This window comes from Lysinibacillus sp. EB271-A1-10B (genome assembly GCF_058791335.1).
This window is the reverse complement of the sequence record NZ_JBYTDL010000009.1, coordinates 57,672-113,603: the sequence shown is the minus strand read 5'-3', so window position 1 is coordinate 113,603 and position 55,932 is coordinate 57,672. Positions and strand designations below refer to the sequence as shown.

The 55,932-nt window shown below is 35.0% G+C and carries 69 protein-coding genes and 1 pseudogene (2 of these 70 running past the window's edge); 24 read left to right on the top strand and 46 right to left on the bottom strand.

The window, feature by feature from the left end:
• Window positions 1-436, top strand: the 3' portion of a protein-coding gene (locus tag AC3WSK_RS13860; protein ID WP_492413857.1) for a tyrosine-type recombinase/integrase. Its footprint begins 713 nt before the window's first position; only the last 436 of its 1,149 coding nucleotides appear in the window; the start codon falls outside the window, past its left edge; it ends in the stop codon at window positions 434-436.
• A 100-nt stretch (window positions 437-536) separates the two neighbouring features.
• Here AC3WSK_RS13860 and AC3WSK_RS13855 read toward each other — a convergent pair whose 3' ends face one another.
• A complete protein-coding gene (locus tag AC3WSK_RS13855) occupies window positions 537-935 on the bottom strand; it encodes a hypothetical protein (RefSeq protein WP_492413859.1) in 399 nt (132 codons plus the stop codon).
• 144 nt (window positions 936-1,079) lie between these two features.
• Window positions 1,080-2,036, bottom strand: a complete 957-nt coding sequence (locus AC3WSK_RS13850; protein WP_492413861.1) for a hypothetical protein — start codon at window positions 2,034-2,036, stop codon at window positions 1,080-1,082.
• Window positions 2,037-2,738: 702 nt separating this feature from the next.
• Between AC3WSK_RS13850 and AC3WSK_RS13845 the strand changes: the two genes are divergently transcribed.
• A complete protein-coding gene (locus tag AC3WSK_RS13845; protein WP_492413863.1) occupies window positions 2,739-3,389 on the top strand; it encodes a cell envelope integrity TolA family protein in 651 nt (216 codons plus the stop codon).
• 232 nt (window positions 3,390-3,621) lie between these two features.
• On the opposite strand, the gene AC3WSK_RS13840 is transcribed toward AC3WSK_RS13845, so the two are convergent.
• Window positions 3,622-4,044: an ester cyclase gene (locus tag AC3WSK_RS13840; RefSeq protein WP_492413865.1), complete on the bottom strand. Its 423-nt coding sequence runs from the start codon at window positions 4,042-4,044 to the stop codon at window positions 3,622-3,624.
• Window positions 4,045-4,566: 522 nt separating this feature from the next.
• Here AC3WSK_RS13840 and AC3WSK_RS13835 point away from each other — a divergent pair.
• A complete protein-coding gene (locus AC3WSK_RS13835) occupies window positions 4,567-5,154 on the top strand; it encodes a YiiX/YebB-like N1pC/P60 family cysteine hydrolase (protein WP_079560987.1) in 588 nt (195 codons plus the stop codon).
• A 178-nt stretch (window positions 5,155-5,332) separates the two neighbouring features.
• Here the strand turns inward: AC3WSK_RS13835 and AC3WSK_RS13830 are convergent, their stop codons facing one another.
• Together AC3WSK_RS13830 and AC3WSK_RS13825 are read right to left on the bottom strand one after the other, a co-directional pair.
• The gene (locus AC3WSK_RS13830; protein ID WP_492535055.1) at window positions 5,333-5,713 is read right to left on the bottom strand and encodes a YosH family protein; all 381 of its coding nucleotides are present in this window, start codon (window positions 5,711-5,713) and stop codon (window positions 5,333-5,335) included.
• 358 nt (window positions 5,714-6,071) lie between these two features.
• Complete coding sequence (locus AC3WSK_RS13825) at window positions 6,072-6,275, bottom strand: hypothetical protein (protein WP_492413868.1); 204 nt, start codon at window positions 6,273-6,275, stop codon at window positions 6,072-6,074.
• A gap of 71 nt (window positions 6,276-6,346) precedes the next feature.
• On the opposite strand from AC3WSK_RS13825, the gene AC3WSK_RS13820 reads away from it, so the two are divergent.
• Window positions 6,347-7,357, top strand: a complete 1,011-nt coding sequence (locus AC3WSK_RS13820) for an LptM family lipoprotein (RefSeq protein WP_492413870.1) — start codon at window positions 6,347-6,349, stop codon at window positions 7,355-7,357.
• Window positions 7,358-7,679: 322 nt separating this feature from the next.
• Complete coding sequence (locus AC3WSK_RS13815; RefSeq protein ID WP_492413872.1) at window positions 7,680-8,669, top strand: C45 family autoproteolytic acyltransferase/hydrolase; 990 nt, start codon at window positions 7,680-7,682, stop codon at window positions 8,667-8,669.
• Between the two features lie 175 nt (window positions 8,670-8,844).
• Here the strand turns inward: AC3WSK_RS13815 and AC3WSK_RS13810 are convergent, their stop codons facing one another.
• Complete coding sequence (locus AC3WSK_RS13810) at window positions 8,845-8,997, bottom strand: hypothetical protein (RefSeq protein WP_492535050.1); 153 nt, start codon at window positions 8,995-8,997, stop codon at window positions 8,845-8,847.
• Between the two features lie 44 nt (window positions 8,998-9,041).
• Window positions 9,042-9,167 (bottom strand): hypothetical protein, encoded by a 126-nt coding sequence (locus tag AC3WSK_RS13805; RefSeq protein ID WP_492535048.1) that lies wholly within the window; start codon window positions 9,165-9,167, stop codon window positions 9,042-9,044.
• Between the two features lie 366 nt (window positions 9,168-9,533).
• Here AC3WSK_RS13805 and AC3WSK_RS13800 point away from each other — a divergent pair, with 366 nt between their 5' ends.
• Window positions 9,534-9,791 carry a hypothetical protein gene (locus tag AC3WSK_RS13800; protein WP_427485171.1) on the top strand — a complete coding sequence of 86 codons (258 nt, stop codon included), beginning with the start codon at window positions 9,534-9,536 and terminating at the stop codon, window positions 9,789-9,791.
• Window positions 9,792-9,832: 41 nt separating this feature from the next.
• Here AC3WSK_RS13800 and AC3WSK_RS13795 read toward each other — a convergent pair whose 3' ends face one another.
• Entirely contained in the window at window positions 9,833-10,552 is a 720-nt protein-coding gene (locus AC3WSK_RS13795) for a peptidoglycan recognition protein family protein (protein ID WP_079560981.1), read from the bottom strand.
• Window positions 10,553-11,149: 597 nt separating this feature from the next.
• The gene (locus AC3WSK_RS13790) at window positions 11,150-11,863 is read right to left on the bottom strand and encodes a YukJ family protein (protein WP_079560980.1); all 714 of its coding nucleotides are present in this window, start codon (window positions 11,861-11,863) and stop codon (window positions 11,150-11,152) included.
• Window positions 11,864-12,731: 868 nt separating this feature from the next.
• On the opposite strand from AC3WSK_RS13790, the gene AC3WSK_RS13785 reads away from it, so the two are divergent.
• Complete coding sequence (locus AC3WSK_RS13785; protein WP_492413877.1) at window positions 12,732-13,349, top strand: hypothetical protein; 618 nt, start codon at window positions 12,732-12,734, stop codon at window positions 13,347-13,349.
• A gap of 583 nt (window positions 13,350-13,932) precedes the next feature.
• Here the strand turns inward: AC3WSK_RS13785 and AC3WSK_RS13780 are convergent.
• Window positions 13,933-14,175 (bottom strand): hypothetical protein, encoded by a 243-nt coding sequence (locus AC3WSK_RS13780; RefSeq protein WP_079560977.1) that lies wholly within the window; start codon window positions 14,173-14,175, stop codon window positions 13,933-13,935.
• A gap of 186 nt (window positions 14,176-14,361) precedes the next feature.
• On the opposite strand from AC3WSK_RS13780, the gene AC3WSK_RS13775 reads away from it, so the two are divergent.
• The gene (locus AC3WSK_RS13775) at window positions 14,362-14,562 is read left to right on the top strand and encodes a hypothetical protein (protein WP_079560976.1); all 201 of its coding nucleotides are present in this window, start codon (window positions 14,362-14,364) and stop codon (window positions 14,560-14,562) included.
• A 316-nt stretch (window positions 14,563-14,878) separates the two neighbouring features.
• On the opposite strand, the gene AC3WSK_RS13770 is transcribed toward AC3WSK_RS13775, so the two are convergent.
• Window positions 14,879-15,526 carry a pentapeptide repeat-containing protein gene (locus AC3WSK_RS13770; protein ID WP_492413880.1) on the bottom strand — a complete coding sequence of 216 codons (648 nt, stop codon included), beginning with the start codon at window positions 15,524-15,526 and terminating at the stop codon, window positions 14,879-14,881.
• A gap of 125 nt (window positions 15,527-15,651) precedes the next feature.
• Window positions 15,652-15,834, bottom strand: coding sequence for a hypothetical protein (locus tag AC3WSK_RS13765; RefSeq protein ID WP_079560974.1), 183 nt, complete (start codon window positions 15,832-15,834; stop codon window positions 15,652-15,654).
• A gap of 66 nt (window positions 15,835-15,900) precedes the next feature.
• Between AC3WSK_RS13765 and AC3WSK_RS13760 the strand changes: the two genes are divergently transcribed.
• Entirely contained in the window at window positions 15,901-16,305 is a 405-nt protein-coding gene (locus AC3WSK_RS13760; RefSeq protein ID WP_427484263.1) for a VOC family protein, read from the top strand.
• Between the two features lie 221 nt (window positions 16,306-16,526).
• A complete protein-coding gene (locus AC3WSK_RS13755; protein WP_492413882.1) occupies window positions 16,527-17,684 on the top strand; it encodes a Ger(x)C family spore germination protein in 1,158 nt (385 codons plus the stop codon).
• 252 nt (window positions 17,685-17,936) lie between these two features.
• Here AC3WSK_RS13755 and AC3WSK_RS13750 read toward each other — a convergent pair whose 3' ends face one another.
• The 6 genes from AC3WSK_RS13750 to AC3WSK_RS13725 form a co-directional block, all read right to left on the bottom strand.
• Window positions 17,937-19,145, bottom strand: a complete 1,209-nt coding sequence (locus AC3WSK_RS13750) for a GNAT family N-acetyltransferase (protein WP_492413884.1) — start codon at window positions 19,143-19,145, stop codon at window positions 17,937-17,939.
• A gap of 108 nt (window positions 19,146-19,253) precedes the next feature.
• A complete protein-coding gene (locus AC3WSK_RS13745) occupies window positions 19,254-19,814 on the bottom strand; it encodes a GNAT family N-acetyltransferase (protein ID WP_427484266.1) in 561 nt (186 codons plus the stop codon).
• 153 nt (window positions 19,815-19,967) lie between these two features.
• Entirely contained in the window at window positions 19,968-20,300 is a 333-nt protein-coding gene (locus AC3WSK_RS13740; RefSeq protein WP_079560968.1) for a YxeA family protein, read from the bottom strand.
• A gap of 139 nt (window positions 20,301-20,439) precedes the next feature.
• A complete protein-coding gene (locus AC3WSK_RS13735) occupies window positions 20,440-21,330 on the bottom strand; it encodes a DnaD domain protein (RefSeq protein WP_427484268.1) in 891 nt (296 codons plus the stop codon).
• A gap of 177 nt (window positions 21,331-21,507) precedes the next feature.
• Window positions 21,508-21,927, bottom strand: a complete 420-nt coding sequence (locus AC3WSK_RS13730) for a hypothetical protein (protein ID WP_079560966.1) — start codon at window positions 21,925-21,927, stop codon at window positions 21,508-21,510.
• A gap of 193 nt (window positions 21,928-22,120) precedes the next feature.
• The gene (locus AC3WSK_RS13725; RefSeq protein WP_492535046.1) at window positions 22,121-22,465 is read right to left on the bottom strand and encodes a hypothetical protein; all 345 of its coding nucleotides are present in this window, start codon (window positions 22,463-22,465) and stop codon (window positions 22,121-22,123) included.
• Window positions 22,466-22,747: 282 nt separating this feature from the next.
• On the opposite strand from AC3WSK_RS13725, the gene AC3WSK_RS13720 reads away from it, so the two are divergent.
• The 3 genes from AC3WSK_RS13720 (at window position 22,748) to AC3WSK_RS13710 (ending at window position 24,253) form a co-directional block, all read left to right on the top strand.
• Window positions 22,748-23,245 carry an NUDIX hydrolase gene (locus tag AC3WSK_RS13720; RefSeq protein WP_492413888.1) on the top strand — a complete coding sequence of 166 codons (498 nt, stop codon included), beginning with the start codon at window positions 22,748-22,750 and terminating at the stop codon, window positions 23,243-23,245.
• Between the two features lie 422 nt (window positions 23,246-23,667).
• Complete coding sequence (locus AC3WSK_RS13715; protein ID WP_492413890.1) at window positions 23,668-23,973, top strand: DUF3784 domain-containing protein; 306 nt, start codon at window positions 23,668-23,670, stop codon at window positions 23,971-23,973.
• A gap of 73 nt (window positions 23,974-24,046) precedes the next feature.
• A complete protein-coding gene (locus AC3WSK_RS13710; protein ID WP_079560962.1) occupies window positions 24,047-24,253 on the top strand; it encodes a hypothetical protein in 207 nt (68 codons plus the stop codon).
• A gap of 104 nt (window positions 24,254-24,357) precedes the next feature.
• Here AC3WSK_RS13710 and AC3WSK_RS13705 read toward each other — a convergent pair whose 3' ends face one another.
• Window positions 24,358-24,639 carry a hypothetical protein gene (locus AC3WSK_RS13705; RefSeq protein ID WP_492413892.1) on the bottom strand — a complete coding sequence of 94 codons (282 nt, stop codon included), beginning with the start codon at window positions 24,637-24,639 and terminating at the stop codon, window positions 24,358-24,360.
• Between the two features lie 284 nt (window positions 24,640-24,923).
• Here AC3WSK_RS13705 and AC3WSK_RS13700 point away from each other — a divergent pair, with 284 nt between their 5' ends.
• Window positions 24,924-25,103: a YjcZ family sporulation protein gene (locus AC3WSK_RS13700; RefSeq protein ID WP_079560960.1), complete on the top strand. Its 180-nt coding sequence runs from the start codon at window positions 24,924-24,926 to the stop codon at window positions 25,101-25,103.
• 247 nt (window positions 25,104-25,350) lie between these two features.
• Here the strand turns inward: AC3WSK_RS13700 and AC3WSK_RS13695 are convergent, their stop codons facing one another.
• On the bottom strand, window positions 25,351-25,569 hold the full coding sequence (locus tag AC3WSK_RS13695; protein WP_492413894.1) for a DUF5316 domain-containing protein: 219 nt from the start codon (window positions 25,567-25,569) through the stop codon (window positions 25,351-25,353).
• A 204-nt stretch (window positions 25,570-25,773) separates the two neighbouring features.
• Window positions 25,774-26,478 (bottom strand): Type 1 glutamine amidotransferase-like domain-containing protein, encoded by a 705-nt coding sequence (locus AC3WSK_RS13690; RefSeq protein WP_427484272.1) that lies wholly within the window; start codon window positions 26,476-26,478, stop codon window positions 25,774-25,776.
• A 222-nt stretch (window positions 26,479-26,700) separates the two neighbouring features.
• Between AC3WSK_RS13690 and AC3WSK_RS13685 the strand changes: the two genes are divergently transcribed.
• The 4 genes from AC3WSK_RS13685 (at window position 26,701) to AC3WSK_RS13670 (ending at window position 28,946) form a co-directional block, all read left to right on the top strand.
• Window positions 26,701-27,231, top strand: coding sequence for a hypothetical protein (locus AC3WSK_RS13685; protein WP_492413896.1), 531 nt, complete (start codon window positions 26,701-26,703; stop codon window positions 27,229-27,231).
• Window positions 27,232-27,248: 17 nt separating this feature from the next.
• The gene (gene csaA / locus AC3WSK_RS13680; RefSeq protein ID WP_427484274.1) at window positions 27,249-27,581 is read left to right on the top strand and encodes a chaperone CsaA; all 333 of its coding nucleotides are present in this window, start codon (window positions 27,249-27,251) and stop codon (window positions 27,579-27,581) included.
• Window positions 27,582-28,070: 489 nt separating this feature from the next.
• Window positions 28,071-28,499 carry a GNAT family N-acetyltransferase gene (locus AC3WSK_RS13675; RefSeq protein ID WP_427484275.1) on the top strand — a complete coding sequence of 143 codons (429 nt, stop codon included), beginning with the start codon at window positions 28,071-28,073 and terminating at the stop codon, window positions 28,497-28,499.
• A 225-nt stretch (window positions 28,500-28,724) separates the two neighbouring features.
• On the top strand, window positions 28,725-28,946 hold the full coding sequence (locus tag AC3WSK_RS13670) for a hypothetical protein (RefSeq protein WP_079560955.1): 222 nt from the start codon (window positions 28,725-28,727) through the stop codon (window positions 28,944-28,946).
• A 70-nt stretch (window positions 28,947-29,016) separates the two neighbouring features.
• Here the strand turns inward: AC3WSK_RS13670 and AC3WSK_RS13665 are convergent, their stop codons facing one another.
• The gene (locus AC3WSK_RS13665; RefSeq protein WP_492413899.1) at window positions 29,017-29,655 is read right to left on the bottom strand and encodes an O-methyltransferase; all 639 of its coding nucleotides are present in this window, start codon (window positions 29,653-29,655) and stop codon (window positions 29,017-29,019) included.
• Window positions 29,642-29,989, bottom strand: a complete 348-nt coding sequence (locus tag AC3WSK_RS13660) for a hypothetical protein (RefSeq protein WP_492414006.1) — start codon at window positions 29,987-29,989, stop codon at window positions 29,642-29,644. Before AC3WSK_RS13660 ends, AC3WSK_RS13665 begins: the two co-directional genes overlap by 14 nt.
• Before the next feature lie 322 nt (window positions 29,990-30,311).
• Between AC3WSK_RS13660 and AC3WSK_RS13655 the strand changes: the two genes are divergently transcribed.
• Together AC3WSK_RS13655 and AC3WSK_RS13650 are read left to right on the top strand one after the other, a co-directional pair.
• A complete protein-coding gene (locus tag AC3WSK_RS13655) occupies window positions 30,312-30,503 on the top strand; it encodes a hypothetical protein (protein WP_079560952.1) in 192 nt (63 codons plus the stop codon).
• A 66-nt stretch (window positions 30,504-30,569) separates the two neighbouring features.
• The gene (locus AC3WSK_RS13650) at window positions 30,570-30,893 is read left to right on the top strand and encodes a hypothetical protein (protein WP_492413901.1); all 324 of its coding nucleotides are present in this window, start codon (window positions 30,570-30,572) and stop codon (window positions 30,891-30,893) included.
• 328 nt (window positions 30,894-31,221) lie between these two features.
• On the opposite strand, the gene AC3WSK_RS13645 is transcribed toward AC3WSK_RS13650, so the two are convergent.
• The 13 genes and pseudogenes from AC3WSK_RS13645 to AC3WSK_RS13585 form a co-directional block, all read right to left on the bottom strand.
• Window positions 31,222-32,121 (bottom strand): S16 family serine protease, encoded by a 900-nt coding sequence (locus AC3WSK_RS13645; protein ID WP_492413903.1) that lies wholly within the window; start codon window positions 32,119-32,121, stop codon window positions 31,222-31,224.
• Between the two features lie 216 nt (window positions 32,122-32,337).
• Complete coding sequence (locus AC3WSK_RS13640) at window positions 32,338-32,958, bottom strand: NAD(P)-dependent oxidoreductase (protein ID WP_492414008.1); 621 nt, start codon at window positions 32,956-32,958, stop codon at window positions 32,338-32,340.
• Window positions 32,959-33,017: 59 nt separating this feature from the next.
• Window positions 33,018-33,428, bottom strand: a complete 411-nt coding sequence (locus tag AC3WSK_RS13635) for a hypothetical protein (protein ID WP_492413905.1) — start codon at window positions 33,426-33,428, stop codon at window positions 33,018-33,020.
• 173 nt (window positions 33,429-33,601) lie between these two features.
• Window positions 33,602-33,904 (bottom strand): hypothetical protein, encoded by a 303-nt coding sequence (locus AC3WSK_RS13630; protein WP_492413907.1) that lies wholly within the window; start codon window positions 33,902-33,904, stop codon window positions 33,602-33,604.
• Between the two features lie 212 nt (window positions 33,905-34,116).
• Window positions 34,117-34,317 carry a hypothetical protein gene (locus tag AC3WSK_RS13625; RefSeq protein ID WP_079560948.1) on the bottom strand — a complete coding sequence of 67 codons (201 nt, stop codon included), beginning with the start codon at window positions 34,315-34,317 and terminating at the stop codon, window positions 34,117-34,119.
• 65 nt (window positions 34,318-34,382) lie between these two features.
• The gene (locus AC3WSK_RS13620) at window positions 34,383-35,066 is read right to left on the bottom strand and encodes a DUF1963 domain-containing protein (protein WP_079560947.1); all 684 of its coding nucleotides are present in this window, start codon (window positions 35,064-35,066) and stop codon (window positions 34,383-34,385) included.
• Window positions 35,066-35,632 carry a DNA-3-methyladenine glycosylase I gene (locus tag AC3WSK_RS13615; protein ID WP_079560946.1) on the bottom strand — a complete coding sequence of 189 codons (567 nt, stop codon included), beginning with the start codon at window positions 35,630-35,632 and terminating at the stop codon, window positions 35,066-35,068. The genes AC3WSK_RS13620 and AC3WSK_RS13615 overlap by 1 nt, the downstream gene beginning before the upstream one ends.
• Window positions 35,633-35,657: 25 nt before the next feature.
• On the bottom strand, window positions 35,658-36,254 hold the full coding sequence (locus AC3WSK_RS13610; protein ID WP_079560945.1) for a class I SAM-dependent methyltransferase: 597 nt from the start codon (window positions 36,252-36,254) through the stop codon (window positions 35,658-35,660).
• Between the two features lie 17 nt (window positions 36,255-36,271).
• A pseudogene (locus tag AC3WSK_RS13605) lies at window positions 36,272-36,931 on the bottom strand (cysteine hydrolase family protein).
• 277 nt (window positions 36,932-37,208) lie between these two features.
• Entirely contained in the window at window positions 37,209-37,400 is a 192-nt protein-coding gene (locus tag AC3WSK_RS13600) for a hypothetical protein (protein WP_079560942.1), read from the bottom strand.
• A 471-nt stretch (window positions 37,401-37,871) separates the two neighbouring features.
• Entirely contained in the window at window positions 37,872-39,512 is a 1,641-nt protein-coding gene (locus AC3WSK_RS13595) for a right-handed parallel beta-helix repeat-containing protein (RefSeq protein WP_492413910.1), read from the bottom strand.
• 290 nt (window positions 39,513-39,802) lie between these two features.
• Entirely contained in the window at window positions 39,803-41,485 is a 1,683-nt protein-coding gene (locus AC3WSK_RS13590) for a methyl-accepting chemotaxis protein (protein WP_492413912.1), read from the bottom strand.
• Between the two features lie 266 nt (window positions 41,486-41,751).
• Complete coding sequence (locus AC3WSK_RS13585; RefSeq protein WP_079560939.1) at window positions 41,752-42,189, bottom strand: hypothetical protein; 438 nt, start codon at window positions 42,187-42,189, stop codon at window positions 41,752-41,754.
• Between the two features lie 435 nt (window positions 42,190-42,624).
• Between AC3WSK_RS13585 and AC3WSK_RS13580 the strand changes: the two genes are divergently transcribed.
• From AC3WSK_RS13580 to AC3WSK_RS13570, 3 genes are read left to right on the top strand one after another with little or no spacing between them, the layout of a single operon-like run.
• Window positions 42,625-43,191, top strand: a complete 567-nt coding sequence (locus AC3WSK_RS13580; protein WP_346426986.1) for a sigma-70 family RNA polymerase sigma factor — start codon at window positions 42,625-42,627, stop codon at window positions 43,189-43,191.
• A gap of 52 nt (window positions 43,192-43,243) precedes the next feature.
• A complete protein-coding gene (locus AC3WSK_RS13575; protein ID WP_427484342.1) occupies window positions 43,244-43,972 on the top strand; it encodes an ABC transporter ATP-binding protein in 729 nt (242 codons plus the stop codon).
• The gene (locus AC3WSK_RS13570) at window positions 43,972-46,482 is read left to right on the top strand and encodes an ABC transporter permease (RefSeq protein WP_492413914.1); all 2,511 of its coding nucleotides are present in this window, start codon (window positions 43,972-43,974) and stop codon (window positions 46,480-46,482) included. The genes AC3WSK_RS13575 and AC3WSK_RS13570 overlap by 1 nt, the downstream gene beginning before the upstream one ends.
• Before the next feature lie 146 nt (window positions 46,483-46,628).
• Here AC3WSK_RS13570 and AC3WSK_RS13565 read toward each other — a convergent pair whose 3' ends face one another.
• From AC3WSK_RS13565 to AC3WSK_RS13520, 10 genes are all read right to left on the bottom strand, one after another.
• A complete protein-coding gene (locus tag AC3WSK_RS13565) occupies window positions 46,629-47,153 on the bottom strand; it encodes a tubby C-terminal domain-like protein (RefSeq protein WP_492413916.1) in 525 nt (174 codons plus the stop codon).
• A gap of 87 nt (window positions 47,154-47,240) precedes the next feature.
• Window positions 47,241-48,347, bottom strand: a complete 1,107-nt coding sequence (locus tag AC3WSK_RS13560; protein ID WP_492413918.1) for a DUF4179 domain-containing protein — start codon at window positions 48,345-48,347, stop codon at window positions 47,241-47,243.
• Window positions 48,331-48,873: a sigma-70 family RNA polymerase sigma factor gene (locus tag AC3WSK_RS13555; RefSeq protein ID WP_079560933.1), complete on the bottom strand. Its 543-nt coding sequence runs from the start codon at window positions 48,871-48,873 to the stop codon at window positions 48,331-48,333. The genes AC3WSK_RS13560 and AC3WSK_RS13555 overlap by 17 nt, the downstream gene beginning before the upstream one ends.
• A 478-nt stretch (window positions 48,874-49,351) precedes the next feature.
• Window positions 49,352-50,068 carry a toast rack family protein gene (locus AC3WSK_RS13550; protein WP_427484287.1) on the bottom strand — a complete coding sequence of 239 codons (717 nt, stop codon included), beginning with the start codon at window positions 50,066-50,068 and terminating at the stop codon, window positions 49,352-49,354.
• Between the two features lie 150 nt (window positions 50,069-50,218).
• Window positions 50,219-51,118, bottom strand: coding sequence for a hypothetical protein (locus tag AC3WSK_RS13545; protein ID WP_492413921.1), 900 nt, complete (start codon window positions 51,116-51,118; stop codon window positions 50,219-50,221).
• Window positions 51,102-51,767 carry a sigma-70 family RNA polymerase sigma factor gene (locus tag AC3WSK_RS13540; protein ID WP_492413923.1) on the bottom strand — a complete coding sequence of 222 codons (666 nt, stop codon included), beginning with the start codon at window positions 51,765-51,767 and terminating at the stop codon, window positions 51,102-51,104. Before AC3WSK_RS13540 ends, AC3WSK_RS13545 begins: the two co-directional genes overlap by 17 nt.
• Window positions 51,768-51,857: 90 nt before the next feature.
• Window positions 51,858-52,241: an SRPBCC family protein gene (locus tag AC3WSK_RS13535; protein ID WP_427484291.1), complete on the bottom strand. Its 384-nt coding sequence runs from the start codon at window positions 52,239-52,241 to the stop codon at window positions 51,858-51,860.
• Between the two features lie 134 nt (window positions 52,242-52,375).
• On the bottom strand, window positions 52,376-53,191 hold the full coding sequence (locus AC3WSK_RS13530) for an ABC transporter permease (RefSeq protein ID WP_492413925.1): 816 nt from the start codon (window positions 53,189-53,191) through the stop codon (window positions 52,376-52,378).
• A complete protein-coding gene (locus AC3WSK_RS13525) occupies window positions 53,188-54,180 on the bottom strand; it encodes an ATP-binding cassette domain-containing protein (protein WP_492414010.1) in 993 nt (330 codons plus the stop codon). Before AC3WSK_RS13525 ends, AC3WSK_RS13530 begins: the two co-directional genes overlap by 4 nt.
• 136 nt (window positions 54,181-54,316) lie before the next feature.
• Entirely contained in the window at window positions 54,317-55,522 is a 1,206-nt protein-coding gene (locus tag AC3WSK_RS13520; protein ID WP_492413927.1) for an MFS transporter, read from the bottom strand.
• Between the two features lie 124 nt (window positions 55,523-55,646).
• Between AC3WSK_RS13520 and AC3WSK_RS13515 the strand changes: the two genes are divergently transcribed.
• A protein-coding gene (locus AC3WSK_RS13515) for a LysR family transcriptional regulator (RefSeq protein ID WP_492413929.1) crosses the window boundary here: on the top strand, window positions 55,647-55,932 show its 5' portion. It continues 590 nt past the right edge of the window; the window shows 286 of its 876 coding nt (coding positions 1-286); it begins with the start codon at window positions 55,647-55,649; the stop codon falls past the right edge of the window.

Genomic DNA, 55,932 nt, shown 5'->3' with positions numbered 1-55,932 from the left:
AAAAAGCATTCGTGGCGACTTCGAGCTCACACCACCCAAAACCTTTGGCAGTGTCCGCTCTGTTGATATTGATGATATTGTCGTGAAGAAATTGAAGCATCTCTACCAATGGCGTGAGGATCGCGAATGGATCAAGTCTGACTTTGTATTCGGTGATAAGGAAGGCATCCCCCCTACCGTCAAGATGCTCAACCAAACCGTCCGACGACTCGGCACCCTCACCGACATCAACAAACAATTCCGCACCTATATCCTCCGCCACACACATATTAGTCTATTGGCAGAGGCTGGTGTCGATTTGAATTTTATTATGAATCGAGTTGGCCACAAAAACTCTGATACTACTACGAAGATTTATCTACATGTTACGTCTGGAATGCGCGCCAATGCATCTGAAAAAATGCATGCTAAGTTTACGGAGTTGTTGGGGCAGTGAAGAATAGGAGGAGATACTATGTTGGGGAGCAGTATCTCTTCTGAACATTTTTTATTTTGATTGAAAAATTACAATACTATAGAAAAGCTATAAAATAAAATTAAAGTGAAAGAAGTTCTTCGCCTCTTAGATAAGCTTTAATATCTCCATCTTCTGATATTTTTATAGCCAAGGCTTTCTTTGAGGCAATCTTACAAGCATTTGTACCTGTTCCATAAACACCATGCTCATTATCTTCTGTGACATCAATAATCTCCCCAAAGCTCAGTATATTAAACGTATCATCTAGAATTAAGGCTCCATCAATCGAACATAAATTAGCTAAAAAATTTACATTAATTTCATTCAAATTAAGATGTAAACCATTTTTCTTTATTATTTCTAAATATAATTTATTAACAGTACTTCTTTTTAAAGGAGCTAATTTTAGTAGCTTATTTGCATCATCTTCGCTTAAAGAATAGCTTAGCTCAAAATTGTCTATATAATCTGATATCAAAATTATGATTGAGCTAGTATTATTAACAGATAAAGTGTTAATCGTTTCAAATAAAACCTTTGCTCCGTTAAATGCTTTGTTTAAAATATTTTCATCAAGGATTGCAAAAATCTGTGTTCTAAATAAGCTATATTGTAATATAGCTTATTGTAACATATGGTAATTTTGAATTTTCCAAGCTCCATTACTGAAAGTTATTAAAAAGTCATGTTCATTGAATACTTGTAATTTACCACCATTGGCTTTAAAGAAAGTAAATTCAGGGCAAGAATAATTACTATTATAGGCAGCTGTATTTAATCCATCACGTATCATTTCAATTATTCCTCTAACTGCCTCTTCTTTACTGCCCGTTACCGTTACTATTTTCTGTATAGTTCCCTCTGAAATCTCTATAAAATATTCTTTTACTTTTTTCAAATTTTTTTGGAGTCTATAATTGTTGAATTGCTCAATAATAACTTGTGATAAATTAATATTTTCTTGACCAATACGAACTATGCTATATACTTTGTATTCTTTATTTACCGCAAGAATGATATTTTTTCCATCAATAAGTTTTAAAAATGGTTTATCACTTTCAAAAAAACTTTTTATACTTTTATTAGGATTAACGTGGATCACTTCAAATTTAAATTCATCTGCTAACTTATCTAATATATTTTCTTCACATAAGATTACTCCGAAATCACAAGGTTTACTTTCATAAGTTTTCCCTGCAATTGAAATCAAATTGTTTAGAAATTCATTTCTTTCATATTTTAATTGTTCATTAATTGTCTCAGTATCATTAAAAATAAGGCCTAAACTTAGTTCCCTCTTCAAATTATATAAAATATCCCAATCCAAAATTTCAAATTTATTTATTTTTTCACTCAATATACTATGTAAACAACTAGCTATCTCTTCACCCATTTCTATGAATTGAGATCCATTGATTATTCCATCTAAAGTAAATCCAAATGTTATTTCATCAGAATCAAAATCACTATTTTCTTCTATTGGCAGCTTAATTTTCAAACCTGAATATTCATTTAATATTTTTTCTATACTAAAAAGAAAATTTTCTACATCACTCTTCATTTTATTATTCATTACCACAATAATTACCTACTTTCTTTTAAAAACCCTTCACTGTATTATTATGCAAAAAGGCTTATCCCTATTATATAATAAATGGAAAAAAGTCGATATTAATTATTAGTATCGACTTACTCTATTAATTAATAGTATGATGGCCTAAAGACATCACGGCGAGTTACCATCAACCCCTTAAGAGAAATTAAAAATAAATGTTTACTTTTCGTGACTTTATTCTATAACTCTCCTCTTTTAACCTCTATAAACATTGATATATCAATAAATTAAAAAAGCATGAACGCTTATATTCATCGTAAGCGTTCATGCTTTTACCCTCTTTCATATGTATTCGCAAAGGTTATTATAGCAAGGTTTTTCATCATTGTATAATGATTCGATTTCACCGTTATTCACTTGCTTTCGGAATTTCGGTTGCTTTTTTGTTGCTTTGGTTGCTTTTTATTTTTAGACAAACGTTCGTATTTTAGCTAAGAATCAATAGAAGTAATATGGCCAGGTCTTCTTGACGAATATGATAACTAATCACGGTTGTCTGTTTTTTTGTATGTACTTTTACCTACAGTTTCCATTATAGTTATATAGAAGGAGGCAATGTTTAATATGAGTTATTTTTTAGTATTTTTAGGTATACTCTGAGTTTTTGCTGGTCTTATTCTATTAATAATAGGATTAATTAAAAAGAAGAAAATGAAAGGCGGTCTCGTGCTAGGTATATCGATTGTTGCCTTTATTATTGGTTTTATAATGGTACCAACTAATAGTACGGAATCCACAGATAAATCTAAGGAAAAGGAAAAAGTTGAAACAGCTGTAAAACCTAAAGAAGAAGCACCTGAAGACAAAACTACACGTGAGAAAAAAGAAACCGAGGAGAAAGCATTAACTGAACAGAAAGCAAAAGAAGAGGCTGAGGCGAAAGTTAAGGCGGAAGAAGCTCGTTTAAAAGCAGAACAAGCAGCTTCTGTTGCCGTAACTTGGCAAAACAAAGTGAAAGAAATCGCTACAATGAACGGAACTTCTACAGAGAAATATGATGCAGTTATGCTTTATGCAAAAGATTACCCTTCTACAGAAGATGAAATCAAAGAATTTGAAAAATACATCATAACTGAATACAAAAGTAAAAATTATGTAGCTGATATAAACAATGCAGAATATATGTTAAGTAATATCTTTAGAGCAAATGTAATCAACAGATTCTATGGTGAAGTACAATCTCCAATTAGCAATTTCGCATTTGATTTCTATCAAAACACTAAATATACATATCGTGGTGTAGATACATTAGATAGTTCTGCTGTGAGATCTAACGAACGTCAAATGGATAAAGCATTAAAACAAATGGGCAAATAGACAGTTAAGCCACTCATATGAGTGGCTTGACTGTGTCTTGTTTTTGAACCTCACATACATGAATACACCGAATGGCACATTGTACTTTTTACAACCAGCGATATTTTGAGTATATTTGCGATCTATAACGTTTGTACCGTCCTGAGTACGGACGATAACCAAACCAACCTCTTCGCTTGGAAACTGCTCGATACTCACTTTTCAGGGCAAAATAAAAACATCCCGAAGGATGTTAATTAATTTTATTGCGGTTGAGTTGTTTTTCAATACCAGCACGATCAATTTGAATCCAATATTCTGCTATTTTTTCATCTTCAATTCTATAAACTGCGCTTGCTATTTCAATAACTGGAAGATTTGTAGGCTGATATCCATCGACCTCTTCTACATGCGTACCAACTTGTTTCCAACGTACATAAACTTTATTATCTTGAACCATTAATTCTTGTATTTCTAATGAAAAATTGCCATACACTTCTACCATTTCTTTTACATGGTCAGCATAATCTTTGGGCGTTCTTAAAACTGTTAATTCCTCTTCAGAAATAACTTGGTGTGCCGATACTTGCTCTGCCATTAATTCAGTTGCATAATCTGGATTTTTCCCTGAACGTACTTCTTCAAAAAATTTCTTAACAATATGCTCTGGTGTCATTATAGCCCTCCGTTGTGATACAAGATGGCGAGGATATCATATCTCCCCTACATAATAATAATCTAAGAGTCAACGAATTGGAATCTTATTCTACAATTTCCACTCTCAAAACCACACCAAACTCTTCCCTCTCATCATAAAATTTAGCCATTTCCGTTATCTCTTAAAAATTATGGGCCGGTCACGTTGGCTCTTCTTCGCTGTTAACTTTACCAGCGCAGGTCGGTCGTCGGTCTGTCTTTCCCTAATATTTAGGATTTTATAAATGCCAAGGAAGGAAATACTTATCCGCACCGACCTACCTCCAAGTTTACATCATATTTTTTCTACAACAAAACATCGTACATGTTTTACAATCGTTCCTTTTGTTACTACTAATTTGTTAATCTTAATCTTTATCTACAAAAGGAATGAAATCTGAAATCGGTTACATATTTAGTGATTTATTGGACATATTAATACATGAACGATTAAATGCATTGATTTTAATAATATTCATAAGAGTTAAGGAGTACATGTATTGTGGGGACTACTAAATTTAATGAAATAACTCAAATTTCTTACGAAGAAGCGATAAAAGAAATAAAAAATGGTGATATTTTTTTCTGTAGTGGTCGATATTTAGTCAGTGAATTAATAAAAAAGGCCTCTAATTCAATATTTAGCCATGTAGGTTTATTGTATTATTGGAATAATGATGTATTTATATTAGAAAGTGTTGAAGACGACGGTGTCAGGGCAATCCCCCTTTTCCATTATCTCGAAAATTACGAAAATAGTAATAAAAAATATAATGGAGAAATTTATGTAGCACGGTATAAAATTTTTGATAAACCTGATTTCGATAAAGAAGAAATTAATAAAATGTTTGAAAGTGCAATTAAATTATTAAATCGAAATTATGACAAAGCTGAGATAGCTAAAATTGTTGCACGTATTGGCTTAAATGTTGGTAAACACCAAGATAATGACGAGTATATTTGTTCAGAGTTCGTAGATGTCTGTTTTAAGCAAATAAAAATTGAATTTCCACGTGATCAAGGTGGTTTTATTTATCCAGAACATATCGCTAAAGATTCAAATATTCAACCATTGTTTGAAATCGTATAAAAGTTACAATTTCTGTTATCTCTATTAGTTCAGACAATAGACATTGATAAAAAAAGAAGTAGCCTTTTGGCTACTTTTTCATCTGATTTAAAATGTTGTTTCTGACTCTAAAGATTGTTGTGCTAGATAATTTCATATGCTTACCTATTGATCGCATACTATCTCCGTTTAAAAGCCTTTATAGCACCTCAATCTCTCTGCCCCCATTTACTAATGGAATACGTTTTTGTACTTCAGCAACCTTTATCTCGTACTCACGAATTCGCTTATTATTAGAATATACTCTTCGTTGTACCTCAAGAAGTACTGGATCACTCGTACCACCACTTGCCTTTGGTAGCGTTAAGTTTCTGTCAATTATCAACAATTCGGGTTGGTCACTCTGCAATTGTTCTAAAATTTCATTAGCAGGTACCAACTCTCCATCCTCACCTTTTGTTTGGCTAAACTTAACGATTGCATGATGTCTTTCTATTTCAACAAATTCTAAGTCGCCCTCCTCATCAGCTACCAACTCTATATATTTTTTCTTTGCTTGTTCCTCGTTTTCGGCCTTAATTAACGCGAATATGAATTGTAAAAATCAAAGAATTGCATTTTGTTGTTCCTCCTTTTAGTCTTCAAAGTACAATGAGTTGCAATCTGTTATTTACTTTACTTTTCGAACGTCGTTGATAAACACCTCCTGCAAAATTGTCTATAATGATTTCACGAAATAGAATTAGCTGATTCATCAGCTATCCTCCTAACAAAATCTATCAAAAACCAAATAAATCCATCTTTTTCCACTGATCCGAGGTAATTCTTTTATTTCAGGTTCTACTTCAATTTTCTGTACGGGTATCTCTATCACTTCGAGCTTTTCAAAAAGTGCGATAATATCGAAATATTTCGTCTTTTACGAACCTACTGGCGCATTATTTTAAAAATACGGTGTAATAGCCATTGTCGCTTGGTTCAGTAATAATGTATTCCTCTCCAACTAAGTAAAAGCGCGATGGTGGTTTAACAATACAAGCTAAGTAGTTTTTAGGGTTTGCGTTCGCTTCAACTACAAGCGGCGACAATTCCGTTGCATCCTCTGCAATGATTTCAACGCGACTTTTCTGACTAATAACCATTGTTTGTTTTTTAACATGTACTTTTTACCTAATATTGCCTAGAATAGTAATATCGAGGGAGGTTTTAATATATGAAGAAACAATTAATTTTTAGTGCAGCATTAGTATTAAGTTTAGGATTGGCTGGTTGTGGAGATGACAAAGCTAAGGAAGAGCCACAAAAAGAGAATGGTACTAAAGCTGAAGAACCACAAAAAGTTCTGGCGAAAACAGTTGATGACGTATTGAAACATTTTAAAGATGATGGTCTAGAGCTAGGTGAAGTTTCAGATTTACCAAAAGATGAATTTGGAAACATCCGAAAAGAAGGCAACCGAATTTTAATTCCTTCACTTGGTGATGATTCAGGTGGTCGATTATTTTTATTCGATAATGAAGAAAATCTAAAAAAAGCAAAGAGTTACTATGATGAATTAGGAAATTCAAGTCCTATGTTTTATTCTCACACTCACCAAAGTGGACTGTTTTTATTACAAATGAATGGTGATATGGAAGATAATGAATTTGCTAAGTATGCGGCTACTCTTGAAACAGCTGTAACAGGTTCTACAAACATTGAAATCAAAGAAGAAAGCAAAGCAAATAAAGCAGATAATTTAACAGAAGCAAATGTTGGTGATGTAGTGAAAAATGATTTTGCAGGTACATATACAATCACAGATTTATATGAAGTGCCAAATGAAAAATATAAAAGTGCCGATGTTGAATTTTCAATCGATGGAATGAAAACAGCTAAACTAGTTGCACAAAATCCTGAACTAATTGAAACAGCTGCTGAAACAAATGTACTTATCCTCTCTATTACAGGAGAAAATTTATCTGACGATACTGTTGATTTCCATCCAAGTACAACTAAAATGATCACTGATACAAAACGTCAAATTGATTCAAATGTAATGATTTCCTCTTTTGAATCTGAATTTATTGGTAAAGTAATTCAAAAAGGTGAGGTTATTTTTGATTTAGGTGAAGACGGTTTAGAAGGTGTCAAAGAATTAAAATTTGTATTTGATAGTACTTCAAAAGATAACAGATTTATTGGGGAAAAAGTAACAGTAGTTGTACCGCTAAATAAAAAATAAGTCACTCAAAGGAGGTTCCCCCTCCTTCTTCATATGAGTAAATAAAATACACATTCGGATTAACTGAAGAACTTCTTGAATTTCTAAATGAAGAATTGTTATCTGCCTCCGAAGCAGTTGAGCTGCTGAAAATATCAAAAGCTCGATTGGGTCCGTTAGAACAATACAGACCATATGACCAATATACATAAAAGACCCAGGCACTCACACTTCCATGAGCGCCTGGGTCTTTGCGTTTACTAAAACTATAAACAGGGTACACTCTCCCCCTACTGGAGAGTTTATTCTTGTTACATACATATAATAAATGGAGGGAATTACGATGTATCATCCGAGATTAAAAGGAAATTCTTATGAGGCAGGAAAGCATTATGCTGAAATTCTTTATAAAAATGGTTTTAGGTTTCCGAAAGTAACCGAAGAAAAATTAATATATGGGGAGTCGTGCAAACAAATTCTTACAGATTTTGATCCCCATATCGTGAAAGAAATACAAGGATTTGCTGAAGGTTGTCACTCTTCTTTTGAAGAAGTAAGCTCGTTTCTCTTAAGTATCGGCGTATTTGAATTGGCAGGTCAATGTAGTATTTTCTCCGCCTATAACGGAAAAGAAATGTTTATTGGCCGAAATTATGATATGCTCTTTAATCTTAAAAATATTACTGAGTCCTCACTTGTTTGTTTTGATGATAAAAATAAATACCTCGGGCAATCAGATTGCTTTATTGGAAAAGTTGATGGGATAAACGAACACGGTTTATTTGTAGGGATTTCATCCGTTCCTCATGATGGAATTAAACCAGGACTGAATTTTTATTTTGCTGTTAAATATATTTTAGAAAATTGTTGTACGGTAGATGAAGGAATAGACGTGTTAAAAAGATTCCCGAGTTCGGTGGCAAATAACTATTTGTTAGCAGATCCTCAAGGGAATATGGCAGTTGTAGAGGTTACTCCTAATAGTTATCAAGTACGCCTTCCTATTAATAATTACATTCATTGTACAAATCATCACGAAAGTACATCATTAACTGAAAGTTGGAATTGGAGCAAATCAAAAGAACGCTTCGAAACATTAGAAACTCGTCTTAAACACAACGTACATTATATGGATCTTACCATTGCCCAATCAATTATGTCGGAAACCAAGGGTCATGTTTGTTTAAACCTAAAAGAACAACAATTTGGTACTCTTTTCTCTGTTATAGCTAACTTAAATACATTAGATATACTTAGAGCAGAAGGTCAACCAAACAGAGCAAAATATAAATCAGATCGACGATTAATAGATGCTGTTTTAAAAGATGTCTAATTAAGCTATTAACCAATGCATCTACAAAATATGCTCAAACAAAATATAGACCGTTTGAAGAATTAATACAAAAAAGCCCAGGCTCAAAATTAATTTGAATACCTGGGCATTGCTGTTAGTTAATACGTTATATGCAATGATGATCCACTACTCATTATGAGTTTGAAAATCCCAATTATAATTCTTCTAAATAGATTGTAACTATGATACTTCTTGGGTTGTACGTAAAAGCTCTTTCACTCACTGCCCTGTAATTTCCATCAATATTTACTACATCACCAACGTTCGGAATTAAAGCCGATAGAGAGTCGTTGATGTCATACGTCATAATTACATCTCCGTTTTGTTCACAAAAATTTATATTAATCTGTTCTAAATTCCTACCCACCTTTTACCACCACCTTCTGGGTTAATCATAGACTGAGAATGGTTAATTGTGTAATAGGATTTTGATACATATAAAAAGCACCACTGACTATCAATCGCCTGTTGAATCATTCGTACCTACACTTTCTTCACTCAACCACATACATAGCTGTCTTAGTACCAATGTAGCTATAGTAATCAACCTTCCCTTGATTCCTTCTTCGATTCATTGCATTAAATTTTCTTTCGTTACCTTTTTTTGCCCTTTCAACATAGGTTTCCCTCCTGCTTTGTGGTATAATAATGTCGTGAACACCATCAAAGGGCATAACCAATTCGAAGCTGTAGCGTGTTAAGACGCTGCGGCTTTTTCTTATAAAGGAATGAACCTATGAATCAATTAATCCAATATATCAGCTACATGCCAAGCTTGTAGGGAGTGCCGTTACATCCCTTGACCTCCATGCAAGCTTGGGTTTCTCAAGGGAGCTGATATTTATGAAAAATCGTTCAAAAGCTTATATTCGCCATCAGAGAGAGCGAATTATTCGAAAGAAATGGACCATTTTAAAAGACGTTATGTTAAGAGAAAGTGAATACATGCCTGAACGCGGCAGATTGAGCAAAGGTAAAGTTCATTGCTCATGTAGAATGTGTCGATACGAGCAGTATCACTCGATTCCAAAAGCAAAACATAAAGCAAAATTAAAAGCTATGGATCAGGAGATAGACGATTATGTCTATTTCCTTTTTTAAAAGCCCAGGCTCAAAATTAATTGAGTACCTGGGCTTTGCTGTTAGCCACCGCGCTGTTTAATGATGATTTTTAGTCCTTCAAAATCGCCACCTGTCAAAGCTCCTTGGTCAAATTTATCTAACCATGACTTATCAATTAGCTTTTTATCTACCGATTGTTTAATATAATCACGAACTGCTGCTTTTGTGATTTCGTTTGTAAATCGCATTATGTCATCATCCTTATCTGTTTGTTGTTGATCCAAACCATTTTTAATATCTAGTTTGAATTGTTCATCTGTGATTCCCATGGTTTGTAAATACGGAAATGGATCTCTATGCGTTGTACCGCCTAAAGTATCTGTGACCCAACGATGCGACTTAATACCATTGTCACTACTATCAAGTACAATAGGTAAACCTGCCTCTTTTGCAAGTTCTCTTAGTAACCAAATATAAGCAGCGTAATCCTTTTTAAATTGTTCCTTATCATTTGTTCGAGCCAACTCTACTTGTGCATAGCTAAGCGGATTACCTATAGGACCACAGCCATATTGCACACGATTAACTGGTGCGACTTGCACGATCCGTCCGCCACCGCCTACCCAGTGAGAAGTAAAGGCATTTGCTTTATTTTGATTCATAAAAGCTAATTCATTTTCCAAAGCATTCGGTCCATTATTATTCGAATTGCCAGATTCATGAGCAATAACATATTTAACTGCAGTTAAAGCAAAGTTCGGCAATCCGGACATTAAGCGTTGTTCTATAATATAAGTCATTTTCTCATTTCTCCTCTCGTTGGATTATGCCTTTGAAAAAATTAATAAATGGATTTATGCACTTTTCATCATTACTAATTTAAAATGTTTGAGAATCCAATAAACAATACATACAATGCACTAATCTCTTGCGGTTCTGGCAACAGGAGTGCTACAGGAATTGTATAATCAAGTACAATTTACTTAAATTTACAAAATATTCAGAAAACAAACTTTATCTTTTTAATCCATTATACTGACACTTAAAAATTAACGCTAAAATATATCTATTGACGTTGAACTATCTGATTCTAAAAAACGTTGTAAACATTCAATCATTCATACTTCATTTTATTATTTGCAATATAAAATCCCTCCACAATTATCTATGGAGGGCATAAAAAAAACGCTAGCTTATGCTGCGTTTACTTCTTTTCGTATAGTATATAAAAAGTATGAGCATTTGACGTAACGTGTAGAAAAGGAATAGCCCCTTTCCATTTGCTTTTTGTCAAATACTATTAAAAACATAATTATTAATCTAAACATGTGCAAATATAAAAAGCCCAGCCTCAAAATTTAATTGAGTTTCTGGGCTATCTAAAGTGTTCTTCGCAATCAAATTTCTATCGCTGATTTTCTATTGGTATGGTTACATACACTAACTGGTTTCGTAGCATGTCCATGGTCATCAGTACACCAAGACTGAGATTGGAAAGCAAGGAATATACCAACCCATCTGTTTTCCTCCTCAAAATGAATGAGGACACCACCATCTTGCCATATCCCATCGTCTTTCCTAAAATCACTACTATTCCCTTGATTCATATGAATATCATGAATGCCTCTGCCTGGAGAAAAGCCGAAATATTTATCTACTTTATCTTCATTTTTAAACTTTTCACCGTAAGCGTAAACGGTAGCTTTTTTAGTCATAGCCTCTTGCATATACTTATTCACTTTTTCATTTAAGTCATTGTCTGGTCCATTTTCTTTTGCAGGGAGAGGTATCATTTTTGACGGATCAAATAAGCTACCACGAATATAATCCAATGCAATTTCATGATTTTCACTAGTAACCTCTGTAAATCCTTCTTCAAAATCAGGAATAATTGTTATTTGACTCGAGTTAAAATCTTCACTCACAAAATACAGGACTTCTGATGGCTTTACCTTTGAGGCGACATTGATCGCAATCCTATAATTCTCCTCGTTTTTGTCCTTCTTTGTTGCCCGAACATGCACTTGGTAATGAGGGGTTTTGTCAAATGAATCCACAGGTCTCACGTCAACAACTTTACCTTTTAACACTCCGTACTTGAATAAGGGCATAGAACTAACCTCCAATTTAACAGATTTTTTCCATTCTTAGCTCACTTAGTATCTGGTTATTTTGTCAAAATAAAAGATAGTGACTATCTGATGAACCTAGTCTCTTTAGACAATTTTATGGTTACGTTACTAAACTCATTTGTTTTATTATCTCTATAACACTTATTCTATCATTCCTAAAAATGGAACTTCAATCATTTATTCACGTCAAATTTCGACGTCCACGCCGCCACTTTGTTGAAGTTACATTGTTCTTGTGATTGTTGACTGCTATACATTGTTGACGCAATGACTGACATTTTTACTGGTAAGAATATTCATCTCCAGTCATGCTTTGCAAATCAATTAACAGAAGCAAAAAAAAGCAAAAAAATTTGTTGATTTTTCCTGTTTTTTGTTTTATATTTACAATATCCATGTGCTGTTTAACAGGTAACTGTTAGGCAGCCTTTTTATTGCTATAAAGATTAACTCATATCTCGGCTAACCTCTGGATCCATCACTTATACCACTCATTAACGATCACTCGTTCCATCACCTTTTACTGTTGCAGGCCATTAATGACCCTATCCACTTCCATGTCATCAATTTTCTAACTAACATGCTTCTAAACTACGAATCCTGTCATATAATCGTTCAATCGCTACTATAATCTTCTATGATCCATTATTTTAATGAAATACATCATATAAAATCTCCATTCCATACATCTTTGCAACCGCTACCGTGGTTAGCAATTTTGCATGTAGCTACGCCCAGAGAAAATAAAACAGATGCATATTTTAGGCTTTCATCATTTTGATAAATGGCTTTGAATTGTTGTGAATACAGTCGTTTGACGTTTAATTTGTAAAAGGAGCTGTTATGAATGTCTTCAAAAAAAGTATCTATCGGTCTTACACAATTTACAGACTTTACTTTCAAAGGCGTTACTGGTAAAACCTCAATGGTTAGACAAATAAAATATCAAGATGAATACAATCCAGCTTTTGATTACTGGAAGCCTTTACGGGATGGTATCCGAAATTTTCACGAGAAAAAATTTAGTAACGATTACTTGCTTGATTTTGCTGAAAAGGCTTCTCAAACAAAACAAAAAAATTACCTAGAAGCAGTGAAAGCACATTTAAAATTTATTAAAAATAAAGAAATTGAATGGTTTGAACCAGGCAAATCCAATTGGTATAGCGAATATTTAACTGTTCGCTCATCACCAGAACTCGGATTAAAGATTGATGGTGTTCCACACTTAATCAAGTTATATTTCAAAGGGAAGGACGAACGAATTGATAAAAATAAATGCCGTTCATCTTTGACATTATTAAATCAATCTGAATTCACCATTGAACATTCACCAGATATAAAACCGGCAATTTTAAACGTCCAAAAAGGACGATTAATTTCAGAAGAACCTTCTACTGAAGATCATCTAATTGCGCTCGAATCTGAAGCAGCACAATTTATGGTCATTTGGAAAAAAATTTAACACGAGTATTAGGGATATCACTAAGAAGGTCACTCATAAATGAGTGGCCATTTTTGTACCATCCTTTCGATTCTTTTATCTATGGAAAAACGCTGTATCTTCTTTTATGTTAATATTTACATATACAGAGGTGGCTTAAATGCCGTTTGCAAGAAAATACATATATATCTTTTGTTTTGTAACAATGTTTTTATTTAAAACGATTTGGAATTATTTCAGACATGGTAATTGGGCTTTACTTGAAAATTCCCTCTATGCCTTATTCTTTGTATTCTTTTATGCTTTCATAAATTGGGCGTGGGATAGTAAAAAGTATGAAAAGAAATAGTTAGGTGTTCCGATAATCAATTCAATATCTCCAACATCTTTGATGCTGCTCTCTATTTTACACTTTGCGTGGTATAATTCGTTGATACATATGCAATTAATACTGAAGAACTTAGTATTCGTTCATTTCGGCTGTTAAAAAAACCCTTCACAGATGTTTGAAAGGCTTACTCTTAAAAAGCTATTTGAACTATACCTAATATTATGGACTTGCAATATTTCACTAATAAAAGGGAGAAAGCCCCCCTCCCCTTTATTAGTGCACAGCCTTATTTTTGATTAGCTTAACACTACCAAAAGCAATGACCAACGCGATTAAAGATATAACAAGTGGCGCAATTGAGCTAGTATTTCCAAACATCACTTGCGATGGTAAAGCCGAGGCCTCTACCCATTGGTTGCTAGGCGTATAAAACATTGTTAATAGCATCCCTGATAATACTTGCAATACTAAAAATGCTACCGCGAAAAACAATGCGAATAATAGGTATTTTTTCAAGTTGCTCCCTCCTTTCTTTATTAGTACTACGGCTTGAGTTTAAATAAGTTTCACAAAATCCTATTTCCGCCAAAGATGCTTTATTAAGAAATTATTCTGTTCCCCATTTTTCCCTAGCTGGTTGTTTATAAAACACTATCCTTTTTTATGTTATAATTTACACATATTACATACTGAGGTGATATTATGGACAACAACAAATTGATTTGTAAAGCTTGTGGTAATGATTCATTTTCTGAAGGGAAACTTGATGGCTATGCTGCTTTAAGACCAGTTGACAAATTTTTTTCAAATGGTTCTTCACTTATTTTTACGCTGTGTCAAAAGTGCGGCGAAGTAGCCTCAATTAAAGCTGAAAAACCCTATAAGTTCACTAGTTCCATATAGTTTTGTTCAGGGTCACTTGAATAGTGACCCTTTCATGTGTTCGGCTTCAAATACTATTGCGCGCACATGAAAAAACGGCGTTTAATCGAGATGATTATAGCCGTTTTGTTTTTAATCTACTTCTTTTAAATTTTTTTCGATATCACTTAGTCGATTGTTCATTCCATCCATTTGTCTTGTCTCTACAATAGGATGGAATTTTGTTTTCCGATTTCTAGCAATTCATCTTTTCGTTTCTCATTCCTTATAACGGAGAGGCTAATCATTTTCAATCCGCATACTCCAAAAGACCAGGCTTGATTTAATTAAGTACTCATCATCGCTTAACCTTTAAACCTAGCAATTCAGCAAAGCCAATTGCTTGTTCAGTAGAAATCACACAGCCACTTAAATTTTTTATCGTTACATTTAAGCGTTCAAATGTACACGTACTAATATCCACATCATTAAGCGGTGTATCGCTAAAATCAACTTCATCTATGTTACAATGTTCAAATTTCACTTTTTTAAATTGACAGTCGTAAAAGTTTGTACTACGTAATGATGACTGATCGAAACAAATTTGTTTCAATCTTGCTAAGCCAAAGTTACATAAATTCATGATACATCCTTCAAAAGAAACGTTTCCTAAATGGGCCTCTGAGAAATCAACACCTAACAGTTTGCAGTTTTTAAACGTAACTCGATGGATAATCCCTTCGTGAAATGTTGAGTTAGATAAGTCACAGTTTTCAAAGATTACATCCATCATATCAATTTTATTGAAATTCGAGTGAATCAGAGATACTTTTTGAAACCGTACTTTGGAAACAATTAAACGGTCAATACGATCATTCTCTCTACTTGTATTCGTGATCAATTGATACGATAGATAAGGTTCTTCATCATAAAAAACGTCTTCAAAAGTTCCTTGAGGCAATTCATTTGGAATAAGCGGGCGTTCAATTTTAAATTTAGTTGGCATACTATTTGTCCTTTCTTCCTTTTATTGTGTTTTATCCCCTCTTAAATTTTCCCCAGCTATGTATATGAATGAATACAAAATTACCACAACCAAAAGATTGTGGTAGAAAATTATATGCGTCTTCTTTATTTTTTATTACTTCTTTGGGAAGTGTTTTCTTGTTGTTGTTTTTCATGATTTGCATTGTTCATTTGCTCTTTAGTTAGTTCATTTTCTTCACGCACATCTAAATCGTCAGGGCTTAAATCTGCTCCAAATTCTACTTCTTCTTCACTTGTATTGCGCTTTTTGTTAGTCAAAATTATCACCTCCGATATATAAATTATCCATTTCGTCGCAAATTATACTTGTGCGAATGAAAGGAGAAGTACTTTATGGTTGAAAAATATGTGCATCACATTTGCATCCAAACGAATACATATGTAGAATCTTTAAATTTTTACACAGAAGTAATAGGTTTTGAACTAGTACAGGAATCGCCGGATTTCCACGATAGACATTTTAATACATGGTTAAAGCTTGGAACCTTTTATATAGAACTCCAAACTGGGAAATTTGATGAAGATCTTGAAGCATGCAATTCAAATGCTCAAGGTATTGTACATTTTTGTTTATGGGTTGATAATCTTCTTCAAGAAGTAGCACGATTAAAGGAAATGAACGTTCGTTTTATTCGTAAAAATGGTGAAATTATTTATAAAGTTGAAAATGGTCAGCTTTGTAAATTAAAAGCACCTGAAGGAACCATTATAGAAATTCGCGATAATAAAGGAATATAACCTTCCGCTTTACTTTTTTACATTATTGCGGGATATAATATTTTCCACACACGCCCAGGTCTCATTATAGAAATGAGTCCTGGTCTTTTATTTTAAAGGCTAATTGCAGCTATCCTAAGTTTTTCATTACTTATAATCCTCTAATTTTTTGTCCAAACTATAAACAAAACTTCTTAAGTCCTCAAAATTACACAGGAATTTCTAAAAGTAGGGATCAAAAAATGAAAAAAAAAATTACGTTAATCGTAAGCTTAGCAACTGTACTATTGCTTTCTGGATGTTGGGATGTTAAAGAACCGCAAAGAATGTATTATGTTGATGGAATTGGTATCGATTATAAAGATGGTCAATATGAAGTATATATGCAAATTGTCAATTTTGCGAATGTAGCTAAATCGGAAGGACCTACTCCTCAAGCTGCACCTACAGAGATTGGCTTTGCTAAAGGTAAAACGATGGAAGAAGCCTTTTTCAAATTATATCGCTCTATCGACCAAAAAGTATTCTGGGGACATATGACTTTTATTCTGTTCTCAGAGGACGCCTTAAAAGATGCGAATTCTATTCCTGTTGTTGACAGCTTTTTACGTCATCGGGAAACACGATATCAAATATTAGCTTTTAGTACAAAGGAACCTATTAAAGATATTCTTTTAATCACACCGGTTTTAAATAAAGCACCAACAGCTTCGAAACTAAGTAATCCACTGCATACAAAAGAACTACAAACTTATGTAGAGCCTGTTGATTTACGAAGATTAATTATCCAATTAAATGAACCGGGTCATGAAGTGAATATTCCATTAGTTACAATTAACAAAAACTGGGAGACGGCCAATGAGCCAACAACGGAAACTGCATTATCAGGTTTCGCGGTAGTTTCAAAGGATGGTTTTAAAGGTTTTCTAAATGATGGGGATGCGAGAGGGATCCAATGGATGTTTCCTAAAACAACTCGAGGAGATGTAACCTTTAAATTAGACAATAAAGAAAAAGAGTACTTAACAGTTGATTTAGAAAAGTTAAGTACGGAAATTAAACCAATTGTAAAAAACAATGAAGTAACATTTGAAGTCGATATAAAATTAAATGCAATCATTAATGGTTTCAAAGGAAAGATAAATACTGAAGAAATAAGAAAAGGTATTATTAGTTCGGTAAAAACAGATATAAAAAAATCATATGCAGAGGGCTTAAAATTAAATGTAGATGTTTTCCGTTTATCAGAGCATGTATATCGAAAAGACGTGAAAATGTGGAAAAAAATACAGAAAGATGGAAAGGTTCCTTTAACAGAAAATACAATCAGTAAATTAAATGTTACCGTAAATAAAGTGAATCCTGGTCGAAAAAATTTTACTGAAACAATAATAGAGTAGCTATTTAAAACTCAATTGTGTCAGCTATCCAACGTTGTATTCAATTCATTGAAATAAATTCTCATACTTTGATTTATCGTACGTTGTGTTATAATGCTGTTAATGGCTCAGCCATTATCAGGGCAAGACCAATTCTGTGCTGTAGCGTTGTCATACGCTACAGCTTTTTATGTTGTAAAGTAAATTAATTGGCGAAGAATAACGATGCATGCCTTAAATTATTATGCAGACTGCTGAAGATTGGATAGCTTTTTAATAATTGGACTCAACATTCAATAGTGTATATTTAAAAATATCGATATGGTCGCCTTGTTCATCTAACACTGTTTCAATACGCTCCCAGCCCCTTTTTTCATAATAGACTGCGGCATTTTCTGTTTTTAAAAATACTTTTGTATAACCTATTTTTTTCATATATTCTAGCAAAGCTTTGATTAAATAAAAACCTATTTTTTGACTTCGATATGAAGGTTCTACAAATAAAGATGCTAACCAAGGTTTAAATTGAGGTCTTTCTTTCCAATCATTTTCAAATACAGAGACTGTTCCTACACATTGACCATCTACACTTGCTATAAAAGTAATTGGAAATTCATCTACATATGTTCTTTTAAAAAATTCGACAACTTCTTCATATGTCTTTTTACTGCTAGTTGGTACAACAAATTCCTTGTAGACCATTTCTGCAACATCTTCTATATGCTGTGGCTTATTTACTAATAAATCAATTTCCATAAATCGCTCCCCCTCATTCTTTACAACATTGAACCCTAACATTTCAGCTTCTTGACGGTCAAAGCCCTCATCTAAATGCATACACCAAAATGTTGGACGTAAATCGGAACGAACTAACTCGCTAAGTTTTCGTAATGATAAATGTACATTGCCTTCATAATTAGCTTTACAAGTATCAACGTAAACATAATCGTAGATCTTACCCGATTTATGTGGAGTTCGTAAAGATGCTTTTAGGCTATTTGTATCTCCCGTATAATAGATAAGTTTGTCATCTATACATAATTCAATGGAATAAGAAGGGATCTCTTTCACATGACTAGATCTTTCGAATAGTACGTTACAGAAATTCAGTGAGTACTTTGTGTCTGATTGAAATTTTTTTGTGAAACAATGAACTTCTGGGCTAATACCATTCATGGTCAACAATTCTTCAATTTTCACATCATGAACGGCATAAACAGAAACATTCGCTTTTGCCATTTCGCCATGGCAATAATAGCTATAAAATATAAAATCAGCAAGGCTACCAACATGGTCTGCATGAGTATGCGTGATCAATACATGGATGTGTTCTATACCTTCCAGTAAATTATTTTCCTTAATGCGGTGAAAAATATTGCTACCACAATCAATCAGCAACATCTGATTCCCTGCTTTAAAATAAGCTGAATTATTACCTAATTTCGTATTAAACGCACTTCCAGAGCCGATAAATTTCAGCATAACGTGCACCCCATTTCCATTAAGATTAAAGCTAAATTTTAACCTCAAGTAAGTAGTCCATACTTGAGGTTAAATGTAAAAACAATATTAAATCAACAGGGCTATAAATTACAGATAGTCCCTTTTCAAAATGGAAAAATTAATTAAATCTACATACTTTCCTTTTTCAAATTCATGCTCTCTTAAAATACCTTCTTGATAAAAATTTAATTTTTCCAATAATTTAATGGATGATTTATTTTCAGGATCGACTTTTGCTTCTATTTTATTCATGTTCATCTTAGTAAAAGCAAAATGGATGATACTACTTAACGTCTCTTTCATTATACCCTTCCCCCAGTAAGAAGGAATTAAATCATACCCAATCTCTATACGATTATGAGCCTTTTCATAATTTAAAAAACCACATGTTCCGATTACTTTTTTAGTTGTAGGTTCTTCTATAAGCCATCGTAAGCCACTCTTGTCTTCGTAAATTTTTTCATACCAATTCATCTCATTTTTTGAATCCTCCACTGAATTAAAAGGTTCCAATGGTATGTATTTCACAACACTTTCATTTGAATAAAGCTCCAAAAGATCAAAACAATCACTTTCCTGTGCTTTTCGCAATATAAAACGTCCCGTTGCTAATACGGGGAAATCCGTAAAATTAAAATGTGCGTTCATAAGTATGCCCCTTTGCATATAGTAAACTTCCATTTCATAGTACCATATGACGCAAAATCAGGTATTCATCTATATATGAAAGGACCTGCTCAAACGATATAAGTCAGGTCCCTCTTTTTGAGTTGTCCTCATTTCTCGCTTGAAAAATTGGATTTAACTCCTATTAAATTTCTCTTTAATATTTTTTGGCAACTCATTCCCATGCATTACTTGGGGTTCCCCCGTGTATCCTTCTAAGCTTCTTGGGACACGTAAGATAGTTCCTTTTGCAAAAGGTTTTTCAGCAAAAAAACTTACCACTTTTTCATTTCCATCCTTATCATATCCTTCTATTGTATATACGTATTGTCCATTACTATTAGGCGTTTTTTGTTCCTCGTTAATTTGGACATAGTAGTCTTTTTCTATCAAAGCTCCCTTTTCACCACAACCAACTAAGAAAGTAGCGAATAATATTGTCATCACCATGAATTTCATCTTCTTCATTTCTTCTGCCTCCTCTTTTCTAACGAAATCGTATCGTTACAAAAGAGTATAGATCACCACTTCACTACCTTAAATCTCGGGACATGACAGTTAGCTGACAAAATTGTCATCTTACAGCGATGAACTTGATTTACATTATTTACTTTGCACTCGCTGTTAAGTTCTTTAATGTTTCTAAGATTTTTTGACGCTCAGCTTCAAAATCAATAGCTTGATCATCTTCTAGATCACTGTCATTTTGACGTCGTTGATGGAACCATTCAGGGACAATTTCTTTATATTTTTGATGGGTAGATCGATTAGTAGGCTTTTGTCGTTGTTGTTTTTGAGCTGCAAATTGCAGATTGTCCGCTTCTACTTCCTCAATGGATGTAACGTTCTTATTATTCCAATCTTGTAGAATCTTTTCTACGTAATTCCAACGAAGCACATTGTTTTCTACTGCTAACTTCATGGCATGTATAACAAGGTCTTCTGACAGATCATTAATCCAATGATCGATTTTATTTGTGACATGAACGACTAGAGAACCAAACCCATTTTGCTCATAAAACTCGAATGCCGTTTGTGTTTTTACAAGGTTTTCACCTTTGGAATGACCCCTTTTATCATTATCATTATTATTTAGTACATTATTATTTAATGAATTATTATTACTTAGTAGTGGCGATTTTTCCGTCATCGGTTTTTCCGGTGACGGATTAACCGTTATTGGCTTTTTACTATACGGTTCAGCTCTTGGTGTTTCGAACACGGACAGCTCCAATTTCCCGAATTTTCCGTGGTTTGTTCTGATCTGCATCTTATGAATATAGCCCGCTTTCGTTAACTCCTTTATAGTGTTAGCCGTGGATTCACGACTGCATTTGCTCTTAGTAGCTAAATTAGAAATACTAAATGACCAATCATCTGGCAATGACAACATATAAGCAAGCAAACCCTTTGCTTTCCAGCTTAAACGGATGTCATTCAAAAATCCTTTGTCTAACACAACAAAATTCTCCTTTTTACGAACCCTGAATATAGCCATGATGCCCCTCCTGTTCTTTGAATTTTTAAAAAAATGAGATACCTCTCTCATTTATATACAGGTTTTTCACATAATAAGGGACAAATATGTTCTTTATAATCACTTTAGAAAGCAAAAAAATAGGACACGCAACAATTGCATGTCCTGTAGTTTTACTTTTTATAGTCTGTAAACGTTTTATTTATATAATTCTTTATAGACGATTACTTTTAGTGCCAAAATTTCTTCGTCTGTTAATTTCCCTTCCATCTCTTGAATAATCTGTTCTTTCGTCATTGAACCATTTTGTACTTTTGTTCTTATATTATTAAGCTCCGAAATGCCAACTTTTTGAATGATTACTTTTGTCGCCTCTTCTTTTGTTGAAAACGGTAACTTGCTACTATCTGCAGTTTTAGCCTCTTCCATAAATGATTTTAATTGAGGGTCGCTTTCAATCGTATTTTTAATTTCATCCATTTGACCACTTTCCTCTAATTCTGAAGAAATTGTATCAGCGACTTTTTCGGAAGCAAACTTCACACCATAATGATAAACCCCATAGCCAATAGCACCGAGGACAATGACAATAACCAGAAGGAATTTAATGAATCTCATATTCTCACGCTCCTTAATTCTACACTTTATCATACTATATAGTGTGGAGAGATGAGAAATGATATCCTTTCGACCTTTTTACAAACCTAAGAGGCTGTGCACGTTCAAAGTCGAGATACCTACCTGTCGTTCAAGAGAATCAACAACCAAATAAAATCTCCCGGGTTAATTTTTATGACCGGGAGATTTTGATTTATTTAACATACTTCAAATACTTTTTCACAAAATCTACGATATAAACAACTTCTTCTTCTGAAATAGAAAATCGACTGCTCACTATTCGTAGCTTCGCTGTTGATTTTAATTGTTCACGCACTTGATCAATCCTCATATATCTACATTTACGAGGATTTACACTGTCTCGAATTTGCTTGTATCGAAGGTAGGCATAACGTGCAAAAGCATTTACCATCTCTCGCTCCTGCTCATCTCGTTGTATTTTGTTCGCAATTTCATCGATCACCTCAGAATCAAAAATCCATTTACCATCTGTTATTTGCATAGTACCACCTCTTTCGTTGCGTATAGTTGATGTCAAATATCGCTGCACCCTAGTGCTCTGGCATTAAGTTGACTTCCATTGTTTCTTTTTATAGCTATTAGATGCATAAGAAAAAGCCACACCTAGTTAAATGTGACTCTTTTTGTATTTTGTTTAGTTGATGAACCCCCATCATCACTCGCCGGCTTTTGTGCTTTATTTCCAGATTGACCCTGGCCCTTAAAACTTGTATTTTTCTTTATTAAAGGATGATACATATATATTTTTATTAACTAAAATGGAAATATAATGATTTCCTACATAAAAAGGAGGCAACATATGAACAACCAAACTTATGTGGACTGGGGCGGACATTATCTTAAACTTACGTGGTTACCAAATAAAAATATTCATGATTATAGCAAAGCAACAAGTGTACATGGAGTTTGTTTTTATAATGGGAATGTTTTGTTAGTTCATGTAGACGGGCGAGGATTTAACTTTCCTGGCGGTCATATAGAAAATGGAGAAACACCTGAAGAAGCATTTCATAGAGAGGCATTTGAAGAAGGCTATGTAAAGGGTCCTATCAACTATATAGGAGCAATTGAAGTTAGCCACGAAGAGAATCCTTTATTCAAAGCTGATGGAAAGTACCCGTTAATCGGTTATCAAATGTTTTATTGTATGGAAGTTCAAGACTGTCTCCCGTTTCTTCGAGAACATGAAACGATTTCGCGCATTTGGGTTGAGCCGGACGAAGTACTTTATGTTATCAATGATCATGAGTTTGCAAATGTAGTATTACAAGCGGCTTTAAGTAACAAACTTTCTTAATTGTTTTTAGTAGATATACCTCTATGCTTTTTACATATATGTCCATAAAAAGTACATGTAGAAAAAGTGACAGAGATACAATTTTGAAACATCACCCATAGATTTTATTTTTTAATCTAATTCACGGCATTTCACTATACAAACATAGCTACCAAATCATATTAATAGTAGTGTAAAGCTAACTTAGCTTTGCCCTCCTAGTTTGTGGTTTAGGGTCACTTTGGTTCGAGTGACCCTTTTTTACTTCTCTTTCATTGTTATTTTAATTCCCTTAATATTTTTATACTTATACTTAGTGAGAGTCATTACAGTTTAATATGATGAAATACCTTCGAAATAGATTACCTTCAGTAATAATTTGGAAAACTCATTTTTGTTTTATTCGTATATTTATTAGTCTTAAAATAAGCGAGGTGGCGAAAATGATTGCTGGATATATTATATGTATAGTTCTTGCTTTAATCTTTGTTATTATGGGTTACCTTACCCATATAAAAAAGAAACTGTGGCTTATTGCGGGTTACCAAGAAGAAAGTTTTTTTGGTGATAAAGATAAACTAGCGAAGCTATTTGGACTATTCTCATACATAGTAGGTATTGCTACTTTTCTTTTACCTTTTGGTTTAGATTTTTTTGGTATCATTAGCGGTATTATTTATGCAGTTTGTATATGTATAGGCACAGTAGCAACTTTGGTCTTGAAACAAATAATGAATAAACCACTTTAGAAAGAGTCTTTCTTAGGCTCCTTTTATGTTAACCTTAAAATATAGTTTATTAACATAAAAAGGAGGAAATGAAATGTTTCGTAAATTACACCTTTATTCCCCCATTGTTTCTGCTATTTTATTTGTCATCCTTGTATTTATGAATTATTTAGGCTATTGGACAGCAGATAGGTTCATTCAAATTCTATTTTTCTTTATTATGATAGTGTCTGTTTTCAACGCGGGTATTAGAACAGAAACAATTTTAAAAAGCAGAGGTAAAATCGAATCCTCTAGATAGCGAAGAACTTTCAAGATTTTTTAAATATCCCCTTGAATTAGTCTACATTCAAGGGAATACTTTTTTGTGTACTGTAGCACAATTTTTTTCAAACGTTTCGTTAGTCATTCCATCGCTTTTCTTTTATCTTGCCGAACGATGAAGAACATAAATAAGCTCGATAATAAAATGATACTGACTATTACTGCCAAGAAATATGTATCCTTCATCTTAAACAAAAATAAATTCAATGGATTTAATAATCCAGCTATCATTAAGAATAACCAATAGTTATTTTTTCTTTTTGATTGATCACCATTTCTAAGATAACTAGCAGAAAGCCATATAAAAAAAGGTAAGTAACATACAATTGAAAAAGTTAGTATAGCCCATCCGATAAATGTCATAGTACAAACACCTCCGAAAATCTTCCTTAATATATACGGTTGAAATTTGTAATGGTTTCAATTTTATTATTCTATAAAAATGTTTTTTATTTAAATATCATATGTAATGTGCAAAAAACGTCAAAAATCCGAGGAACCTTTAGCGTTGGTGGCCCTTTTTCTGGAGTAATTCCTCATGATAAATTTTCCTATTTTTAAAACGAATTTGAGTAAAATCTAGATGAATACCTCCCCTCCTTTCTACACATGAACATATTATAGGTTGTAGAAGGGAGGGATATTTTATGGGATACTACCAAGGTGGAAATTATGGTAACTGTGGCTGTTACGGAGGATATGGCGGTGGTTACGGCGGATACGGCTGCGGTGGCGGCGGTGGTTACGGCGGCGGCTCAGCATTCGCACTAATTGTTGTCCTCTTTATTCTTTTAATTATTGTCGGAGCAACATTCATGAATTATTAACGAAGTTTTCTACTACTAATCTGATTTTTAATAATAAAAGTTAATGCTAATTATCATTGTTACATTCAATCATTCCATACTCTCTATTGCTAAATAACATCAATAGTAATAGTAGGATAACTTACCAGCCTAACATACTACAGTTTAAACAAAAAGGTCACTTTTGTCCGAGTGACCTTTTATTTTTGATTTACAACTTCATTAGAGGCTTTTTTCATATTACTAAAGGTTCCAAAAATCTTGATCATTAATTTAAATAATAAAATAAAACCGCAACAATAATATTTGGTAAAGCCATGTATAAGGAATTTATCGTGATATTATGACGTTCGTCTCGATGTTCTGTAGTTTCGGTAGCAAAATTTGCCCTCATCCGATCCCCACTGGCCATGGAGCCTGAAAAAACCATTGAAATTACAATGAAAATACAGCCAACTATACCTGGAACTAAATACATTTTTTCCATTCCCCACAAAATCATCTATATGAAAACACCGCACAATGTTAAGAAAACACCGATTAATACATATTTCATTCAAATCCCCCCTCTTCTTATTTTACGTTTGATTACCCTATTTTGTTTCGAATAAAAATTAAAATTCCAGAAAAGTAAGAATAATACCTTCGAAAAATAGGCTTATTCTTTGAAATGATCTTTGAAAGTATTATACTATTTATCTAAATTTCCTAGATATTCTACATTTAACTCTTCCTCATTGATACCCTTATCCAACGAGACCTTATATGCTTTACCATTTGGTTTTGAACTAACGATTTTATGAATTTCTCGATCGATAAAATGAACGGCTACTCCATCATCAACGGCAATTCCAGATGAGAGTTTATTCGCTTTCACCAAATTATGATAAGCTGGTCTTCGATTGATTTCTCCATCATAATGAGGACAATTACTACCTGGAAGAAACCCTAAACATTTTATCGGCTCTAACTCTCCACCGAATGAATCTGTTATTCCTTCCTCAAACCAACAAATTGAGCCAGCACTAATACCTGTTAAAAGAATTCCCTCATGCCAAGCAGTTTTAAAAATGCTAGCTAACGACCATTCCTTCCATAAAGCTAAAAGATTTTTAGTATTTCCTCCCCCAACATAAATGATATCCTTTTCCATAATAAAACTTTCTAAATCTCGCGTAGGTGGAGAAAAAAGTGATAGGTGCGTCGGAATACATGGTTGTGAGTCAAAAAAAGAATAAAAACTTGCAATATAGTTTTCCGAGTCTCCGCTTGCAGTAGGGACAAAGCAAATTTTAGGATTAGCTTTGTTAGACTGCCGTAAAATATATGTATCTAATAAAGGATTTTGAGGCTCCATTGAAAAGCCTCCTCCTCCTAATGCAATAATTTGTTTCATTTCTTCCCACTTCCGCTCTGTTTAGTTTTTACTTAATTATACAACGCCACAAATATTTTAACCGTTTTTTTACAATAAATTTATTTGTTGAGGCTAAAACTAATGCTTTAATTTTTGCCCTTTTAGCAGTATACAAAACGAATAACAATCCAAAATGTATGTAAATAACGCTGCACATTCCAATGCCATAATGTTATATTATTTGGAAGGAGTGTGATTATTTTGATAATAAAGGTAAAGGAAGAGGATTTTGATTTCAATTGCTCCACTTTATGTGAAAGGTGCTTCGAGCCACTTATTAATAATTTTAAGGTAAGAATGTCCGACGAAGCGAATATCGGTGTGAAAGAACATTTTTATGAGGAACTCACAGAAGGCCAACGAGCATTATTTATGTTTAATGTTTATTATACTCATATTAGTGAATCTCTTATCGAATTTTATTGGTGGAGTGCTTATTTCATGGCTCAACCTAAAAGTTGGGCAGCTATCAAAGCATGTTTTAAGTATTTTGATGATGAACCCTTTATTTTACTCCTTGAGAGAATAGAACAAGAACTAAAACGACATAATCACCCTATTACATTAGAGAATTTTTCTATTACTCGTGATGAATTAAATCATAACAAAGAGCTCCATGCATCATTTGAATCGCTTTATGTAATATTCGAAAATATTTATCCAACTACTATAGAAAAAATAAATAATTTCATCGAAAAGAATTTACAAGAATTTATACAAATTGAAAATTAAATAAAGGAGTATTTTTTATGGCCACTATAGAAGACTTTATGAATCTTGATATTAGAATTGGTACTGTGATCCAAGCTGAGGAACTCCCGAAAGCAAGGGTACCTGCCATTAAAATGAAAATTGATTTTGGGGAAGAAATCGGCATCAAGCAATCTTCTGCACAAATTACTAAACACTATACACCAGAAGGAATTATTCATAAGCAAGTAGTAGCAATCGTTAATTTTCCTCCACGTCGTGTAGCAGGTTTTAAATCTGAAGTTTTAGTAATTGGTGGCGTTCCGGTAGAAGGAGATGTGATTTTATTAACGCCTGACCAATCTGTACCAAACGGAACTAAAATTAGTTAAGTCTAGGATTTTGTGATAGTGGTATCCTATCAATTATGCCTCACCCAATTGCGTCCGGAATCAGCTTTGTGCTAAGCCGACACGATTTCGATAATGCCACAGGACGTGTCGCTTTTTGACTGAGTTCCTCTATTTCAACGGGTGTTTGGACATCTGCTGGAATAAGTTTAAAAATAAATCTAGCTTGCAGGCACAAAACTAACTTTAATTTCCGCTACATCATATAAATAGTAGTGTAAAGCTAATTTAGCCTTACACCTCCTGACTTGATACTAAGGGTCACTACTATTGTGGTGGCCCTTTTATATTTTTTGTTTCTCCTATTACCATATGTTACAATTTTCGTTACATAAAATTAAAAGAATAAACCCCATAATTTAGGAGGAGATTAAAAATGAAATTTTATATAGATTGGTGCTATATCGTTAAAATCTTCAAATAATAAAGAGAAAGGAGCGTGGTACTTGAAGAGAAAAAGGAGAGAACATTATGAAAAACAGACAAGCAACAACTAATGACTATGAAACTATTATAAATCTTTGGGATAGATCCGTTATCAAAACCCATGATTTTTTAAGTTTAAAAGATAAGGAAGACATTAAAAAGGAAATCCCTATGTATTTCCCACATCTTGATGTAAGACTTTGGTTTGTGGAAAATGAATTGATAGGTTTTTCAGGTACCAATCATCAGCATTTAGAAATGCTATTTTTAGAACCTGCTGAAATTGGAAAAGGCTATGGAAAACAAATAATACAACAACTTATTAGAGATTTTAATGTAAGGTCTGTTGATGTTAATAAAGACAATGAAAATGCAAAGATGTTTTATTTCAAAAATGGTTTCACAATTGTCAGTGAAGATCCAACAGATAGTTCAGGTCGCCCTTATCCAATAGTACATTTAAGATTGAATTAAATAAGAGAGGCCCCCTCATGCTTTAAGCATACTATCAAATACGTTAATTTCATATTAGACTGCAATCAAGCTTAAGTTTGATTGCAGTCTTTTTTTATTGAAACCCTAACTTATCGTAGCTCCCCTTTTTTATACACTATTGATAATATCCAAATTAAATCATGTATTTTCAATAAAACATTCCAATAAAATGTATATATACATAACACGAAAAGAGGAATGTGTATGGACACTGAAAAGAACTATAAATCCCTACTCATACTAATTGGTTGGTTAAACGCTTCGTTTGCACTTGTCTTTTTTCAATTGTTTTGTGGTATTATGGCCATTTGTATGGGCGTTGTTTTAAGAAGTGATTATCATGAGAAAAAGCATGGGCTTATTTTAATTATAGTTGGAATTATTACTGGGATTGCCGGGTGGATACTCAATTATTTATACTTGTAGACTAGTAAAATTATAAAACAATAAAAGCACTAACATGTAGTACGTCAGTGCCTTCGAAACAAAATGGTGCTTACTTCTTCACTTTTGAAAGTGTCATACCATCACCGATTGGAATAATAATCGACTCTAATTGAGGGTGGTTTGCTACTGCAATATTGAATTTCTTCATTAATTCCGTATAACGTTTTGGTTGGGCATTTGGGTCTGCCACACTTCCATTAGCAAGGACATTATCCGAAACGATAATCGCATCCGGTTTTGCTAACTTCACACAGTAATTTAAATAATTTTCATAATTATCCTTATCAGCATCGATAAAGAAAAAATCGAATCGCTCATTGCCCTGCTCCAGCTTTTCGAGGCTTTGCAATGCAGGTCCCGTCTTATAGGTCACTTGTTCAGCAAAACCTGCTTTCGATAAATTACTGTAAGCTAACTGCGCGTATTTTTCCTCTAGTTCTAGCGAAGTTAATTTCCCATCACTGCCGAACCCTCTAGCAAGACAAATGCCACTATAGCCCCCGAGAGCTCCTACTTCAAGAATGTTTTTAGCGCCAGTCATCGAGACAAGCATTGTTAAAAGTTTTCCAGAGGAAGCAGAGACAGAAATGGCGGGCATCCCGTTTTCTTCAATGGATGTAATAACCTCCTCTAAAATAGAGTCCTGCGTTTGAAACACTGAATCAATGTAAGTATTAATTGTTTTCATTTAGGTTATTCCCTTCTTCATCATGGTTTATAGATTTTTCATCCTGTTGATTGTCGGGTGTATCCAGCGTTTCACTTTCATGTATTTCAAATAATTGACTGAATTCATTGATGACCATATCAATGGCTTTTAATTCCCCCACTAATATTGGCTGAATCGATTGAAACTCTGGTTGCTCTAATTGTTGCTTAATCGTTGCACGCTTTAAATTCATCGTCTCTAAAAAAGCAATAGCTCTTCCACGACGGAAAGTTTTAGGACCATGGTGATGAGAGCCATCTCTTCCTCTGTGACGTCCTCCTCGATGACGTCCCTCTTCTCTAAACTCCTTCATTTTTTCACTTCTCAAATTTATTCTCCTCTCTTTGTATACTTTTGTATACAATCTCGACTACATTTAAAGTGTATACAAATGTATACAACATGTCAATTAACCTTCTCTATTCATTTCCCGTTTCCTAATTTCATACTTTAACAACAGAAACATTTAACGTTTTAAGGAATTATGTAATATGTACTTCCCTTTGTTCTTCCATTAAACTGTAAATAATAGCCATCATCATAAAACGGTAATTAATAGTTGTGTGACTTCTAGGAGTTAAGGATTCATTGGTATTGATGTAGAGAACTTCATGTTCAAAAGAAGGAGCGATAAAATGAAAAGGCCATTTTTAAAAATTGGTCTATTACTTGTTTTTGGCGTAGTGTTTTTAACTGGGGTGCAATCATATTTTAATCAACAGGAAATTAATTTGGCTAGTGAAAGGTGTCTAAAAGCAGGTGGAGAACCCATTGTAGAAAGAGATCTTCTTTCATTAAATTACACCATTGCATGCCATATCAAATAATTGTTCGTATGAGTAATTTTGAATACAGTTGTGGATTTCCTCCGACTGAATGAAGTGGGTGATATATTGAAGAAGAAAGACTCTTTATTAATTGTAGTATTGTTTAGTTTATTTTTAGTTGCTTGTAATGAAACAGGCACAGTAGATACTTCTACTTCTGAAAAACCTGACGCAGCTGAAGCTTTAAGATTGAACAACCAAGCAGATATTTTTCAATGGGAAGGTAATATTTTTCAGACTGAAATAGAATGGATCGATGAACTTGAAATGAATGAAGATCAATATATTGGTGACATACAATTTAGTGCCACTAAAGCTGAGGATTTTAAAAATGGTACAGCTAACCATTTACCGATTGGCGCAAAGCAAAAGAACGTGATGATATTTTAATTGTGAAATATGACAATGTGGTAAAACGGTATTTAGTTCTATCTGAGGGCTGATTTACTGGAAAGGAGATGAATCATGCTCATTCATGATACAGTTACCGATTTCACCGAAAACTATCTACCTACTATTGATCATTTAAAGAAATACCTTTTTAGGTCACCTTTCTATTATTAAAGGTGACCTTAATTCATAACTTGAAACCATAGAGATCGTTGACGTTTAGTTTTCATTTCATAGATAATTAACGGAAAAATACGATATTTGTTTTTTTACTCATATAACCAGAAAAATAGTAATATTGCTTATTTAGAGTTATGTTCGTTTCTCTTCATTTATTTTTACCATTCATCTCATTTATTAGTTGGACAGCTTCATCGATATGAGACACATGCAAAATTTTTACGTTGATTTTTTGCTCCTCTTGAATTTGTGCTGCCTCTTCTGCATTTTTAGTGGGAATAATCAGATAAGGTAAACCGTATTTTTCTGCGATTAGAATTTTTTCTTTTAGTACCCCTATCGGTAATACGTCACCGTTCTCGCTTATTGCGCCTGTCACTGTAATTGCTACGTTGTTTTGGAAATCGCCTCGCAAAATGCGTCCTGTTAGTGCTAGCCCCAAGCCAGCACTATTTCCACCAATATTATCCTGATTAAAAAAATCATTAATATGTTCATCTTCTTTACCTAGATAATGAATCACGTTTTCTTTCATTTCATCTACTTCATTTTTCTGAAGATGAAGCCACTTTAATATTTGCCTATTTTTGCTCGCGTATATTTCTAAATTCGTAATTTCAGCAACATCTAAAAAAGGAACTTGTTGTTTAATTAACAGATTTTCAACAGATTGAATGCTCTCCATATATTGAAAATCTACTCTCTCTACCCCTATTAAATAGATTTCAGTATCCCTGGCATGTAATGGCTCTTTGTAAATGTATGCAACATGCGAAGTTCCTTCATAAAATATAAGTGGTAATTCGAAACAAAACAGCAAGAACATCATGGAAATTGCAAGCGTGATGTTTCTTTTATATATTTTTTTTCTAAGTAAAATGCGAACAATTAATAAGATGATAAAATTAATCAATAGTATAGCAACAAAAGAAATTCCACCAATTACACCTTGAAGATACAATAATAAAAACACACCATAATAGAGAAAAATTAAAAAGATAGTCACAATATTAGGCAATCTTCTTTTTTGATTAGAAATATTTTTCACTCCTTATTGTCTTCCATACATCGCATTTCTAAGTGTACATATTCCAGAAACATCCTAAAAACCCTTCTTAATCGATCATCTTATATGTGCAATTGTTTTCAACAGATTTCAAGTTCATACCAAAAACATTACCTTAACAACAAAAAAGCGTTAATCCTACTTCGATTAACGCATATCCACACCTTTAAAACTCTTTTTATCTACTTCTTACAATAATCAGTACGCAATACCTACACGTGATTTTACATATTCCTTACTCAGAATTTGTTGATAGGCAAACTCTGCCGTATCTGCTACAGATATTTCTCCCCCACCATCCGGTAAAAAGTCCTGTTCAATGCGATAGGTACCCGTGTATTCACCGTCTGGTAAGTATGTAGGACAGACGATTGTCCAATCAGTGTCTGATTTCTTCAATAGCTGATAGACCTTATGGTGCTCCTCTGCTGCAAAGGTCGTTTTTCTTTTGGACTCACTCGATTGGTAACGTAATACACTAGGTGTCAGACGACTTTGTAGAATTCCCGCCGTTCCAATCGTTATAATTCTTTTTACATGCAGCTCTTCCATTGCTTCAAGAACTAGCGGCATACTTTTGGTTAATGTATGGGTGCCATCCGTGTTTAATGCACTGATCACAATATCAACATTCGCCATGACATTTTCGATATCTTGTTTTTCTAATACATTTCCTTGTACAATCTGTAAATTTTCATCATTTAGGTTTAGCTTATTCGGGGTACGAACTAAAGCTGTAACGCTATGTTCATCACGTAAAGCTAGGGAAACAATGTGGCTACCAACGCGTCCAGTGGCGCCTAAAACTAAAATTCTCAGAATAATCACCTCTTTTCTTGATTATAGCACACAATTTTTCTGTAACTTGTTAGAGGTCTTTAACCATTCTTACTTGTTGTTAATGAATTATCAATCAGTCTGACATTAACGATAAACAGCTGAAGATCATTTGTTTCCGCAATACTATTGACGATATGTTGGATTTCGCTTTCTGTACTCTTTTCTAATTTATCTAAATTATGTAATGGTATAGTGATTACTTGATTGTTTGGTGATTCAATTAAATAGCCAATCGTACTATCTGGATAATAGCCTGCTGCTCGTAACGCTACTATAATTTTTTTTGTAAAATTCGTATTTTGTAATTTTTCACCAACTTCTTCATTATAATTTGTATTGGGATATTTTTGAATGGGTCTTTCAATTGAAGGTTGATTATACTTAATCAAGGCAGCAGCTATTACGATCACGGAAAATAAAATAAAAAGACTTTTTATGAACTCTCTCATATATTGTCTCCATTTCATCTTTTTAATAGAATACGCTTCTCTTTTTAAATCATGAATTTATCCCATTTTCCTGTTATGCACAGCACTTATCGAAATGATATTTATCAATTTGCCAGGCTACCATTTAATTTACCTGGCAAATTTGTTGTAAAGGATAAAAATCACCTAAAAATTTATTTATTAACGATAACTTTCACAACTGGTTCTAGTTTTCCTACATATGCATCTCCTAGATAATCTACATCTATAACGATAACTTGTGGCACGAAACGTTGAATGCTTTCCAAAAGACGTGCAGTATTTCGTCTTTTGGCAAGCTGGAAAGGTGGAAGAGTGTCTAGTCTAAAACCAAAATCTCTGTACAAAGGGCAAGAAATTACGAAAGTAGATAATATATACGCTACATTTTGTAATATTTCATCAACGCCAGAAGCATTAAAATCAAAATTGCTTTTGGCGGTTACTTGATGTGTCATCCTATCAACCTTTCTTCTACGATACATGGAAAGATGTTAGTAATCTTTCTGAATATGAGCTTTTCATCAAAAAAAGAGCACTTAGTTATTTATGCTAAATGCTCCAAAGTTATGAACGAGGTACACATTCGTTATTGTATGTATACAATGCAATGTATCGATAAACAATTGCACAGTGTCAGGTTCCGTATTTGCGCTTCTTTGATTGGATTCTATCTAAATATCGCGTAATAAATGACATATAGCCAGCTTAAACAACCATGTATGATGGCCCAAATGATCGAATGATTGACACTCCAAGAAATAGTAATCGCCAATACCGAGCCAAAACTAATACCACTCTTAATGACTGTTTTGTTTTCCATTTTTCTCACCTTCTTTACTTTTCTAACTTCGGAAGTATGTCTCCTCATCTTCATTCCTCCTCATCATGCCAGCACTGTAGCATTGCTGTTTGTACGTGAAAATAATTTTACCGCTAATAAAAATCGCAATGTACACGCCATTCATTTAACTCACGATTAAAAAAGAAATAGAAATTCCCATTATCGACGATATTAAAATACGCCTTTTCGTCTGAGGCAATTTGGAGTACAAACGGAAATTCCTCACCGTAATCACGACCACTTTGGCAAAAAGCTGGATAGCCACCAATTTTATGGACGGCGTATATTTCTTCAACGATATCATCGAAGTACTCAACATCCTCCTCGTGTTCTAGCCTCAAAATTTCATCCTCCACATCAGACGGAATCCCTCCCCCATCCCATGTCGGATAATCATTGATAATCCATTTCGGAATAAGTGGGAAAGCTCGAATTCGGTCATGCTGCCAATTTTGCTGGACTAAACCTTCTAGAGAAGTATATGCTCTTATTTCAAAAAAACAGCTAAGATCATCTTCTATCAGGTGATCAAATATTTCTTCATTCATAAATAACGTTAGCAGCTCAATATGTTGAAGCGATGTCGGTACATAAGGAAGCTCCTTTAAAAATAATGTAGCAAGTGGCTGAAACCCTTGTGGACACTCCTCTGCAGGCAATGACCATCCCACAAAGCCAATCCAACTTTCTAGCAGGTCATGTGTAGGTCTAATACCACCCGTTTCAAAGATCGTTGCTTGCCTTACTAATTGAGCCTTAATATCCTCAACTTTCATCAGTTATCACCTTCACTGCGACAAAAACAATCGACGACATGGTCATTTACCATTCCTGTTGCCTGCATAAATGAATAGCAAATCGTACTACCAACAAATTTAAAACCATCTTTTTTTAATTGCTTGCTCATACGTTCGCTAATTTCTGTTGTAGCAGGTACGTCTGCAATGGACGACCATTCATTGATAATCGGCTGATGGTCTACAAAGTCCCAAATATATTGAGAGAAGGAACCATACTGCTCCTGTATACGTAGAAAGGCTTGAGCATTCGTTACAACACTAGCAATTTTAAGCTTATTTCGTACAATGCGAGAATCCTGTCTAAGCTCCTGTAGCTTGTCCTCCGTATAGAGAATGATTTTCGATGCATCAAATTGGTCGAAAGCTGCCCGGTAGCCCTCTCTCTTTTGTAAAATCGTCCACCAGCTAAGACCCGCCTGTGCCCCTTCTAGACAGAGCATCTCAAATAAATGCTGATCATCATGGACAGGGATACCCCATTCCTTATCATGGTATTCAACATATAAAGGCTCATCTTGCTTGACCCATTCACATCTTTTCATTGATATATCCTCCATTTACTACGATTCATTTAATTCCTGTAATACAAAGCCAACCTTTTTGCGTGTTTTCTCGTATAGTAACAGTTTGAAACCCAACACTTTCAAACAACTGCTTGATTTCAGGCTTAGTTTTATAAGCTTTCATATGATAATTAATTTTATAGAGCTCCGAAATGATGATAAACTTCCCATCGTCATTCAACACTCTAAATACTTCCTTCACATCATTTGCTAAATCCGGCCAAAAATAATGCGTTTGGAACGCTGTAATCGTATCGAAAAACTTATCCTTGTGCGGAATGCTTGAAACACTTGCTTGCGTTACGATCACTTTTCCATTGGCCACATCCATTTGATTGGATTTCGTAGAATCTTTAACCGCCTGCGCGGAAAAGTCTATACCATAGATTTTACCACTTGGATTCATTTTCGATAAGGATTGAAGTGTTTTTCCACCTCCACATCCAATATCTAGCACAATATCACCATCATTTACAGCTTCCTGTTTCATGAGCCAAGTATTCATACCGCTATGTGCCTTATTCATAATTCGTAACATCAATGAGCCTACGAATCCTCGTGGTTGTTTAGCTTGTTCGATTAATCGTTGTAAAAGAGTCATTTTAAAATTCCCCCTTGTCATCTTTCAAATACGTGCTGTGAAGTAAGGATTAAGAGGTCTTGTGTAGCTAGCTTTGTTAAGGCCGCTTCCTTACTTTGATCTGTAGCTCCTGCTACTGCATCGCTCACAACAGTTACAGCAAAATTTCTAGCTAGAGCCCCTTTCACCGTTGCTGTGACACAGCCTTCTATCAATTTCGCCTTGGCGTAATTGCGTCCGGATTTTGAATTGTGTACGCACAATTCACTCCTTTCAAAATCCGTGACATCCGCCGGAGGCTTTATCTTTATTTAGTAGGTGTTTGAACACCTACTGAATAAAGATAAAATCCTCGTTCCTATACATTCGTTTATTTCATTATTTTTTAAATAAGTTACTAAGCTGGGATTATTAAATGCATCCGCTTTATTTTTTGAAAAGTACATACCCTCAACTCTTAATAATCGTTCATCCAATTCAGCACCCTTACTTCCTTTTAAAGCTGTGAATTTTCTTAAAAGATTCGAAAGTACATGCGTTCGCTCAAACTCATTACTAATATAGATAACTGGAACATTTGATTTTTCAGCATCTTTTATAAGACCATTTATGCTATTTAAAGTTGGCTCAATTTGATGCTTTGCTACAGGTATTCTCGCTTGGTCACTAAAGTAATCATTTTGAATATCAAGTATCATTAACGCTTGCTTCAAACTACTCCCCTCCCCGTTCTTTTCTATCTAATCTCTTTACGTTCTGAAAAATAAAAAAGTTTCAAATTTTACCATTCATAACGGAGATTAATGTTAAAAAAAATCACAAGTGCTTTTATGAAATAGCACTTGTGATTTTATTCATCTATAAGTAGGATAATATAATTGTATTAAAGGTTTATTATTTTTCACACAGCTTGTCATTCGATTACAAACTATATGGTTTATGTAAAAAAGATAGCTACTTATCCTACAACATTTTCTAATTTAAATATGTATTGTTAGCAATACTTCTTTCGCGCTCGTCCATTACTAAATGGATAATAAATGCAAGTTGTTGCTCGATTCGCAAATTGTTAAGATGCAGGATGTCCGCAATTGCATTTTTTTGTATCTCCTCTAATCCTGCCTTCTCAAGCATTAACATAATCTCTTCTTTTGTCAGCCCAAACATTCCTTTTCCACCTCTACTTCATCCAATTATTATTTTACAATCATTATTCATATTTCTAAAACAACGAACTAGTAAAGCATTCCATGAACTTTTTCCCCTGATTATAAGATAACATATACAAATTAAACAATCCAAAATCTACTTAAATATAATAAAATTTTAACCTCTGCAAAAAAACATTGTTATTTAATAATAATTTCAATACAATACCTAGATCGATACTTGTTATTCACTAATTCTATTATAAAAATAACAAGTGCTTTTGTCGAATTTTATAATTCGGCGCTACAGTGTAAAAAACATTATAAAGAAACCGTTTACATGCAAATATAAATGGCTCTGAACAATGAAGAAGTGTCTTTATACGTATCCATCATATTTAATTACCTCATTATTACAGTACTTTTACCCCAGAAAAAAAAGTAATTTCAAAATAATTGAAACTACTTATCCTACTTTTTTATTCGGTTACTATACTGTTTTATTAACATTATTCGTCGAGGTAATAATGTTAAGTTTTTGTAAATTTTCAACTTGTATTCGTAATCTTTCGTCCAGTATTTGCATGTCGGTTGCTTCTGCTTGATTTATTACACTGTGCTTTGTTTTAGTATTGGCTGCCAAATAAACTATTCTCGACGATGAATCACTCTTCCACAATGTCTTGTTCGTATACCCTTCGATAAATAATTGACTTTTCCCCTGTACAATAGAGGGTATATTAACAGTAACTAGATCTGTATACACCATCTCAAGTAAAGATTGATTGGACACCGCTAAAAATGGACGATCTGCTTCATCAATCGTACAATGCTTAAAACGGCCCATTGACTGATCAGACCAAACGATTGCATACGGACCTTCATAACAGTTTTTAAATTTACTATTTGCTATTTCAAAAATTGCATCAATACAAGTAATCGCATTCGCACGAATATGTTCAAAAGTACAATTATCAGTAAAGAGCCGAGCATTGTTAATATAAATATGGTGACTTTCGAGCTCTCGAATTATGGTATTCTGGAGCGTAATCTTAGCGTGATCATTGCCATAAATACCACCTGCCTGCCCAATTTGAATCATGCACTGATTGAGCATTAGCCCGCTGGCGTCAACAATCATTTGAAATTGCGGGTGTTCTTGGATATTACATTCTGTCATCGATACATCTGCTTCATTAACAACCGTTACTCCCGTCGCCTCTCCTTTTTCTATTCTACATGTACGAAACTCCACTTTACTATTTTCAATTAACAACTGAGATTTAACATGCCGATGAATCTTACAATCGTACAATATCGCCTTTGATTTCTCGCCAAGAAAAAGGCCATTTCCCACTCCATCAGAAAAGATAGAATCCGTCACGAATAACTCACTTTGATGAACAACTAGATGCGTGTCTTGATGTTGCTTGATTTCACAGCCATCCATCGATAGCTTCGTGTTCTCAAAAACCTGGACCCCTATACTTTCCCCTTGGTGAATAAGCGTATTCATCATTGAAATTGAACTGGAGGCTGCAACAATTTGGGCCTTTTGATGTCCATGAATTTCACAATCCACCAACTCCATTTTCACATTTCGTATTGCATAAATGCCATTCGCTCGCCCTTCCAACAGCATGCAATTCGTCAAAGTGATTTCACTATTTTGCACCATAATTTGAGCCTTCTTATGATGCTGGATAGTCGTATCCACAAGAATAACACTCGAACCATTATCAATACGTAAGCCAACATGATTGATAGGACTCGCTAAAACATCAACATTTTTCATCATTAAACTTCCGAAGCTCACAGTTACTTGTGTTTGCACCATTTGCTGCTCAATGACACAGTTTTCTAGCTGTAAATCTCCCTTTACATAAATACCCTGCCCTTGCGTAAAACGCAAATTTCGCATATTCACAAGTGTTTGATAACGTATAAACACGCCACCTTTAATGATTACATTTCCTACTCCATACAATGTAAGCCTTTGGGAAATTTCAAAGCTTTCTTCATAAATCCCCTCCCGGATTTCAATAAAATCTCCCGGCTTTGCTTCTTGAATCGCCTGCCCAATGCTTTGGTATTTGTACATAATACCTCTCTTTACAACAAGTGTCGCCATCTCCACACTCCTTATCGAAGCTTATTCATGAACACATGAAATTAATTGTCGGTTTTATATTATTTATAGCCTCATTGAACTTCCTGTTATTCAATTTTTGGATAAATAATTTATGATCAACTTTTATTTATTGCGACAATACTATATTTGATAAAGGTATTTACTCTTAAATTTCACCCTTCTTCCTAAACCACATAATAAAATAAAACCAGCAATCACACGATTTTCTCGTCGATTGCTGGTTTAACCGATTTACATAATTCAATTGCTACAAAATACAATACATTTAATTACAATTTAAACTTCCTAACAAGGTCATTTAAATTTTCTGCCATACCCGCTAAATTGGCTGAACTATTTTTGATTTCGTCCATAGAGCTTGAAGCTTGTTCGATTGTTGCTGAAGTTTCTTGGATGCCTGCAGCAGATTGTTCTGATACAGCGGCAATTTCGTCCACTGATTTATTAATCGTAACGGTATTTTGTACTACCTCTTCTAGCTTCGTCATCACGCCATCAATATTCGTTGACATGGCGTAAACGGCCTCTGCAATCTGGTTGAATGTTTCATTTGTAGTTGCGATTTGCGCCGTGCCTTTTTCGACCTCATGATAGCCAGTTTCTAGTGAGGATGTTACCGTGTTAGAATCTTGTTGGATTTTTTGAACAATGCCTGTTATATCATCTACGGAAACGGCTACTTGTTCTGCAAGTTTACGCACCTCGTCTGCAACGACCGCAAACCCTTTACCATGCTCCCCTGCGCGAGCCGCTTCGATTGCTGCATTTAGTGCTAGTAAATTCGTTTGTGCAGCAATATCCTGTATGACAGCTACGATTTTTGAAATTTCCTGTGTTTGTTTACTCAGTTCATCCACTTTGTAAACAGAATCTTTCACAATATGATGAATGGAACTCATTTGTGCAGTTGAGGCGTCCATTAAACTTTGGCCCTCTTTTGTTAAGGCCATAACATGTTGGGAATATTGCTGAACATCTGTACTACTATTGTTGACATCTGTCACCTTTAAGGTGAATTCTGTCATTGTTGTCGCTACATCTGATGCATTGCTCGCCTGCACTTCTGTGCCACTTGCAATTTCAGTAACTGTATCAACAATTTGTTCCGTACCTGTTTTCACTTCTGTCGACGATTGCATAAGCTCTTCACTATGCGCAGCTACGTCATTAGAAACGGTTTGAATTTGCTTTAATAATCGATTCAAAATATCGGACATCTTATTAGTCGCTTCTGTAAGCAGTCCTACCTCATCTTTGGATTTCACAACAAGTGCAGGCTCACTTAAGTCACCTTCAGTAATTCGTTGCATACGATTTGTCACAGCGATGATTGGTCTAGAAATCAGTCGAGCACTTAACAATGCAATCAGGATAGAAACGATAACAATCATAACACCAACGATGATACCAATCAGCTGCTTAGTGTTTCCTGCACTGATAATGTCTGCGCCAGTCGCATTAATCGATTGCTTACGATGCTCGGCTAATCCTTCATAGCCTTCACGTATTTCCGTCACTTTTTCATTCATAGAAGCTAAATTTTTCGTTGCTAGTTCCTTCTGACCTCGATCATAAACATCAAATACCTCTTTTTCAACATAGCTATTCCATTCCTTCGCCATTTCCGCAATTTTGCCGAAATCTCCTGTCTTTGTAATTTCTAAACGCTTTTGTTCGTTCTCAACAGCATGCTTTACAGTATCTTCAAAAATCTTCTTATACTTTTCTTCGCCAGAAAGTACATACCCTCTAGCTGCAGCAATTCTGAGCGAAATCGTTTGAGCTTGTTCATAATCTGCAATTAGTAATTGCAATTCTTCATCAACGATTTCTTCCGTCGCGCTGTTGCTTTGTTTTATTGCATAGTAATTGTAGCCAATGTATAAAACGACGATTGCTATAACAATGCTGAAGGAAAAAACAATTCTTTTACTAATAGACTTAAAATTCATTTCAAATTCTCCTTATTTTCCAATGCAAATATGTACTTTATCAAAATTTGAATACCAATAGTAATCTACCACTTTAAAGACGAACTTGGATGAATCAGGAATTTTTTATATATTAAATGAAATAACTAGTTAATTTTTATGTAATTTATAGCAGATTATAGAATTAAAAAATAAATCAGATGGACTACCAGAACGATAAAAGTAGTACTTTTAACACATATAAAAAGAACAGCATTAAAAATCAAGCTGTTCCTTCTAATAAAAAATTAATCCCAATAGTTAAAAATAACATCCCCTATAGTTTTGCTGTCAAAGTGTGAAATATAGTTCCATTCCACCTCAGATAAACTGTGCAAATCCTTATCTTGCGTCAATAATGTGTTTAATGTATCAGATGTAAGACATTTACGCATCGGAAAATATTTGTGTAAGTGAGTTTTTGTTAAAAATTGAAAGCTTAGCTCTTCATCAAACTTAGCAAATGCAATATAAGGCATCAGCCTATGATGGAGAATGGTCAAACGCTCATCCTCCAGTTGAATCACCGCTTGCATATAAACAACATGAGGCTGATCGATAAATTGCACAGCTTTTGCTCGTTGTTCGCTTGTCACTAAATGATAAACCATCGACTGGAAAGTACGCATATCTTGTTCGATTAGATGATCTGCATCAAAACCAGAAATCCCTTTCGTTAATCGCAACGAATCACCCCTTTATGATTGTGTATATATGACCTTCTAGTAAAGGTAGGTAGATTCCTTCTATATGTATCTATTTTCTTGTTGCTAAACAAAGCAGATTGAAAATACGCATCTTATGTACAGCAATTTTTATCACCTTGTACCTTTATTCTGAAATGCTTCTAGCTAGTTATTTTTCGTTTTTATTTTTAAAACTCCATCCCTTCCACCTATTAATGGTATTATAGCGAAATTAGAACAAAACCAAAATTTAGGGAATCGTTGATTAAAACTTATGCTATGTATATAAGTGATCTTCGTTCAAGACTTGGAGATTAGCATTAGAGGAATGGAAATCAACCCTAAGTTATGGTGATAATCCACTAAATTTCCAATAAAATAAAAAAACTTGAATCGAAATGATGATTTGCCAAGTCTAATAGTCGGAAGGAGGCGATTTTCATTACTACAAAGCAACAATCTTTAGTACAGTTAGCACAAAACGGAGATGAGCAAGCTTTCTATCAACTCATTGAACAAGAGCAACATAAGCTATATCGAATGGCTTATGTTTATGTCCAAAATGAAAATGACGCCGTAGAAGTTTTTCAACAGACCATTATCCGTGCGTATGAGGGCCTACCTCAATTAAAGGATCCTCAATATTTTTCTACCTGGCTAACGCGCATTATTATTAATTGCTGTAAAACCTATCTTGCCAAGAAAAACTCTGTACAACTTGTCGAACCACATACATTAGAAGATCTCAATAGTACATCACCTACATATATCGAAGAAGAACTAGATTTATGGCATGCACTCTGCAAGCTAGAGGAAAAATATAAAACGGTTTTACTATTACGCTTTTATCAAGACTACTCGGTAAAGGATATTGCTGTGATTTTACAATGTCCTGAGGGCACAGTGAAAACTCATATTCGCCGAGGTTTACAAGCTTTACGACAACAATTAAAGGGGGCATATATAGATGAATGGGTTCAATCCGTTGAAAGGAGTTATTAATACGATTCCAATCCCTGAAGGACGTTTAACCGAAGTGTTACGTATTGAGGGAATGTCAAAAATCTTTCAACAAAAGCATCATACGGTTAATGCATTGAAAAATATCCATTGTACGATTTATCAAGGTGAAATGGTGGCCATTATGGGGACAAGCGGTTCTGGTAAAAGTACACTACTAAATATGATTAGTGCCATCGATGAACCGACTGAAGGTGCATTATTCTTATTTGGACAGGAAGCGCATGATATTTATAAAGAGCCAAAAGCATCGAAATTCCGTAAAGAGAATATCGGCTTTATCTTTCAATCATTCCATCTGTTGAAGGATTTATCAGTTGAAGATAATATTGCGCTCCCCCTTATCCTTAATGATGTGCCAAGTAAAGAGATTAAAGTGCGTGTACAGCAAATAATGGAAAAGCTCAATATTGCCGCATGGGCAAAGCATCGACCTAATGAGCTTTCTGGTGGTCAAAAGCAACGAGTAGCTATAGCACGCGCCATTATTGCAAATCCGCCAATTTTATTGGCCGATGAACCGACTGGTGCATTAGATGTGAATACGACAGATGAAATTTTAGGGCTGTTAGTAAACTTGCAAAACAATATGAATCAAACTATTTTACTCGTGACACATGACCCTTATGTCGCTACTTATGCAAACCGTGTATTATTTTTCCATGATGGTGCCATTGTGGATTCCTATCAAAATAAGCAAACAGCAGAGGATTTAGATTGCATTTTATCAAAGTTCAAGCTGATTACTAGAGGTGATGTGTAATGTTTACGATGCGTACCATTGCTCTGAAGCTATTTCGTGCAGCGTGGGCCAATGTATTAACGAGTATAAGTATTATTACCATTTCTATTTGCCTTGTCATGACAATGAGTGTTTACATATGGAATGCTAATAGTCAAATGAAGGAAGAAATACAAGCATTATATGGCGAAATGGATTTGCTGGCCGGTTATAATCCTGATCAGCATAAGCTGTTAACTTCACAGCTTATCGAAAATTTCGAATCAATGCCTGGAATAACAAAAGTTTCTAATGTGTCATTAGCTCATACAAATATTGAAAATGAAAAAAACACATCATTTTATACTGTTGGTGTTGAAAACGATGACTTAGTGAAAAGCCGCTATCATTTTAATGTGAATCTTGAACCGGAAGATGTTGTGATTACCGAAAATATGGCCCGTCTCTTCCACAAGGATGTCGGAGATACATTAAACGTTACGTTCAATAAAACAGTCGGAAACTCCGCTGAAGCAGAAACAGGTACCTTTACGATCCAAGAAATCCTTCCACCTCTAAAAGGCACAGATAGTCCTAATTTAATCCTGATTCAAAATGATGTGTTGAAAACGTGGATGGATAATAGTGATGCACAAACTGCAGGGATGTTTGCCCTCATTAAAACGGAAAACGACAATATTACAACCGCAGTTGGTGCGGATTTGAAACAGTTAGATGACACATTACGTGTTGATATCATGAGCGACTACGATGAAATTAAGAAAAATTTACAAGCATTAATAATTTTTATAATTGTATTGTCATTCTTTATCTTACTTATTTCTAGTGTCTTACTACTATCAACGTTCCAGCTATTATTTTACAAAATTAAAGAACAGCTTATGGTATTACGTGCACTTGGCGCATCCACTAAGCAAGTAAGACGCATAGTACAATTGCAATTATCTAGCATCATTGGCTTTGGCGTATTGCTGGGGATATCTGTCAGTTTATTAGTGATAAAAAGTTGGCTACCACAGCTAATTACCCTGATGAAAATGCCAGACGCAAAAACTGACTTACCGATGATCTTTGTTATCGTGATTGCAGTTGCCAGTTTTTTCTTGCTGCAACTAATCACACAATGGCAAGTTCATAAAAGCGCTAGTCTATTACCTTTACAAATCGCCATAGAAAATGAAAATTTAAGTTTACGCTGGACAAAATGGAAAACGATTGTTGTGGGCATCGTTGCATTCATATCCCTATTCTTATTTGCGAATGCTTATCAAGTCGGGACAAGTACTGGCAAAGGGGCACTCATGATTTTAATCGGCACATTGCTCGTCTGTGGGATTTTACTCTATATCATGCCGTATCTCTTTACAGTACTATTCAAAATTTCCTTGAAGCCCGTTCGTGCTGTACTTGGCAAAGAAGCATACTTAGCGTGTCAGCAGCTCATGCCACAGGTGCGAAAAAATATGCCCATTGTGCTTAGTATTGTTGGATTAATGGTCATTTTAATATTCGGTAGCTCTTTATTTAAAACGAATCAGCAAAACTCATATCGATATATAAACTCTCAATATGAAACATCTATTAAAATTGATAATGAATTAGAAGATCCAACTATTACACCAGCTTTGATTAAAGAAATTGAGGCATTGCCTAGCGTGTCCTATGCCTATGAACGAAGTAACGCACCTTATATAGTGCTTGAAGGTGACAATGGCTGGGAAGGTAGTAATTTCGAGGCCATTGATGTTGAAAAATACGTCCAATTAGAAAAGCTTGATGCTTTTGAAGGAGATTTAAAAAATGGGGTGATCATTACAGAACGACTTGCCAAAAAACATCAATTAGCTGTTGGTGATTATATAATGGCAGGGACATTTAATGAAACACTTCAACAGGAAGCGCCAATTGGTGAATTAATAGTCGTTGATATAGCCCTTGATTCTTATAAAGAATATATAGATTTGTTTGTCGATTGGTCCTCTTTTATAGTATCAGATTCAACTATAATTACAGACATCATGGTGGAAGCAGATGATACAGAGCAGGCATTAGCAGACCTTGCTTTCTTACAGGAGCGCTGGCCTGCGTTAAAAATTACTGATAAAGAGACATTTATCGAGCAAAACGATGAAATGATCTTCCAGCGCTGGAGCCTTTTTGTTGGCGTCTTCGTTATTTTAATTACCGCTACTTGCCTTGGCGTATTGCAAACATTGCTTCACTCCATTTATTCAAAACGTGGCGATTATGCGATTCAACGACTGATTGGTCTTTCCCCGAGCGGATTAGTCAAGCTGATTTTAACGCAAGTGTTATCATTTGTGTTATACGGGCTAGTAGTTGGAACAATTCTTGGATTAGCGTTAACGAGAATGTTGAGCTTTATTGACGAAGGAGCTCCGACGTACTATGACTTCTTCACATTAAGTGTGACGAGCATCGTTTTTTTAGCCGCGACGCTCATTGTCTTTACGCTGCAAGGATACTGGATTAGTCGGAAGAAATTAGCAAATGAAATGATTGATATTTGAATGACAACAGACCCTCTAAAATAGTAGAGGGTCTGCTTTCATTTATCGCATTATATTTTTGTTTTATCGCCTAACTTTTTAGATTTATCGCCCAACTATTTCAGTTTATCGGACGCTTTTTCAAATTTATCGACATCTGCCAACAATTACGCTCCTACAAACAACACGGCCTGTCCAATCGCAATAAAAAAGGCTTCATGCTGTATAGGGCTGTTATCTTCTATTTGCAGCGTAATCTCAAAATGTGTCTCACAAAAAACTGCCTGCCAACGAGCAATCGGTTGATCATCAAGAGTAAATACTGACCAATCCTCCATTTCCTTGTTCAGTTTTATTTGTTGAGATCCATCCGTGATGATTAAATCAGGAATCATTATTTGCCAGCCATCATAGGCAACCATATAATCTTTGCCTGTAACAAAATCCTTCCCTCGAAAATGCACTCGCCCACGTCGCGACATCTTCTTACATGTAAAAAGAGCCTGACCAGCGACATCGCTCACATCAAAACGTACAAAATAACGAAAGTCCATCGTGCGGTCAAACGCCTTTTTCAATCCGTTTGAATAAACACGTTGCACAGTAGACGATACTTCCCCCGCTTCATTAACGATTGCTACTAACTCTGTTGATTCGATTGCCGCTGGTTGCTTGTATGTAAAAATCTTCAATATATTCGCTCCTTCATTACACTTGCTCCCTATAACCTAACATAAAATAAACGCCAAATACAAAGGTTGTATTTGGCGCTTGACTGTTTATTTAGTTTGCTTTGGTACTTCTACGGTAAATGGTTGGAACTTCACTTCTTTTAGTGATGACGGATCAAATGGTATTTCAGTTTCTACACCATCCTTATCAATTTCAACACCACCTCCGCCTGAAGGAAGCGATAAATAAGGGGTAATCGTTAATTTTTGAACACCGTCTGAAATCGGGTCAAAGGACTTGGTGCTACTAAAGTTCCATGCACCATTATCGAAATGACCTTCTCCCCCACCTGAATGCGATGTAATTTCCTTGCCATTCTGATCGGTAATACGGAATTCTATAAACGATGCGCCTACTTGAGCATTATCAATTGTACCCTTTTCGGTAGCTTTATAGTCAAGGGCTATACCTGATGGGCTGAATGAAATTTTGGACACATCTAGTTGAATGTCTTCTGCTTGTTGCTGATGATTAATCGGAACATAAATAATATCCGCAATCTTTTTGACAGGTACTGTGAATTCAAATTTCTCCCCCTCTTCCCCTTCTAGCATTAAGCCCATTTCAAATGAATCCGGCATGTCATCCTTCACTTCAAATCTTGCGATGCCTGTACGGACGGTTGAACTTAAAGCTTTTTCACCATAGCCACCAGAAGTCACTTCTGGGTTTTTTCCATTTATAGTAAAGTCTGGTCCTGCTCCGAAGTAATAATCACTTAATTTCTTTTCAGAATCAACTGTAAGCCCTACCGTAATATTCGACGCGTCATAAAGGACTTCATCTATTGTTACGGATATACCGTTAATTGTATGTTTTTCTCCAATAGAGCTTGTTAACCCTTGTTCATTTGCCTGTTCTAGCCCAAGGAAGCCAGAGTTACTGAATACCGACCCGACGATTGGTAGCTGTGATAATGTACTTGCGAATGTTGGTGATACATAAGCGGCTGAACCTACCATAATACAAAATGCTGCTGCCGCACTTGCTACATATAATAACGGTTTACGTATACTTCTTCTTTTCATTTGAATAGGGGCTTGACTCATATTTATTTGCTCCTCTGCTTGTTGGATTCCTTTTGTAATCGCTGATCGTACCTCATTTCTTGGGAATTCTGGAGGGGTACCGTTTTCATTAAATAGCTTTTTCATTCAACGTTGCACTCCTTTCTAATTCTCGCTTTAACTGTTTTTTTCCACGATGCAAATACGTTTTAATAGTGCTAACTGGCTTTTCCATTACTTCTGCTATTTCTTTAATTGGTAAATCGTGATAATAAAATAAAATGATGGCCATTTGCTGAGAATGATTTAATTGCTGTATGGATTCCGATAAATCGATTGGATTCGCAATAACATTTTCTTGCTCCTGCAAACGATTTAATAATTCACTTTCTTCATAGGGGATGATTTTATTCCCTTTTTTTAGTAATCGGTAGCACTCATGTATTAAAATTCGAAACAGCCATGTAGAAAAAAATTCTGGATGCTTTAGCTGATGAACGGTTAGAAAGGCTTTACACGCTGCTTCTTGAATCGCATCCAAAGCATCCTCTTTTTGACCAACATAAGAAAGCGCAGTATAAAATAATTTTTCTTCCTCTAGAATAAGTAGTTGCTCAAACGCTTCCTTATTCCCTGCAATAGCCTGTTTGATGATCGATAAGTCATGTTCCACGCTATTCCCTCCTTTCAATACTTAGAGTCAATAACTCTATGAAAAGGTTTCACTTTGATAAAATTCTTTTTATAAATAAAATAAGTGACTCCGGGCGGGCGCCGTCACTTCGGTTCTTCTATCGTGCATTTTATTCGTTCTATCCACGATTTTGACTCTTCTATCCACGATTTTGACTCTTCTATCCACGACTTTGACTGTTCTATCCACGATTTCGGCTCTTCTATCCACGATTTCGGCTCTTCTATGCCACGACTTTGACTGTTCTATCCATTAGTGATCGCTCTAACCACGACTTTGATTGTTCTACCCTCGATTTTGATCGCTCTATCCACGATTTTACCTCTTCTATCCACGATTTTGACTCTTCTATCCACGACTTTGCCCTTACACCTCGCTCTTTTATCTTACTATCCGTCCCTATGTATCTACGAAAAAAATAGACTACTTCATATAAAGTAGCCTACTAAAATTTTCTTTATTTATCCAATTTAAAAGTAATGTCGCCAACTCCGATTTCCGAGTTGACCTCTATTTTTACATCTGCTTTATCATACGCTTCGTTTACATAAACCCCTTTGCCTTTTGAAATGAAACCTTCTATATTTGAACTGCCGATGCCAGCTTCCGTAGTAAGCTTTACCCCAACTTTTGATGGTAATATGACAGTAGTGTCCCCAACACCAGTTTCAATATCCGCTTCGAAGCTTTTTTTCCAATCGCCTCCTAAATTCACATCAAGATCGCCTACGCCTGTTTCAATATTTAATTTTTCCAGCTGCAACCCTTGTAAATCTAGCTCTGCATCCGACGCGCCCGTTTCGATTGAGAGATCCATTGGAATATCATCATTCAGTTCGATATCCCATATATTTTTTATTTTCCCTAAACGCACGTTTGTAGAATCTTTATGTTCAATCGTTACTTTTCCTGTCTGGCCGCGTAAATCATATTTTACTTTTGGTGCAAATTTATCAATATTGTATTGAGCATTACCTTCAACCCAATCCTTGGCACCCTTTTTAACTGTTATTTCTCCAATACCAAGTTGTAATTCAACATCCAACTTTTCTGCTTTATCCTTTTCAACTAGGATCGTTTCATCTTTGGTTTTACCCGGTATGACTGAGTTACACCCCGATAACGCAATTATTGAGGCGCTTATAACCAAACCAAGTCCCATAAATTTTTTCAATGTAATTTCCTCCTACTATATAATATTCCAATAAATTCATTATATAGGAACTGTCATATTTAAAAACGACCCTCCGCTTTATATTCGTCTAAGACCTAAGACGTAGTGAGAATTTATATAATGAATATGTCATCTTTCAAAAAAAGTGAACTAGTATTTTGAATATGGATAGGTAAAAATTTGTGAAGCATTATAAAGAATATACGTATTTCCTTCATGGTCCAATGCATGTATCACCAATTGCGAAATAGCTATTTCTGATTTAAGAGGGACTGATACTAATTGCGCATCATTCGAATCAACAGCTTTCTCAAAACGCTCGTCTCCTGTGTCTATTATTAATTTTTCGACGTTATGATTGTTAAGTAATGGAATAACAAGATGATGGATCTTTTTAAAATAAATAGGACTCATTGTATCCACTTCACTCTGGATATAGTGATCCAGTGCATAGCCTTTTCCATCATGTTTGAAAATGGAAATACCTTGAAAGCCATTTTCCGAAAAATAGCCCATTCTATACTGATGAATCGTTAATGTATCATTCATTTTTACCGTATTAGGATAAAATGGACCCCATTTTATAGCATTTTGAATGTCAGCTTCATTCTGTACATAAACACGATAACCGATTCGTTCAGACATATTTCCTAAAATGGCAATAATAATAATGGTACATAGTAATACACGCCAAAACCAATTTTTCATGAAAGCAAATATGGCAAAAATAAATAAGAAGACAGCACTTACTAATCCTACTACCATCCATGGTCGTGCTAATGAGCTATAGTCTTTCACCCTTCCAGACTTTTCTGGATAAAGATTTGTATCTGTAAGCACCGTCGTCATTGGTTGGCTATCATGTTGGAAGAGCATCATTTTTAAACCAATGATCAGACAAGCTGATACGACAACTGTTAGGATAATTGGGATGAATGGTGTTCGCTTCTTCGTTATTTGATTAATTTTTTGAAACGTTTTTACATGGCTTTCGCCAGAGAATTTACCTTCCTTATACATTTTATTGATGGCATTACGAATCTGATCCATATTCGAATCCCTCCTCCAATAGCGTGAAACCAACCATTTGACGCGCTCGCCTTAACCGTGTTTTCACCGTATTTACTGGTAACTTTAGCAGCTCTGCAACGTCCTTTAAGGAAAACTCTGCGAAATGAAATAGAAGTAGTACGTCTTTGTATTTCGTCGGAAGTTTTTCAATCGATGCTACTAGCAGTGCATCCGTCTCTCCCATCAATACTTCCTCTTCAGGATTATCGGATAGGCTCTTTAATTTGCTCCAATAATCAATAACTTGTATTTTTTTATAGCGCCAGCTTGAAAGATAACTATGACACTTGTTAACGGCAATGCGATATAAGTAGGTTTTGACGGAAGCTTCTTCACGAAATTGCTCCATTTTCTCATCTAAATCAATTATGCCTCGGCATAATTGCGTCCGAAATCGGCTATGTGCTTGCACAAAGAACTCCTCTCCGATTCCGTGACATCCGCCGGAGGCTTTAACTTCTTTCAGCGGGTGTTTTAAACACCGCTGAAAGAAGTTAACAAATGTGTCTTGAACCAAATCCTCTGCCACTGCCCAATCTTGAACATATGTATAGCATACTCGCAGTAAATAATCTCCGTGCATTGTCATAGCTCTAGATAAGTGAGCGTCCTTCTGTTCTTTTAACACGTTGCTCGCCCCCATAAAAGCATTTACTGTTAGTCTGCTGAACAATAAAAAAGTTTCATAAAAAATCAAATTCTTCATGAAACTTATATGTTAAAGGATATCACTCTCCACTAAAGCTTTTAAGTTAGCGAGAGATGCCCCGTAACCGCTCGTATTAAAAGTGACCGTGGTGCCATTTTGTTTTTCCTCTAATAAAATAGAGATCAGTGATTCTTCTATACCTAAGTAAAACGAAAATTCTCGATTTGGCGTTACCTGTTTGATTGTCAACACCATCGGTAATTTCTCTGCAAGCTGATTCTGTTCATTTGGCTGTAACGTGAAAACAATCTCTTCTCCAGGCTCTAGTTTTGGGATTTCCCAAGTTGAATCTGGAGCGTACCATTGCGACAATTGCTCCTCCTCTGTAACAGCCCGCCAAACTGTAGCAATACTTGCGTCAATCCAAATTGAACTTTTTTCATTATCCATCATTGCATTCCTCCGTTTGTTGAACTTATGCCTTTTCTCTTCATTTTATCCTATTATTGGAATAATAGCTTTAGCTCCTAAGAAATAAAAAAGTGTGTTTTGACAATTAATTGCTCAAAACACACTCATTAAAGATTTTATGTTCTACGCATATACGCTTTCACTGTTAGTGGTGCAAAGATAGCGACAACTACAGCAGCACCAATAAGTGAGGTCGATAAATCCCAGCCTATTGTTCCTGAATTCGTCAGCTCTCTGACAGCCGTCACGAGATGTGAAATAGGATTAATTTTCACAAACCACTGTAGGAAATCGGGCAAAGTTTCTGCTGGGACAAAAGCATTTGAAAGAAATGTTAATGGAAACAAGACAAGCATCGAAATTCCCTGTACACTCGAAGCTGTTCGAGCAATTACACCAAAGAAGGCAAAGATCCAGCTTATGGCCCAGGCACACACAATGACTAAAAGCCCCGCAAGTACAACGTGTTCCAATCCACCTTCTGGTCGATACCCCATAATATATCCCATAGTAAAAGTAAGTACCGTTGCAATTGTATATCGAATGGTATCGGCCAATAAGGCCCCTGCCAATGGCGCAATGCGGGCGATCGGTAATGATTTAAATCGGTCGAACACTCCTTTATCCATATCTTCCCGTAATTGAACGCCTGTGACGATTGAGGTCGTGATGACAGTCTGCACGAGAATTCCTGGAATAATGACTGGCAAATAGTTTTGTACATTCCCCGAAATGGCTCCCCCAAAAATGTAGGTGAACATCAGCGTGAAAATAATCGGCTGAAGTGTTACATCAAACAACTGCTCAGGCGTACGTCGAATTTTTAAGACACCTCGGTAGGCCATTGTGAAAGAATTTTTTATCGATTGATTGATACTCGGCTTGCGTAACAATCCCCGTCCAACTAGTGGTTTTATCGTATTACTTTTCATACTCTTTCCTCCTCTAGTTGTGGACCATTTTCATTCACACTGTTACCTGTGATTGTTAAAAATACTTCATCTAAGGTCGGTTTTTGTACACTGAACTCGTCAAGCTGAATTCCTTTTTGGCGAAGGGCAATCAGTAAATCCGTAACTAGGTCAACATCTGCCATTGGGGCAGTGATTTTCCCGATATCCTGTGAAATGGTTGTTTTCACTTGAAGTATGTGTTCTACTGTTTCACGAGCAGCCAACATTTCCTGTGTATTTTGAATGCTCAAATGTAAGGATGAAGTACCGACAGATGCTTTTAGCTCATCGACTGTACCTTCTGCTACAACGCGCCCATGATCTATAACCGCAAGCCGATCTGCCAGCTCATCTACCTCTTGCAAATACTGTGTCGTTAACAGAACAGTTGACCCCATATCTACTAAACGACGAATCGTATCCCACATTTGATTACGTGTACGTGGATCTAGCCCCGTCGTCGGCTCATCTAAGAAAATTAACGGTGGCTGTGCGATCAGACTGGCTGCCAAATCCAGACGACGACGCATACCTCCAGAGAAATTTTTCAAAGGACGTTTTGCAGCTTCTGATAATCCGAACTCTTCCAGTAATTCAGCAGCCTTATTTCGGGCATCTGTACGTCCCAATCCTAGCAAATGAGAAAAAATAATTAAATTTTCTGTTGCACTAAGTGACTCGTCAACTGAAGCATACTGACCAGTGACGCCAATTAATTGACGTACAATATGTGGTTCTTTCACTATGTCATACCCGAATATTTGTGCCGACCCAGCATCTGCTCTTAGAAGAGTCGCTAGCATTCTAATAGTCGTTGTTTTACCCGCTCCATTAGGACCAAGTACACCATAGATAGTGCCAGCGCGGACGTTTAGATCGACACCATCCACAGCCCGATTTTCTCCAAAATGTTTGACTATGCCACGTGCTTCAATAGCCCACTCACTATTCTCTAACGGGCTTTTCATTCTATTCACATTCCCCAATACTATTCCTCCCTCATTCATTACCATCAGTTTTATAGAAATTTGTCTATAAACGGATAATACAACAAGTTTATGAACTGAATGTGAACCGAATAATCTACGTTACTCATTTTATTTGTTACAGGATTTCTGAACTGATCTTTGTAGTTTTAGTTGACCTATGTAAATTAATTGCACCTAGCGCTACAAACGCTGCGACAATATCCAAGGCCAATTGATAGCTTGAAAAAATAGTGACCATGAATCCAAATAATGTAGGAGCAATGACGATAAAAAATTGATTTAGCGTCAAAGCAGCACTTACAGTTAGACCCACATATTGTGGATTCGATTGCTCGGTCACACAGGCGATAAATAATGAATACCAACCAAGTGCGATGAATCCTAATACGAAACTAAATAATAGCATCAACAATTTTGCATGTATCATATACGGCAATATGACTGTAAGAATAACTGCACTAACCATTACGATCATTAAAAAATATTCCCGTTTTTGCGCAAAAAATTGATCACTAATCCAAGCAATAGCTACCCTGCCAATCATCCCACCAATTAATATAAGGCTTAAATATTGCCCCGCTTCCGTTAAGGAATAACCCCCCTCTTGATGTAAATAACTCATAAAATGAGCAACAAGGATCATTTGTAAGGTCATCATTACGATTCCTACAATATAAATTGGATATAAACCTTTATTATTTTTAATGGCCATGAGTTTCTCTTTAAAAGTGACAGACGTTGCAGCTACTGCTACACGTTCTTTAGGCTCCTGATAAATTAGTAAAAAGAGTAGGCCACCAGCAATTGCTACTAATCCTTGCACAAGATGCACCGATGACAGGCTATAATGATGGTACATATATGTGAGAATGACTGATGCAAGCGCTCCACCAATTGGAATGCCTGTTTGCCGAATGCCAATCGCCAACCCGCGGTGTTTGTCTGGAAACCATTTCACGATGGCCGTGCTCCCCCCGGTTTGCGCACTGCCGTACCATACCCCTACGATTAATAATAAAAATAATAACACCACATAATTATTGACCAACATGAGTAGTAAAGCCGAGAGTCCTAATAATATCGAACCCCAAGCGATGATTTGTTTTTCCCCTTTTTTATCCATAAAATAGCCGAACAGAATCATCGAGAAGATTGGCCCGATATTAACCGCAGAAACAATAAAACCTGTTTGTAGCGAAGATAAATTCCATTCAATTTGATAAAATGTGGCGATTGGCCCCATGCCATACGTCACAAAAGTTGCCGCAGTTTGAGACAGCGTAGCTACTAATACGATGACCCATTTAAAATATGTATTCATTAAAATTCCTCCAATGCTCTTACGCTGATTACATATTTGAGTTTACGCTTCGCCTATGAATGCGTAAAATGGAGGAAAGTGATAGTGGCTATCAAAAAATTTTATAGGTGTGTGACAAACAAACATGAACATAGAGGAAATAGCATTAAAAATCGAGATATTGGAGAGGCAAAACCTTAGTAAATCCGCTGAAATAACGAATTATACGCAATCCGCCTTAACCTCTAAAGTGAAGAAAATGGAGACAGAAATTGGTCAGGCAGTGTTTAAGCGTACACCGCAAGGCTTGAAGATTACAAATGTAGGGACACAATATTTAAAATTTTTAAAGCTAATGACACAGGAATACGATGAATTTTTACAAGAAATCGGTTCGGCACAAACAAATTCAAAAATTAACTTCGGCACTT

Coding starts and splice junctions, on each gene's coding strand:
- AC3WSK_RS13660 (WP_492414006.1), bottom strand. CDS start 29,989: ATGAAGGAGTTTAGAGAAGAGGGACGTCATCGAGGAGGACGTCACAGA.
- AC3WSK_RS13670 (WP_079560955.1), top strand. CDS start 28,725: ATGGACACTGAAAAGAACTATAAATCCCTACTCATACTAATTGGTTGG.
- AC3WSK_RS13805 (WP_492535048.1), bottom strand. CDS start 9,167: ATGATTCAACAGGCGATTGATAGTCAGTGGTGCTTTTTATATGTATCA.
- AC3WSK_RS13760 (WP_427484263.1), top strand. CDS start 15,901: ATGGTTGAAAAATATGTGCATCACATTTGCATCCAAACGAATACATAT.
- AC3WSK_RS13575 (WP_427484342.1), top strand. CDS start 43,244: ATGTCAAAAATCTTTCAACAAAAGCATCATACGGTTAATGCATTGAAA.
- AC3WSK_RS13735 (WP_427484268.1), bottom strand. CDS start 21,330: ATGGCTATATTCAGGGTTCGTAAAAAGGAGAATTTTGTTGTGTTAGAC.
- AC3WSK_RS13600 (WP_079560942.1), bottom strand. CDS start 37,400: ATGTTTGGGCTGACAAAAGAAGAGATTATGTTAATGCTTGAGAAGGCA.
- AC3WSK_RS13800 (WP_427485171.1), top strand. CDS start 9,534: ATGAAAAATCGTTCAAAAGCTTATATTCGCCATCAGAGAGAGCGAATT.
- AC3WSK_RS13770 (WP_492413880.1), bottom strand. CDS start 15,526: ATGCCAACTAAATTTAAAATTGAACGCCCGCTTATTCCAAATGAATTG.
- AC3WSK_RS13825 (WP_492413868.1), bottom strand. CDS start 6,275: ATGGTTATTAGTCAGAAAAGTCGCGTTGAAATCATTGCAGAGGATGCA.
- AC3WSK_RS13675 (WP_427484275.1), top strand. CDS start 28,071: ATGAAAAACAGACAAGCAACAACTAATGACTATGAAACTATTATAAAT.
- AC3WSK_RS13840 (WP_492413865.1), bottom strand. CDS start 4,044: ATGACACCAGAGCATATTGTTAAGAAATTTTTTGAAGAAGTACGTTCA.
- AC3WSK_RS13795 (WP_079560981.1), bottom strand. CDS start 10,552: ATGACTTATATTATAGAACAACGCTTAATGTCCGGATTGCCGAACTTT.
- AC3WSK_RS13560 (WP_492413918.1), bottom strand. CDS start 48,347: ATGAAAAAGCTATTTAATGAAAACGGTACCCCTCCAGAATTCCCAAGA.
- AC3WSK_RS13690 (WP_427484272.1), bottom strand. CDS start 26,478: ATGAAACAAATTATTGCATTAGGAGGAGGAGGCTTTTCAATGGAGCCT.
- AC3WSK_RS13715 (WP_492413890.1), top strand. CDS start 23,668: ATGATTGCTGGATATATTATATGTATAGTTCTTGCTTTAATCTTTGTT.
- AC3WSK_RS13590 (WP_492413912.1), bottom strand. CDS start 41,485: ATGAATTTTAAGTCTATTAGTAAAAGAATTGTTTTTTCCTTCAGCATT.
- AC3WSK_RS13665 (WP_492413899.1), bottom strand. CDS start 29,655: ATGAAAACAATTAATACTTACATTGATTCAGTGTTTCAAACGCAGGAC.
- AC3WSK_RS13570 (WP_492413914.1), top strand. CDS start 43,972: ATGTTTACGATGCGTACCATTGCTCTGAAGCTATTTCGTGCAGCGTGG.
- AC3WSK_RS13755 (WP_492413882.1), top strand. CDS start 16,527: ATGAAAAAAAAAATTACGTTAATCGTAAGCTTAGCAACTGTACTATTG.
- AC3WSK_RS13530 (WP_492413925.1), bottom strand. CDS start 53,191: ATGAAAAGTAATACGATAAAACCACTAGTTGGACGGGGATTGTTACGC.
- AC3WSK_RS13595 (WP_492413910.1), bottom strand. CDS start 39,512: ATGGCGACACTTGTTGTAAAGAGAGGTATTATGTACAAATACCAAAGC.
- AC3WSK_RS13620 (WP_079560947.1), bottom strand. CDS start 35,066: ATGAAAGTTGAGGATATTAAGGCTCAATTAGTAAGGCAAGCAACGATC.
- AC3WSK_RS13710 (WP_079560962.1), top strand. CDS start 24,047: ATGTTTCGTAAATTACACCTTTATTCCCCCATTGTTTCTGCTATTTTA.
- csaA (WP_427484274.1), top strand. CDS start 27,249: ATGGCCACTATAGAAGACTTTATGAATCTTGATATTAGAATTGGTACT.
- AC3WSK_RS13655 (WP_079560952.1), top strand. CDS start 30,312: ATGAAAAGGCCATTTTTAAAAATTGGTCTATTACTTGTTTTTGGCGTA.
- AC3WSK_RS13815 (WP_492413872.1), top strand. CDS start 7,680: ATGTATCATCCGAGATTAAAAGGAAATTCTTATGAGGCAGGAAAGCAT.
- AC3WSK_RS13700 (WP_079560960.1), top strand. CDS start 24,924: ATGGGATACTACCAAGGTGGAAATTATGGTAACTGTGGCTGTTACGGA.
- AC3WSK_RS13695 (WP_492413894.1), bottom strand. CDS start 25,569: ATGGAAAAAATGTATTTAGTTCCAGGTATAGTTGGCTGTATTTTCATT.
- AC3WSK_RS13720 (WP_492413888.1), top strand. CDS start 22,748: ATGAACAACCAAACTTATGTGGACTGGGGCGGACATTATCTTAAACTT.
- AC3WSK_RS13545 (WP_492413921.1), bottom strand. CDS start 51,118: ATGGATCAGATTCGTAATGCCATCAATAAAATGTATAAGGAAGGTAAA.
- AC3WSK_RS13740 (WP_079560968.1), bottom strand. CDS start 20,300: ATGAAGAAGATGAAATTCATGGTGATGACAATATTATTCGCTACTTTC.
- AC3WSK_RS13610 (WP_079560945.1), bottom strand. CDS start 36,254: ATGACTCTTTTACAACGATTAATCGAACAAGCTAAACAACCACGAGGA.
- AC3WSK_RS13810 (WP_492535050.1), bottom strand. CDS start 8,997: ATGACGTATGACATCAACGACTCTCTATCGGCTTTAATTCCGAACGTT.
- AC3WSK_RS13635 (WP_492413905.1), bottom strand. CDS start 33,428: ATGAGAGAGTTCATAAAAAGTCTTTTTATTTTATTTTCCGTGATCGTA.
- AC3WSK_RS13750 (WP_492413884.1), bottom strand. CDS start 19,145: ATGCTGAAATTTATCGGCTCTGGAAGTGCGTTTAATACGAAATTAGGT.
- AC3WSK_RS13775 (WP_079560976.1), top strand. CDS start 14,362: ATGGACAACAACAAATTGATTTGTAAAGCTTGTGGTAATGATTCATTT.
- AC3WSK_RS13520 (WP_492413927.1), bottom strand. CDS start 55,522: ATGAATACATATTTTAAATGGGTCATCGTATTAGTAGCTACGCTGTCT.
- AC3WSK_RS13730 (WP_079560966.1), bottom strand. CDS start 21,927: ATGAGATTCATTAAATTCCTTCTGGTTATTGTCATTGTCCTCGGTGCT.
- AC3WSK_RS13820 (WP_492413870.1), top strand. CDS start 6,347: ATGAAGAAACAATTAATTTTTAGTGCAGCATTAGTATTAAGTTTAGGA.
- AC3WSK_RS13785 (WP_492413877.1), top strand. CDS start 12,732: ATGTCTTCAAAAAAAGTATCTATCGGTCTTACACAATTTACAGACTTT.
- AC3WSK_RS13745 (WP_427484266.1), bottom strand. CDS start 19,814: ATGAACGCACATTTTAATTTTACGGATTTCCCCGTATTAGCAACGGGA.
- AC3WSK_RS13790 (WP_079560980.1), bottom strand. CDS start 11,863: ATGCCCTTATTCAAGTACGGAGTGTTAAAAGGTAAAGTTGTTGACGTG.
- AC3WSK_RS13705 (WP_492413892.1), bottom strand. CDS start 24,639: ATGACATTTATCGGATGGGCTATACTAACTTTTTCAATTGTATGTTAC.
- AC3WSK_RS13535 (WP_427484291.1), bottom strand. CDS start 52,241: ATGATGGATAATGAAAAAAGTTCAATTTGGATTGACGCAAGTATTGCT.
- AC3WSK_RS13625 (WP_079560948.1), bottom strand. CDS start 34,317: ATGAGGAGACATACTTCCGAAGTTAGAAAAGTAAAGAAGGTGAGAAAA.
- AC3WSK_RS13615 (WP_079560946.1), bottom strand. CDS start 35,632: ATGAAAAGATGTGAATGGGTCAAGCAAGATGAGCCTTTATATGTTGAA.
- AC3WSK_RS13630 (WP_492413907.1), bottom strand. CDS start 33,904: ATGACACATCAAGTAACCGCCAAAAGCAATTTTGATTTTAATGCTTCT.
- AC3WSK_RS13525 (WP_492414010.1), bottom strand. CDS start 54,180: ATGAAAAGCCCGTTAGAGAATAGTGAGTGGGCTATTGAAGCACGTGGC.